Consider the following 57,042-nt stretch of genomic DNA (forward strand, 5'->3'; position numbering starts at 1 on the left):
TAAGCTCGGCTTCGCGAAAGCGCCTGTGACCCGCTGCTCTTACGCATCCCGCCAAGAGCCTGTCAGCGGGTCGGATCTCACTTCGCCGGTCTTCCCCATGGCCGCGACTGGCTGCAAGTCAGGTCTGTGCAGTTGTAGCCATGCCGGATCCAGATCCTTCAACGGTACCGCCGGCCCATCCCACCTGTGCACCCGCAGCAGTCGCCGCCAAGGCCACCCGGCACGCGCATCTGTCGCAGGGTCATAGACGATCATCAGCCCTCGCTGCAACGGCATGGAGGTCTCTTGGTTGAGAAGCAAGTGAGGCTATGCGTTCGGGCGCCAGTTCAGCATGTTGGCGGAGCGCCGGACACGCCCAAGGTCCGAAGTCTGTCGTCAATCCGTTTGCAATGCGCCTGTGACCGGATAGCTAGCGTCACCGGTTGAAGACGGCAGGTTCTGCCATAGCCACACGAACCTGGCGTTGGTGCATCAATGTTTGGAGATTCATTTCAATGTCGAAAGTTCCCGTACTCGTCACCGGTGGCGCAGGCTATATCGGCAGTCATGCCGTACTGGCGCTCAGCGATGCGGGCTATCCCGTCGCGGTCATCGACAACCTGACCACCGGATTCCGCTTCGCCGTGCCCGAAGGCGTCGCCTTCTATGAGGGCGACATCGAGGACGGCGACCTTCTGTCGCGCATCTTTGCCGAACAGGGCATCCGCGCCATCATGCATTTTGCCGGGTCGATCATCGTCCCTGAATCGGTCGGGAACCCGCTCAAGTACTATCACAACAACACCGCCAAGAGCCGCGCGCTCATTGCCGCTGCGGTTGCGGCAAGCGTGCCGCATTTCATTTTTTCCTCCACTGCCGCGACCTACGGCATCCCCGAAGTCTCGCCGGTCACCGAAGACAGCCCCAAGCGGCCGATCAATCCCTACGGCATGTCGAAGCTGATGACCGAGACCATGCTGACCGACGTTTCGGCTGCCCATCCGCTCAACTACTGCGTGCTGCGCTACTTCAACGTGGCGGGCGCCGACCCCGAGGCCCGCACCGGCCAGTCGACCGCTGGCGCCACCCACCTGATCAAGGTCGCGGTCGAGGCAGCCCTGGGCAAGCGCGCCTCGGTCGGCGTGTTTGGCAGCGATTTCGACACACCCGATGGCACCGGCGTGCGCGATTACATTCACGTCTCCGACCTTGCCGCAGCGCACGTCCTGGCGCTCGAGGCCCTCATCGCTGCGCCCACGCAATCGCTGACCATGAACTGCGGCTACGGGCGCGGCTTCTCGGTGCTCGAAGTGCTCGACGCGGTCGATCGCGTCACCAACCGCAAGATCGTGCGCGAGATGCAGGGGCGCCGCGCCGGTGATCCCGATTCGCTGATTTCCGACAACCGTCGCATCAAGGCCACGCTGCCGTGGGTCCCGCGCTACGACGATCTCGATACGATCGTCTCCCATGCGCTGGCATGGGAGCGCAAGCTGAGCGAAATCCGCGGTCAGTAACTGCCTGGCCTACGAGGACCAGCTCTCGTGCAGGCCTGGTGTGCAAGTTAAGACAGAATTTACCATGCCCTGCGTTCCCCTTTCCGGGCATTTCTGTTAACCTTGCGCCATGGCCACCCGTCTCGACTTCCCCGTTGCCAGCGAGGACGATGCGTCCGGCGATCTTGCCGGCCTGTCGGCCAAGCAGTGCGAGGTCCTCGATCTCCTGCTCGAGCACAAGAGCAACAAGGAGATCGCCCGGCTTCTTGGCATTTCGCCATCTGCCGTCGATCAGCGGCTTGCCGCAGCACGCCTGCGCCTTGGCACAACGCGCCGCGGCGATACGGCTCTGGCTTATGCGCGGCTCAAGGGAACCTGTGTGAATTCCACAGGTGGCTTTGCACAGGTCGCCAGCGGCGGGCAAATCGCGGATGAGGATGGCGAGGACGAGGTGGGCGGTCTGCTCTTGTTCGAGGACATCGGCCTTTTTCCCGGCCCAGCAGCAGGGAATCCGTTGCCATGGCCCGAGCAACAGCCCCCCCACCCCGGACTCCGGGACCTTGCGGTTCCGGCGAGCCCGCTGGTGCGCCTCGGCCTGATCATCGTCTTTGCCCTGCTTATCGTGGTGGTGGCCCTGATCGGGATGAGCGTGACCCAAAGCGTCGTGGTGCTCCTCGGATAAGCAATCGCCCCGCCAGTCAATGATTGCGCCGCTGTCTGCGGCAGGGGAATAGCCATGACCATGACCAAGACCGTCGCCGCCACGCGGCTTGCCCGCGAAATCCCGGCCGCCGAACTGGCGATCGACCAGGCCCTCCAGGCAACATCGGCAGTACTTCAGACCATGCTCGCTGCACGCACCGCCGGAGATGTTCCAGCCCACACCGGCCAGGTCGCGATCACCAAGCTCATCCAGAGCCAGCAGGCCCTGGTCAGCGCCAGCAGCGACTTCCTGCGCGTCCATCGCGAACTGGCTGCGCTCGGACGGGAACTCATGGCAGCCGACTATGGCGAGTGCCCGCCGATCAAGGGCGCACTGGAAATCGGCAGCGACGAGGCTCTCGCCGCCTGATCGCACTTGACCTGCAGGACCAGGCAGGCACCTAGGCAAGGTGCGCTACGCCCTGCAGATTCTCCTTCTGGCCCTCGTCTCGGTCTACGCCTGGCGCCGCGCCGGCGTGACCGAGAAAGGGGGTACAGCTCTCATGGCCTTCCTGCTGTTCGCCTCGCCCGTCTACGCGGCGATCAGCACCAAGGCCGGGCAGTTCGACCGGATTGACCTTGGCTATCTCGTGATCGACGGGGTTGTCCTCATGGCCATGATCGGCTTCGCCCTCGTTTCCGAAAAGTGGTGGCCGCTATGGCTTGCAGGCGCTCAGCTCATCGCATTCCTCTCGCACTTCGTACGGCTGATCGATGCGAGCTACGCGCCCTTCGCCTACGCCTTGATGATGCGTGCGCCCTCATGGGTGCAGCTGGCGATCCTGGCGCTTGGCACCTGGCTTGCCGCGCGACGTACGCCAGCACGCCAGTCAGCTCAGAGCCAGTCGGCAGGCTCGGCTTCGCCCGGCCGCTAGGACGCCTTCCTGCCCGCGCCCGCCATGGCCTGGGCGAGCTGTTCGCACCGCGTCAGCCGGGTCTGCTGACCTCATCAAACCGTGCGGCAGCCGGTTCCTGGCACCTTGCGCACAACACCCGAACCCCTGGCGATCCTGGCGTTTCTCCCAGGCTCAGAGCCTATCTCGTGCAGCGCCTCGCCAATGCGCCGCTCGAGCAGATGCTCACGCTCTTCTTCGCGAAGGACGGGGCGCTGGTCGGCAGCGACCTGGCCCAATCGGCGAGCCGCGCCCACATCCTGATCCGCCCGCTCAGTCTTTTGCACAAGGCACGGCGCCTCAATGCCCACACCCTGGTTCTTGCTCACAATCATCCTGGCGGCCACGCCTGCCCCAGCCAAGCCGATATCTGCTCCACGGCGATCTTCCACCGCCTGATGGACCAGAACGGACTGCAGCTTGCCGAACACTTCATCATCGGATCGGAAGGGATCTTCAGCATGCGCCGTGCAAGGTTACTACCATGACCGAACTGTCCTCGACCATCGGTCTTGCCGCTCTTGCCAGCGAGGCATCGTCGCCGCGCGAGTCCTCTGCCAGCGCGATCGCGGTGGCTGAACTTGCCTTGCGCCGCAAGCTCGCCGCCCTGTTTTCACAAGGCCGGCTCCCATGCGACCCGGCTCTCGATATCCTCCTCGAAGTCTATCTCGGACTGCGCCAGGCCAGACTGCGCACTCCGGGCGACGTGGCCGCCAATACCGGCCTTCCCACATCGTCAATGACGCGCTGGATAAAGATCCTCGAAGAAGGCGGCCTGGTCCAACGTCACAAGGATACGCGCGATAATCGCCGGATCTGCCTGACCCTTACCGGTGAGGGCCATGCCCTTGCCGAGCGGGCAATCGAGACGATCGCCACCGCGCGCCAGACACCTGCTCAAACCCAGATTCAGGCAGCCCCCCTGCTGCAGGCCACACCCTTGCCGCAAACCTTTTTCTTTGCCCAGTAAGAGCCTGGCAGGGCTTGAGCATGCAGGCGCATTGCCTGCCGCATCTACCAGAGCCGATCTGCTCGATCCCTCCTGGCGCAACTACGCGAGCGGCCCCATGCCAAGCGCCTTGCCGGATTGGTTGTGCATCGCATGCAAGAACCGGTCCTGCGTCAGCTGAAGCAGCGCCGCATGCCCTCTGCGGCTCTCTCACTGAGCGCGACCCATTGCCGACGCTTGTCGGCGGGATCCTGCGTACGCTCAACCAGGCCCAAGCTTACAAGATAGGTAAGCCAGCGCAGCGCTGTCGACTGAGCAATTCCTGCATCCAGCCCGATAGCCGAAGACGAAAGGCGCTTGCGCCCCAGGCGAGCGACATAGAGTTCAAGCAGCAAGTCCCAGGCAGGATCCGAGAACAGATCCCGGCCAACCCCGAGCAGCTTGTGGCGGTTGCTGCGACGCACCTGCTCTGCCTTGACGCTTGCCAGAAGACCAGCGTCGCTCGCACCACCTCCCGAGGGTTGACAGTCAAGCCCGAATTGATCGGGGTCGCCATCGGACCAGCGCAACAACATCTGTGCAATGTCTGCTACCTTGCGGCGGTCCAGCTGCTGCATTCCTTCGCCCCCTTCTGCCCCGGCGTAGAATTACTAAGCCATTAACCACAGGACTTTTCCATAAGAGGTTCTACGCAGTCAACCTTTCCCGGCAATCCGCAATCGGGCAACATCGTAGTCGCAGGCCACTATAGCTGTCCCCTTGCGAACCTGGTCTGGGAATCCGCAAGCTGCATCGATGCCTTCCGTGGGATACGGCCCCATCGATGCGCAATGGCAGCATTGTTCAAGACCCTGAAGCAAAAGGCCCTGAGTCAAACGGCCCTGAGTCAATTCGCCCCAGCACCACACTCAAATACTTGCATTGATCGCGGCCACAGATCCTAACGTGCAAGCATCTGTCCGCGCATCGCCGGGAATGTCGCAGCCCGCACTTTGGAATTGCTGCTAATCCAGCCGGACGAATCCCGGTGTCTTGCAGGACAAGCCGATGCCAACTGTCGTGATGGTGACATGACTTTTAGCGCAGGTTTCCGTGCCGCAGCGCCATCGCCGACAACGCGCATCGCGGCCTGCCGCTGCAAGACCCGGCGCAGACGACTTTACGCCAAATTCACCATACTATTCCAATTTGGGTCTAATACCGCTAGTAGTTCCAAAATGGTAGTGTTTAAACTACCCCCGGGGTCGAGCGAGGGTCTTACGTAATGTTGTCTGAAGCGTTCGCAAAGCTGCAGGAAGCTCTTGATATCATTGACGCGCACGGCGCCCACTTGCCCGGGATACACATTGCATCGGCAATGGAAGTGCTGGCCGAGCTGCTTGAAAGTGATTCTCAGGTTGCCGCTGATGGGCAGGCCGAATAACTCTGTACAGCAAGGGATGCCTCCGGCTCGTCTCGCATCTTCGGACGCTCTGCCTACCTAGCCGGGCTGCCCCGCTCCCTAGAACGACATGTCACGAGCGGCTTGCCAGGACCAGCACTGTCCAGCAACAGGCACTCGCAGAATGCTCGGCAGTCAGGTCGACGCTTGCCCGGGACGGCTTTGCAGCTCGCCGGGATCGGGTCGAAGAGCCTGGCCGCGAGACAGGCATTGCAGGCTGTTCATCGCGCCTTTGCGCGCCTCACCATAGGCCGTGCGACACACGATAGCAGGATCCCAGGGCATTGGTTGAGGCGAAGGCGATGCGGCCATCGGCGCGGCCGGGTCAGAGCCAGATCCCGGGCGCACGCCACTTGTCCGGGCTGATCGCCCAATGCCCGGCCAACCGGGGACGTAATTCCAAGCCGTTGTCCTGGACATCTTTCCAGTACCCGAAGACCACCGTGCACACGGTCACCACTTGCGTACGAAGGACCAGCATGTTGTCCGCCTCGCAGGCGGGGCATCCTCAAAAATCTGCAATTCGGGTGACCCCGGCAATCTTTCAGCCAGACAACTATGTATTCTCGCGTAACCTCATGGTAAAGTTTGGTCTACCAGAAATGGTTAACACGCTCGGCTAGAAGTTATGAGTCAAGGGGGCTTTCATGAACCATACCGTGCGCAATGCACTGCTGACTGCAGCCGCAGCAGCATCGGCGCCGACCGCGCTTGCTGCCCAGGATCGCGATGGCTGGTATATCAACGAGGCCCAGGATCTGGCGCTGATCGAAGGCAATCCAAGCCAGTCGGGGGCCCTGCTCGGTGTCCAGTGCGATCGCAACGATCCGCGCGCACGTCGCCTGGTCTTCGGCGCAGTCCGCAAGCGCGATCGTGACGGCCTCTTGCGCGAAATCAGTGCCTTGCGCCCGGCAGTGCTCAGGATCGCCGTGGAGTCACAGTCTGCCTATGCGGAATTCCTGGTCGAGCTCGAGGACAAGGCACAGCTCGACATCGGTGGTACTGCCGATGTCGTTGCTGCCTACCTCACCAAGGAGCAATTTGCGCTCATCCGCTCGGCCCGGTCAGTAACCGTTCGCGTCGGCGAAAACCAGGCCTACTGGTTTACCGGCAATGGCTCGGCTTCCGCGACCGGCGCCCTGCCCTGCGCTGCAACGCCGCAGATCCTTGCCAGCCGCATCATCCCCTCACGGCCCGACGATGCGCCCGTCCGCCCGATACAGACCAGCTGGAGCTTCACCCCGCGCCTGCTGGCAGCCGATCCCACCAAGGGGCGATACATCGCTGGCACCTCGACCGTCGGCTTCCCCGAGAGCCCGCTCGCCAGCTTCAATTTCGAGATCACCTGTCATGGCAACCGTCTCCATGCCGCCTTCACCAACGGCTCGGTGGCAAACAGCGTCGCCATGAACCGCGCCTTCGATCCGGCAAAGTTCCAGGCGCTGGTCAACACCAGCGACAACTTTGCCGAAATCTATCGCGCAGGTCGCCAGATCGCGCGTTTCCCGGTCGAGGCCGGCAGTTCCGGCAAGGGACACGTCCTGACCTCGCAGGAGCTCAGCGCACTGCTGTCCTTCGACCGGATCGTCGTCAGCAGCGCAAAGCAGGCACGCACGATCGAATTCACCGCAGAGGGCGGGCCACAGGCCATCTCGTCGATTGCCCAGGCTTGCGGTGCCTCGCAGCGTTAGCTTGACCGAACCTGGCCTCGGTCTCACTACGCGAGACCGGGCCGGGCGCTATCCTGGCGTGCCGGAGTGGCCCCTGACCTATTCGTTGGCGGCCTCGGGCAGAAAGTACCTGGCAACGCGCAGGATCCCCTCGTCGCCAATCGTGACCCTGGCATCAGCAAGCCTTGGTCCCCTCACCTGCCCGGCACCATTCCTGCGCCCCTCACCCGACCTGCCCGACCTGCCCGACTGGCCCGACTGGCCCGACTGGCCCGACTGGCCCGACTGGCCATCGCTGCCGGCACAGACCAGGACCAGCCTTTCGCTCTCGAGGGCTCTTATGTAGCGCATGACAATATCCGGCGAGAGCCTGAGATCTCTGGCGAGCCCCAAGACGGTAACCTGACGCCGCTGCAAGGTATCGATCAGAATGCGCAGCAAGATACGCCAGGCGTCATTGGCAAGCGGAAGCGAGGCACTGAGCGCCGCCAGCCGCTCGAGCGCTGCAAGCTCCCGCTTTGCGCGACCAAGCAGCAACTTGCCATGGGGGTAGGTGGGTAGCGGTCGCGACGACCGTCCCGTTCTGCCATGACTGTTGAACTGCGTTACGCTGCCCCCGTTTGAACTCAAGGCCTGCCTCCCAGCGTTCACATCGCACACCCTGTCCAAAAGTTAACGATCTGTAAGTCCGCGTCAATCGCCCTGTTTGCGCAATGCAAAACTTGCCGTTGAATCGGCAGGAGATTTGGCCGACCTGCAAGATACCGCAGGTCATGCCGGCATGATGCCGTTTCTGGCACGAAGTGCTGCATCCCTGCCAGGAGCGTCACTGCCCGGCCTGTCAGCCGCCATTATCGAAAAGCTCCTTGAGGCGGCGTTCGGCCAGCCATAGCCTTGTCCATTCGACGGCTTCAGCAAGACCTGGCGGGCTTTGCTTGGCTGTTGCAGGATCGGCCGCCGCCGCGATACCTCCCTTCGGCAAGGCCGCATTATGCGGATCGAAGCGGTCAACCACTCGCTCGATGTCCTGCAAGGATCCCGTGCCTGCTGCATAGCTCTCGAATGCGGCCTCGAGCTCCTGCTCGAAAGCCTCCAGCCCCCCGTCCTGAAAGACCGGTGGAGCCGCATCGACGGCGCATGCGCCGTGATCGCAATCGGCCACCGGATCAACCGATGCCGCTGCGCTGTGCGCCGGGTCCGTGAGGTCTGCTGCGTGATCATGGCCTGGCGGACATGTCTCCTGCGCACCTGCGCCCGGGTGCAGGGTGTCCAGGCCGCCTGGCTCGGCAACTATGACCAGCGGACGACGCCGGACGCCCATGTCCTTGTTCGCATGTTCACTATCGCGCGCCGCCCACTTGCGGCCCAGCAGGAACAAGGCGATCAGGCTCATCGCAGTGAGCAGTGCCAGCGTCGAAAACATCTCTTTGTCGATGCCAGCCACAAACAAGCCCCCGGTGCCCAGTCCAGCTATTGCCGCAAAGCCTACAAGGTCAAGTCGGCCACCGCAATTGCCGAACCTGATGGTGCGCCGGGTGCAACTCGAAAGGTGCGTAGTACAAGCTGTGTCAACTGAGCAGAAATGCCCAATACTGCTCGCCTTCACCAGCAAAACGTGGTTGAGAGCACCTGTCGCCACCGCGCCGTTGCTTGACTGGCACCGGCAAGAGGATGGCCCAGCTTTTCGTGCCCACCATTTTTGACTATTTGTCAGATAGTTGGGAGACCCTTTTCCTTGTACCCTTCTTGCGAGGTCTGCCACGCTTGGTGGCAGTGGCCTCTGGCCAGACTGATGGGCCAATGCAGATGTGCGGGCGCGCAGCCAATCCAAGCTCAGGACCAGTTGCGACAAGGGGTCACTGTCCGTAACGACGTAACGCAGGACAGGCCTTGCCTGACGTACAGACTATTGGCGACGCTACGTGTCCTCGCCACCATGCATCCTGTTCAGCAGGTCAATCGCCAGCGACACTCGCAAGCCGGCCTCGGTCAGGTTCTGCGAATCAAGGATCTCGAGAGACTCCTCGAGCAGGGCCAAAGCGCGGGCCAAGCTGTCTGCCTCGCTGTTACCTTGATCCATAACTTCTCCAGCATGGCCTGAAATCCCGGCAGCATGCTGAATAGCGAGGTAACCTTGCACCCAACCGAACGGCTTCATCGGGGTCTTTACGTAACCTCGAGCAGCGCAACCCGCCCAGCTTTGCGCGATCGCAGTTTCCCACATGTAAACAGAAGCTTATCGGATGGACCTGCCCCGGGAAGATCCTGGCTGAAACCCCGCATCAGGTCCGCTAACCGTCTTTCCTGCGCTTTGCCGCGCCAAACAGCTGTCTGGGACAAAAATCAGTGAACGGTCGTTAACGATCTTTGTCCCTTGCCTAAGCCTTGCGATTGCGGTTCTTGCGTCCCCAGGGACGGAGAATTCGGTGCAATCAGGTCTGCAAACGGACATATTCAGAGACAGCCCGGAACGGGCCCGAACCTGGCCCGGTCACGAGGTGCACTTTTCACTGGTCGGCAGCTTGCACCGCCAGAAAAACGGTCTGGCTTTCAGGTCAGGCAGTGGCCTTTACTACGACCTCATTGCCCCTCCCGCCATCCGCACCAGTCTTGTTCTGCCTGACGACAAGGCAACATCGCGCGTACGGCTCGAAGCTCATCTTGCAGGCAGCTTCAGCCTCGTCGTCCACAGCATCGAAGCCCATGGCGACCCGGACCTGCCCCAAGATCAGATCGTGCTCGAACGTCTGCTGGTAATTGCCGCAGTGCGGGCACAGTACGAACGGGCAGCGGCTCAGGCAGCAAGCGCGCCATAGGCCGATGCCTCGATTTTTACGCGTACGGCATCGGCGACATTTCGGGCTCCGAGTTTGCCCAGCAGCTTGCTCCGGTGAATTTCGACCGTGCGAGGGCTGATCTCCAGGAAGCGGGCAATCGCCTTGGAACTCTCGCCTGACACCAGACCCTCAAGCACCTGGCGTTCGCGTTCGGTCAGGCGGGCAAGGCTGTGGCAGGCGCGAACCGCACGCTCGAGCAGGTCACGGCGATGCTCAGCCTCGGCCACGACCCTTGGCATGGCTGCCGCGAGATCCTCGCACGTCCGTGGCGTCGAGATGAACGAGAGCGCCCCGCCCTTGATGGCCTGAACCACATGGTCCACCTGAGGCTTGTCGTTATAACCGACAAACGGGCACCACTGTCCTTGCCGCGCAAGCTGACTGACCAGCTCGGGGATCGCACTGCGCGGGCCATCATCCCGGATCAGCACCACACCATTGCGCGGGACTGCATCGAGAAGCTCGCCAAGGTCTTCGTAGATCTCGCAATGAAAACCCGCATCGAACCCGAGCCGGGCAAGGACAGCCCGGTCGCGATCGGCCGGTTCGAGGATGTGGAGCGTCGTCTTTTGTGCCATGAGCCCTACTTTGACGAGCAAAAGTCCTGATAACAGGCCAATTGAACCTAGCCTGACGCGCATTATGCCTCCCGCCGCCGCTATCGCCCTGATTCCAATCGGTAAAATATCCTCATAGTGGTGTCATTTCATCGATCGCACCCGCATTCTACAGGGCAGGCGGGAGGATGCCGGACGGCGACGGCAAATCGGTCCGGAAAATTTTTGCCGCCAGCACTTGCGGGCAGGGAAACGTTCGCACGCCCTCCCCGATTGCATCATGATCGGGATTTTATCGTTTGTTTTCAGATATCTTCAGCTTGTCCGCAAGGCCTGCTCCCAGCCTGGCCAAGGCGCATCTTGCTGATTTGTTTACCACGCCTCGAAACCACGGCCATTAACTACGGCAAGGCGTTGCCGTCCTTCCCGGCAACGACAGTAACGCTTCCATGGTTTCATCGAAGGAACATCGAGATGGCTGTAATCAATACGAATATTGCCGCAGTTCGCGCGACTTTTGCTTCGAATTCTGCCAACAAGATGCTTGGTATCTCTATGCAGAGGCTGTCTACCGGCAAGCGCATCAACGGTGCAAACGACGATGCTGCAGGCCTGGGCATTGTCACCACGATGACCGCCTCGATCCGCGGCATGAACATGGCAGTCCGCAATACGAACGATGGTATCAGCCTCGCCCAGACCGCAGATGGCGTCCTGTCGGAAGTGGTCAATATGGTGCAGCGAGTTCGTGAACTTGCCGTGCAGAGCGCTTCGGAAACCTATGTCGCCTCAGACCGGCAAGCCATGCAGGAGGAGGTCAGTGCGCTCACCGAGCAGATCGCGGACACTCTGGCCAATTCCACATTCAACGGGAAGACACTCTTCAGCACCACGGCCGGCACCGATGTGACCTTCGATCTCCAGATCGGCAGCACGACCACCGACGTGATGACGATCACGAGCAAGGCAATCGATGGTACGAACCTCGACGCAACCGCCCTGGACGTGACCACCGTAGCGCTTGCGCGGACGACCCTGGACAATGCCGATGCCGCACTTGATGACATCAATGCCGCCCGCAGCACGCTCGGTGCAGCACAAAACCGCCTCGAATCCGTGGCAAACAATCTGACCACCAATGTTACGTCACTGTCTGATGCACGCTCGCGAATCGAGGATACCGACTACTCGACAGAAACCGCAGCAATGGCCAAGGCGCAGATCCTCTCGCAGGCATCGACGGCAATGATCGCCCAGGCCAACCAGTCGGCCCAGAACGTCATGTCGCTCTTGCGCTGATCCGCGGACCTTTCATGGTCTGGGCACGCGGCCGCGGTGCGCTCCTCGACGAGACGCCGTGGCCGCGTGCTTCGCGTAACGTAACGAACCCTGCTCGCTCAACGCGCCGACGCCGCACTGTGACGAGCGCGATGTTCGGATTCCGATCGGCAATCCCCACGTAACGTTACGGCGTCGTCGCCCGTTGCTGACCTGGAGGCATCGCCGAGGCCGAGGGCTTGCCTGAGGGACTGTTCGCGAAGGCCCCGGCCGGCAGGGAGATGCGTAACGGAGCCGAACCGACAGCTCCTGCCGCATTCGTCGCCACCTTGCCCGCCACCAGCTCGGCCCAGGCCTTCTGCGTCATCCGTTCGACGGGCACCCACGCTGCAACACTGCCGTCCGGGAATTCGTGCTGGACCCGTCGCCAGGTCAGCCCCAACTCGGTGTCGACCAGGTAAAGTTCGCCGCTCGCCTCGAGTGGAACCGCAACGTAACGCGCTGACGACCCGGTAACCGGAGCAGGCTCGGGGGTACAGGCCGAAGCAGCCAGAGCCGCACCGACGCTTGCCAAAAGCCATTGGCGTTTCATCTATTGCCCATTCCCCCCTGCAACCAACCCGCAGATTGCCACCCGACCTTTATACCATCCGATCATGCCCTGTAGCAACCACGCCGAGCCATCGGAATGAGGACGACGAACGCGGCACAAAGCGCCAGAACTGCGATTCCAAGGCATTGCAGGCCCAAGCCATCGCAGGGGACGGCGCCGGTTTGCCGCAACGCCAACCACGCATCAACCTCGTGCGGCCTGCCCGGTCATGATCTGCTTTTGGGGTGGTATGCCAGGGTGCTGGGACAAACAGGCAAAGGTCCCAGCCCGGGCCCAGGGAGATCGATCTCCCGGCCGTTACGTCACGAGGTTGGATCGGATCCAGCCTTCACGAACAAGCGACTTTCCACGCAAGTGTCCGGCGTCACGACAAAGCACCGCCGTGGGCTGAAGGCAGCGCGCAACAGGAACCAGCCAACGCTGCAACAGATGACAACCGGACGTGCCGGGCGCATGGTACGGGCAGAACGCAAGACATCAACGCAAACCCGCTTTGTGGCAGCACGATGTGGCTCGCTCGCGGTCACTTCACCGGCGCTGCATGCAGATGGGCAAAGCTTTCCAATCCAGGCTGGATCGGTAGCAGAGGCTGCGTTGCGCTCCCTTGCGCCGCGTTACGTTGCGTGACGTTATGGTACGGCACACGCGCGCGCAAAGCCTTCCCGACAGGCCCGGCCCGGGCATCGTCCTGGCAAAGCTTGCGTACCGCCCCGGGCGGCCCCCTGCAACTTTGGGAAGGGTTGCGTCCCGACAGGGTCGCGCTGGAGACGACGTTACGTAACGCCTTAGCGCGGCGATCGACCGTGATGGACAGCCTTTCGCGCGGGGCATTTCATGAGGTCGGCAGGGCAGCCCCCATTCCGGCCTCGAGGGTCTTGGCCATGCGCAAGGTCTTTCAACCATGCAGAACCCCGCCACTGTTTCGCGACACCTGCGATCGGCCTCGTTCGAATCGCGTTCCGGGCATTGGCGGTGCGTCCGGCAAGCACTGTTTGCCAACACAGCCTTCGCCAAGGCGACCACTCATGCTTGGATGAACATCGCTACTTACATTTCACAATATACTTTTGTATGTATTACCGGTAACTGAAATATCTGTGAAGATTATTAAAGTAATGTCACAAAATGACGAGGGACTGCAAGAGCATGAATTTGCACGATATTGCTGTGGCCTACCGGAATTTCATGCACTTACGACACGCCATCATGCCGATGGGCGCCCCAAGCGATCCGGCTTTGAGCATTCTGCTTGAATTGTTCATCGCCGTGGACAATCGCAGGTGCTTGAGCGTAGGTGATGTCGCCTTGCTGACCGGAATTGCTTCCACCACGTCCCTGCGCTGGATCCGGCAGCTGGAACACCAAGGCCTGGTCAACAGGCAATCAGATCCGGCCGACCAGCGCCGGATTTTTCTGAAACTGACCCCAGATGGTCATGCGCTTGCCGAACAGGTCCTGCGCAGCCTTGCTGAGCAATTCGCCCCGTTACGTAACGCCTTTGCTGCGGGTAGCGGCCTGCGCCGGTCCGCAAGGTAGCAGGGGCTACCGTTCAGGGACGCTCCCGGCCAGGTCGCATCGGCCTTGTCGAAGCGCGCAATGCCCTCGTGACGGCACTGCCGGTCGTTACGTCACGTAACGCGGTCCTTTGTCTCGTGATACGCAATGCCCCTTCTGCTGCGGGCATGCCCGCGCCAGTCCCGGTGATGCTGACCTGCAGCGGCAAGCCTTTGGCCCAGCTCGTTGCGCGCCCCTCTTTACCGCAAATCTCGTTACGTAACATGTATAAATTCGTTACGTAACGACCAGAAGCACAGGCATTGCCCAGGCGCGCAAATCCATCGCCCGCCCTGCTCTCTCAAGCCTCGCGGCCAAGCCTGCGCCTCGAGGCAGCACAAAGCGTTGCGCAGCAGACCGTCACGCAGTGGTGCTGCGCTGCTCAGGCCGAAGCGAGTGCACTTCGCAATCGCAAAAGCAGGAAGCCATGGGCCGAGGAAACATCAGATGGGGCCGAACGAAGGGATGTACCCGGCCAAAGACTTTGCTGCAGGAAAGCTCCGGATCCAAGGAGGTCGTCGCCCCCGCCACGCAAGGACCTGCACCATAAGCATCTATCCCGAATTGCCCCGCCAGATCGGCTTTGCTAGCTTGCCCTCCCGGAAGGCAGTCTGGAAAGATGCAGATGCGCAAACAAGCCAATGGCAGATCAATGTCCGCCACCCTGCGCGGGCCGGTTTCGGCGTGCATCCATCGGATAGCCGCCACAAGCGAAGTCCTGCAACTTCATGAAGAAGCGCTGCAATGGGCCGAAGCCAGCGTGAAAAGCGCGCAGCCTGCCAACGATGCGTTTGATCAATGGCGACCCGGGACCTAGTGATCCGATTCCGACGGCCGCTTCATTTTGTTGACAAGTGGGAGCGGCTTTCAAATTGATAGGTTCTCCAAGGACCAGATCCAAACAGTCTCTTGAAAATCCGGGTGTACGTTGATTCATGGATTCTCCGCGGCGGCAGGAGCCTTTGGGAATGTCGCGTCTATTGTCCTGATTATAGGATCAAACTTGGGCCGCCGTTTAGCCGAACTTGCCGAAGAGCCAGCCCGGAGCGCGACGGGCTATGATCGCAGGGTGATCCTCGGCATCATCCACCTGCTCAAATGTTGCGGACAAGGGGCGGATTGCCCAGCCAAGAACAGCCCGCAGACGACCGTCTACACCCGCTGGAAAATGTAAAGCCGTCGGGGTAAAGAGCCGCGCGAGCCAACGTCGTTCGGTTCACGCGTGACGGCCGGACAACGAGAGCTGTTGTCCACCCTGCCCCGCCATGAGAATCAAAGGCGCTGCCCTGCTTACGAAACAGCTGCTGGACAAAGTCTCCTGTGCCGCGATGCTATCCGAGACCCGGACAATGATCGGCAAGCGGCTCTGGAGTTCCCGCATTCAGAACACGGCCCGCGACGCCGACCTGGATGACGCCCCAATCCTCGAAAGTGCCGGGCAAGTCGGGCAACTGATTGAGTGGAGGACGGGTTCAAGGTGTTGTGCCGCTCCAGTGATGATGGAAATCCATCTCCGGGGTGGCGAACGGCTTTCGGCCGCTTGCCTTTCCGGGTCGGGAACGACAGGATAATCTTCTGATGCGACGTGATCTCGATCATCTGCCAGCCAACAAGCAGCGCGAGCTGGAGCGTGTGCTCCAGCTGATCTTCGAGGAATTCGAAGACGTTGTTGCCTGTGTTAGCGAGGGCCGCAAGAAGGCCGGTCGCATTCTCAAGGTCATTCTCTACGGCAGCTATGCGCGCGGTGGTTGGATCGACGAGCCCCACACCGCCAAGGGCTACAAGTCGGACTTCGACCTGCTGATCATTGTCAACCACAAGGACCTGACCGACAGGGTCACGTACTGGTCGCGGCTCGATGATCGGCTGATGCGCGAGTATGGGATCACCGGAACAGTGAAGACACCGGTGAACTTTATCGTCCACACGCTTGGGGAGGTGAACGATGGCCTGGCGCATGGGCGCTACTTCTTCATGGACGTCGCCCGGGACGGCATCGCGCTTTACGAAGCTGACGAAAACGAGCTGCATACGCCGAAGCCGAAGACGCCGGAGCAGGCTCTTTCGATGGCCAGGGAGTACTTCGAAGAGTGGTTCCCGAGTGCCGCGGCTCTAGCGGAGGGGGCGGATTTTTACATCCGCCGCGAACGTTTAAAGGAAGCCGCTTTTTCTCTGCATCAGGCAGCTGAGCGCTTGTATCATTGCGTCCTGCTTGTAGTGACATTCTACACGCCACATGTGCATAACCTTGCTTTTCTACGCACGCAGGCCGAGCGGATTGATCGTCGCCTCATTTACGTATGGCCATCGGACGACCGGAAGCAGCGTGCGATGTTCGAGAAGCTTAAGGAAGCCTACGTGAAGGCGCGCTACTCGAAGCACTATAGGATAACCGCTGAGGAACTGGTCTGGCTCAGCCAGCAGATCGAGGAGTTGGGTCGCGTAGTTCACGTCGTTTGCACCGAAAGAATTGCCTTGCTGCAGCATGCTAGCCGCAACCACACAACAATTGCTACGGGACAATGACGCGAAGCTGCCAGGCGCACTGTTCGCCTGGGGGCCGTGCATCCTCGTAAACCACGAAGCCACAGGATCTTGCATGGACGCGAGATCGTGTTGGGCCCCAAGCCTGGGTAATACATGTCGCTGATATGCATAGACTGCCGCTACATAAGTCCTCGACCGAGCGGAATTGGCAAGATTCAACAGGCGCTAGTCGATCACCTGCCGCAAATGGCTGGCGACTTCGAGTTTCTCCTGCTGAAGCGGACGGATGTGCCCGGGAAACTCTCCTCAGCAGCCAACGTACGCGAAGTGGCGTTGTCGGCGGGTGCCAACAGCCCTGCCACCATGTGGTGGCTACCCAGAATTGTGCCGCTCTCTCGCGTCCATCTGTTCCACGCGACATTCAACATCCTGCCCGCAGGCCTGCAGATGCCCTGCGTGACAACAGTGCATGACATCATGTGGCTGGCAAATCCGCACTGGTGCACCGGACGCTTGCCGCATGCGCTTGAACGCTTTTTCTATAGCAACGGCATCAACAGGGCTCTGGCGAAGTCGGCCGCGATTACAACTGTCAGCGACGCGAGCAAGCGCGAACTTCTGGCCTGGGATCCTAGGCTGGAGGGCCGCGTGTTCACGACGTCGCCCGGTGTGGACAAGCGTTTCCGTCACGATCCGCGGCAAGGAGCGCTGACCTTGCCGGGATGGCCGAACGGCAAGCGCATTGTCTTGAGCGTAGGTCAATATGCTCCCTACAAGAATCACGAGGGCGCGATGCAGGCTTTCGCAAAAGCCTTCAAGGGTCGAGATGAGGTTGCTCTGGTCTTCATCCAGAGACTCAATCAAGGCTCGGAGACCCTCAAGAGTCTGGCGCGCAATCTGGGAATCGAAAGCCAAGTTCACTTCCTCGGGCCTGTGAACGATGATTCCCTCGTCGCTTGCTACAATTCAGCTACGGTACTGCTACATCCTTCGCTTTGCGAGGGCTATGGCCTGCCGATGGCCGAAGCCATGGCTTGCGGTTGTCCGGTGGTGGCATCAGACCGCTCTGCAATGCCAGAAGTGCTTGGCGACGCAGGACTGATCGCGCCGGTCGAGGATCTCGATGCCATGGCCACAGCCTTGAGGAAGGTGGTGGATGACCCGCGGGTCATGTTGACCCTTCGGCAGGCCGGGATCGAGCGTACAGCTCGCCTGAGCTGGCGCAGGTTCGCGCAGGCGACGCTCGACGTTTACAGAACCGTGCTGCAGCGTTGAAACTGCAAGCAGGTCATTTGCCTCAAAGGTCTGCTCAGCTTTTTTGCGCTGCAGAAAACCCGCATCTGTTGGTCCGCATTTCTTGGCGGAGAATGTGAGAAAATGTGATCTTCATCACATCTTTACAGGGCGATACACGCACAAGGCAATGTACGTCCGATATGGGGGATAAAGCTATTGCAACGCAAAAATCTTGTGTGTTAGAAGACAGGATAAGTGTTTTTAGAATGTTTTATTACAGATTGTTGCCGCGCTCGCGCGAGTAATGGTGGGCGTCAGCTTAAGTTTGTAAGGCTTTGTCATTCCTTGATCAAACACCTGAGTATACGATGTCTTGGCGCAAGCATCAGGATGAAACGGTTCGTTTAGGAAATGACCAAGCGCCCCTTTCTTCTCGACGTCAGCCGGCTGATCTGGCGCAGCTGGTCCGGACGCCTGCCAACCGGCATTGATCGTGTCTGCTACGCTTATCTCGATCACTTTTCCGAAAGATCGCAAGCGGTCGTGCAGTATCGCGGCGTGGCCCGCGTCTTGACGCCGGAATCGTCGGACAAGCTCTTTGCCGCCTTGAAACTGCCTGACCGCATGTTCAAGGCTCGTCTCGCAGCGCTGCTCCCGGGGGTCATGGCTACCGCTGCGCGCTCGATCGACGGACGCGGCACTTTCTACATCAACGTAGGACATACAGATATCGACCTGGCACGTCTGCTTGACTGGACGAGGCGCAACAACGTCAAGCCGATCTACCTGATTCACGATCTGATACCGCTGACGCATTCGGAATTTTGCCGCGTCGAGGCAATCGAGCGCCACCGGGGCCGGGTGATCAATGCGCTGTTCTCGGCGGCTGGGGTCATCGCCAATTCGCAAGCAACCGCGACAGAACTCGAATTGTTCGGTCGCAATCACGGAATTCCTCTGCCGCCGATTCTCTCGGCGTGGCTTGCCGGGGCGGAACTCGCCTCGCCTCAAGTCGTACCCCTCAAGACAGGGCGGCATTTCGTCTGCGTGGGCACCATCGAAGGGCGCAAAAATCACTTCATGCTGCTCAAGATCTGGCAACGCCTCGTTGCCAGATTGGGGCCATCAGCGCCCAAGCTGGTGCTGATCGGCCAGAACGGGGCCGAAGCGGGCCATGTCCAGAACCTGCTGGATCGCGGCAATGGCCTGAGCGATCACGTACAGATCCTGTCCCGCTGTCCTGACGAGGAGCTGGGCCAATGGATTCGATCAGCCCGGGCGCTACTTCTGCCATCCTTTGCGGAGGGCTTCGGCCTCCCGGTCATTGAATCTCTGACACTTGGCACCCCGGTCATTGCGAGCGACCTGCCCTGCTTCCGCGAGATCGGACAGGGTATTCCGACGTTGCTCGATCCCCTCGATGCCATCGCGTGGGAACGGATGATCGTCTCGTTCCTCGATCAATCGCCCGAACGCTCACGGCAGTTGCGGCTGCTCAAGGCCTATGAGCAGCCGACATGGGCCAGGCATTTCGCAGCAGTTGAGGACTGGTTGACGCAGTTGAAGTCTCTGCCCCGGTCATTCGGTGCATTCCCCCATCGCCAGCCGGACGCATCGCGCAGGCCTCCAGTCTACGGCGCTGTCGGTGCGATTGGAGCATTCGCTGAAAGCAAGCACGCTTCCCTGTTCGATTGAGCCTGTTTGCTGCCGACCGACCGCGAATTCGAGAAAGACCAAGCTCCCGTGCTAAAGCGCTTCAAGATCTTCGATCCCCTGTTCATTGCGGCGGTGATTCTCCCAACGACGCTGTCCCTGCTTTATTTCGGCTTTTTCGCTTCGGACGTGTACATCTCTGAATCGCGGTTCGTCGTTCGCAGTCCCGACAAGCCCGCCATGTCCGCACTAGGCGCGGTGCTCAGCGCCGGCGGTATTTCAACGTCCGGTGACAAGAGCTACGCCGTAGTCGACTACGTGCGCTCTCGTGACGGCTTGCGCGATGCCAATGGCGATGGTGCTGTCACCAAGGCCTATGCAAACGACACCATTTCGACCTTTGATCGGTTCGGCGGCCTGCTCCGCGGCACCACGTTTGAGCATCTTTATGAATACTACACGGGCAAGGTCGCCATCGAGTTCGACACTGGCACTCAGGTGACCCGCCTGACGGTCAGCGCCTTCTCCCCGCGCGATGCGCAGCTGATCAACCAGCGGCTGATCGAGCGCTCGGAACAGCTCGTGAACCGCCTGAACAGCCGCGCACAGAGCGACACGATCCGTCTTGCCAACCAGGAAGTCGACGAGGCCAAGCGCCGTGCCCAGGCCGCCGCCGTCGCGCTCGCCCGCTTCCGCGACGACCGGCGGCTGCTCGATCCGGAAAAGGAAGCCGCAGTTCGCTTGCAGATGGTATCCAAGCTGCAGGACGAGCTGATCGCTTCGCGCACCCAATTGGCCCAGATACGCCAGTTCGCGCCACATAACCCGCAGCTCCCTGCGCTCCAGACGAAGATCGCCACGCTCTCGGCCGAAATCGCGGACCAGACCGGCAAGATCGCAGGCGCGCCCGGCTCGCTCTCGGGCGAATCCGTCCGCTACCAGTCGCTCCGCATCGATGCCGAAGTCGCCGACAAGCAGCTCGCTGCGGCCTTGGCGGGCCTGCAGGACGCAACCGCCGATGCCCGCCGCAAGCAGGCCTATGTCGAACGTGTCGCCGGGCCCAACCTGCCCGACTATCCGCTCGAACCGCACCGCTGGAAGGCGATTCTGGCCACGCTGATCATGGGAATCATCGCTTGGGGCGTGCTGCGCACCCTGATCGCGGGCGTACGGGAGCATCATGACTGATGGCCGCTGCGGTTGACCAGAATCCCAGTTTTGCCGCTTGCCTGAGGGTCCAGCTAAGGGTCCTGCGCGCCCTGTTCATGCGCGAGGTGCTGACGCGCTACGGACGCCACAACATCGGCTTCCTTTGGCTTTTCGTCGAACCGATGATCTTCACGCTCGGTGTCACCGCGCTATGGACGGCAACCAAGTCGGTCCACGGCAGCAACCTGCCCATCGTCGCTTTCGCGCTCACCGGCTATTCCAGCGTGCTGCTCTGGCGCAACATGCCCGGTCGCTGCATCGGCGCGCTGCAGGGCAGCCTCTCGCTGCTCTATCACCGCAACGTCCGCGTGCTCGATGTTTACGTCGCGCGCCTCATGCTGGAACTTGGTGGCGCGACGATCTCATTCGTCACTTTAAGCCTCGTGTTCATCACCATCGGCTGGCTCGCCCCTCCGATCGATGTTATCCAAGTCGTCGGCGGCTGGCTCATCATCGCGTGGTTCGGCTCGGCCCTTGCCATCTGGCTCGGTGCGCTGTCCCATGACTACGAACTGGTGGACAAGATCTGGCACCCAGCCTCCTACCTGATCTTCCCGCTGTCGGGCTCGGCTTTCATGGTCGATGCCCTGCCGAAGATCGCGCAGAACATCGTGCTGTGGATACCCATGGTCCACGGCGTCGAGATCGTGCGCGAGGGGTACTTTGGCGCCGCAGCGCGCGCGCACTATGATCTGGGCTACGTCTTACCGCTGTGCATGCTGGTCACCGCCCTTGCGATGTTTCAGGTGCGCAAGCTCGCGCGCACGGTGGTGCCCGAATGATCAGCGTCCGCAACGTCCGCAAGGTCTATCCCACCCGCACCGGCCCCAAGCTCGTCTTCGAAGGCGTCACCTTCGAGCTCAACAAGGGCGAACGCCTCGGCATCCTCGGTCGCAATGGCGCTGGCAAATCCACGCTGGTCCGCCTCATCAGCGGCGCCGAACGCCCCACTTCAGGCCGTATAGAGACCGACATGTCCATCTCCTGGCCGCTCGCCTTCGGCGGGGCGTTCCAGTACAACCTCACCGGCAAGGACAACGTCCGCTTTATCAGCCGCCTGTACAATCAGGATTTCGAACGCAACCTAGCCTATGTCGAGGAGTTCGCTGAACTCGGCCCCTACTTGCGCGAACCGCTCCGCTCCTACTCCTCGGGCATGAAGGCGCGCCTTGCCTTCGCCATCTCGATGATCATCGAGTTCGACTGCTTCCTGATCGACGAGATCGCCTCGGTCGGCGACGCGCGCTTTCATGACAAGTGCAATCACGAACTGTTCGAGCGGCGGGGAGACCGCGCGATGATCATTGTCTCGCACGATGCCGCCTATATCCGCGACCATTGCTCGCGCTGGGCCGTGCTCCACGATGGCAGGTTCGTCCTGCATGACGATTTCGAGGTCGCCTACGGTGAGTTCAAGGAACTGATCGGCTGGAAACCCCCACCCGGCTGGCCCTTCGTCGAACCCCAGATCGCCTGATCCAAAAGCACGCCCCCAAAGAGCACGTACCGACCAACATGATGACACCAGCATGATCAAGCCTGCAAATTTCAACCCTTTGCGACTGTTCGCCGGGGCCAAAGTGGTCGAGGGCACCCCGTCCTTCGAACAGCCAGTCTCGCAGGCCTGTACACAGGCGCAGATGACCGCCCCCCTCTATCGCCGCTGGTGCGATGAGCTGCACGAATCCCCCAGCACCCACCGCAAGCAGTGGGAATTCTGCTACATCCTCCAGGCCCTTGAAGCCTCCGGCGTCCTCCAGTCCGGCGCGCGCGGCCTCGGCTTTGGCGTGGGTGACGAGCCGCTGACCGCAGCTTTTGCCGCCCGGAACATCGCTGTCATGGCAACCGATCTCGATGTCGAACTCGCCGCCCGGCAAGGCTGGGTCGAGACGGACCAGCACGCGCGCAGCAAGGAAGTGCTCAACAACCGCGGCCTTTGCCCGCAGGACCAGTTCGACCGCCTCGTCCAGTTCCGCTTCATGGATATGAACGCCATCGACAAGGACTTGCGCGACTTTGATTTCTGCTGGTCGGCCTGCGCGCTCGAACACCTCGGTTCGATCGAGCAGGGTCTGCAGTTCATCGAGGCCTCGCTCGAATGCCTGCGCCCGGGCGGCATCGCTGTCCACACCACCGAATTCAACTGCCAGTCAAACGACGCGACGCTCGACAACGCCTCCACCGTGCTGTTCCGCCAGCGCGATTTCATCAGGCTCGCCAAGCGCCTGCGCCGCCGCGGCCACGAAATCGTCCTGAACTTCGACACCGGCGACCAGCCGCTAGACCTGCACATCGACGTACCACCCTATAGTCAGAGCAACCACCTCAAACTCCAGATCGCCCAATGGGTTACCACGTCGTTCGGGGTCATTGTGAGGAAGGCGACATCATGAAGCGCCATCTCGGCAGTGCCATTGCCGGAACCGTTAGGAAGCGCGCGCAGTCCGTCATCGCATCTGCAGCAGGCATCCCTGTGTTGGACAGAACCGATCGGCGAACTCTGATCGAGACGAGCCAGCGCGTGGCTTTGGCGGATTCCCGCTTCCTTGCCCACGTCAGGGACGGCGATGCCTTGCGCGATCAGCAGCGCTGGCCCGAGGCTGCAGCTGCCTATGAAAGTGCCCTGCGCCTGCATCCTTGGGAGCGCAGCTACTGGGTCCAGCTAGGCCACATGGCCAAGGAGCAGGAGGATTTCCCCAAAGCGGAAATCGCCTACCGCACCGCATGTGCCTTGGGCGCGCCTGGACATGACGTGGTCGAACACTTGCGCTTCGTGATGCAACGCCAGGGTGCTGACGAGCATCGCTGGCCTGTACGCTTCTACCGCAACTCGGATGGTCCGGGCGACGTGCCTGCCTACCCCGATGTCGCTCTGTTTGGCCGCCTGCTGTGGAACGTTGGCGGCATGTCCGATGCCGACATGCTTCTTCTGCTACGCGATTGTCCGACTCTGGACGGGCTGGTCGTAACAATGTGCGCGGACTCTCGCTTCGAAAGAGCGAACCGCCCGTGGCTTGAACTGATCGAGGAGCACGAGCTTTGAGCCGGTTTCTGTCTGACGCGGAAAGCCCGCCAGTTTCGGTCGTAATCAACACCTTGAACCGCGGCGATCTGCTGGGCGATGCCATTCGCGGGGTGATGCAGCTCGACTACCCGGCGGTTGAACTGATTGCGGTGAACGGTCCATCGACCGACAATTCCGAGCAAGTGCTCTCGCAATGGCGCGGCAGGATCAAGCACTTGCGCTGCGATGTTCCGAACCTGTCGGTATCGCGCAACGTCGGGATCGAGGCGGCGGACGGAAAGATCGTGGCCTTTCTTGATGACGATGCTGTGCCCCACCCGCTTTGGCTGCGCCATCTTGCCAAGCACTATGCCGATCCGTCAACCGGCGGCGTGGGCGGCTTTACCGTCGACAATACCGGCGTGCGTTGGCAAGTGCGCAAGACAGTCTGTGATCGCTTTGGCAATGCCTACCTCCCCGATGACCTGTTCGACGAACGGCGGCTGAATTTTCCCGGAGCGCCTTTCTACCCCAGCCTGCTCGGCACGAACTCAAGCTTTCGCACCGAAGCCTTGCGTCAGATCGGCGGGTTTGATCACACTTTTGCTTATCTGCTTGATGAAACCGACGTCTGTCTGCGTCTCGTAGATGCCGGGTGGAACGTGTTCTACGAACCGGCTGCCATGATCTTCCACCAGTTCGCCGAAAGTCACGTGCGATCCGTCTCCCGCAAGCCGAAGACGCTTTATCCCTCAGTTGTGAGCAAAAGCTATTTCATCTCGCGACACGGCCAGAAGGAAGGCTTCGGTACGGTGGCAAAGGAATTGGCCGCCTACGAGGATGAACTGCGCAGGGCGAATGCCTGGCTAGCCGATCATGGGGATATCTCCGTTCGCCATCGGACCAAGCTCGACGAAGATCTCACGCTGGGCATGGCCGTTGGCACGCGTCGCAGCCACGAAGCGCTGATTTCGGGCAAGACCGTTGGCGATCTGATGATCGATGCACCGCGAGGCCCGTTTCTTCCCCTCCCGGCAAGAGAGCGGTTGCGTGTTGCCCTCGTTTCTCAGGGCTATCCTCCTGAAAATGATGCCGGGATTGCTCGTTGGACCAGCCTCTTAGCCAAAGGTCTGCGCGATCTCGATATCGACGTGCACGTCATCACCCGCGCCGCGCAAGCGGCCTACCGGCGCTATCGCGATGGCATCTGGGTCCATGGCGTAGGGCGCGAGGAGCAAGGCGCTCGCCAGATTTCCGCGCGCTACGCCCTTCCCGAAGGGGGCGTGGCGGATTGGATGTCCGGGGTCATGCGTGAAATCGCCTTCCTCAAGACCTTCGGACTCGATCTGGTCTCGTTCCCGATCTGGGATCTTGAAGCCCTGCCGGTGCTCGACGATGATTCTCTGGCATCTGTGCTCAGCCTTCACACGACCTACAGCCTTGCGCGCCCGTTCAAGCCGGAATGGAACGAGCGAATCATCTACGGCAGGGCTTTTGTCGATCGCATGATTGCCGCCGAAGGTTCCGCCCTGCGCCGGGCACCGGCAATTCTGGCGAACAGTGACGCCGTCATCCGCGAGATCGAAGAGGCTTATGGTGTCGGGATCGGGGACCGGGCAACGATCGTCCCGCATGGCACCCCGGATTTGTTGGCCGATGCAGGGCTAAACCCTTCCGACAAAGCAGATTTGCGGGCCTGTTCAGGGGTAGTGAAGGTCTTGTTCGCAGGTCGATTTGAACCACGCAAAGGTTATGACCTTGCGCTTCGGTTGACGGCAACGCTGGCGGATGATCGCCGGTTTTCCTTTGCATTCGCAGGCGCCGCCATGAACGATGAAGCGGCAAGGCGGGTCCTTGCAGACTGCGGGGTCGATCCGCGTCGTCTCGGCAATGCAACGTTCCATGGCGAAGTCGACCGGGCCACGCTCGACCGGCTCTATGTCGACAGCGACGTCGTGATCATGCCCAGCCGGTTCGAATCCTTCGGGCTCGTCGCCATCGAAGGCATGTCCGCTGGTGCGCCCGTGCTTGCGCTTGCCCGCGGCGGGCTCGCCGAAGTCGTCAGTGATGGCCATTCCGGCGTACTATTCGCTCGCGAAGATGACTTCTTGGAAGGCGCGCGCAAGGCTTTGCTACGCTTTGCCGACAGACCCGCCGAACTGCGCCAACTTTCGCAGAGTGCCTACGACAGATACCTTGAATTGTACTCTGTCGAAGCCATGGCCCGCGATGTCGCCCAGTTCTACCGCAGGACCATCAGCCAAAGGAGTGCCTCCGCGTGATCGACCCCGACTGGTTTTCCACTATTCGGTGCCTGATCGGGGCCGATCTTGGTGATGATGAGGTGCAACGCCTTGCGAAGGTCCTTGGGGAGCAGGAGGAGGTTCTGCCCTACCTGTTGCTGAAGACGAACGCCTTCGCCAATTGGCCAGCTGCTCGCCTGGCGTTTCGTCAGGCTGCAAGATCGGCGATCAGACCGACGGCGTGGCGGGAAGGAACAGACTTCGCAGACGCCCCTGCCGACATGCGCGAGAGTTTCCGGACGGAGCTTTCAAGCCTGCTGCGGGTATCGGACGACGCGGACGGGGCCAAGGCACTTGAGGCCATGAGGCTATTCCGGTCCTTTTCGCCTTCGGCAAAGGACGAACCGCACGTCTTCATCCGCTCTGAATAAGCTCGGGCAGGACGCTGGGCTCCAGCCCTGCCGCAACGATCCCAATTTGCAAGCACACGAGCAAGGCTGGGCAGGTCCCACGCAAAACGCTCAGCGCCGGCAACGACAACCGAGAGCATCGCCCCATGTACTATTCTGCCACCGCACTGCAGGAATTGGCCCGGGAAGCCTTCCGAACTGGCGAGGAAGTGAAGCTGGCCCCCTTTAGCGCCAACCCGGGTGATGGCCACGCCTTGTCGGCCGTCGCGCCAGGACACGTGTTCTGCCTGAAAAGCCGCGGTGCACTGCGCCTCCATTTCCACAGCCATGCGTGGAGCGGCCACGTGCGGGTGTCGGCAGGGATTTTCGATATCGTCGTGGACCTGTTTTCGCCCGAACCCGGTTCGCGCTGGGTCGATGTTCCGGCGTCGGAGGACATCGCAGGCGATGTCGTGGTGACGTTGCTTTCGAACAGCCATCCGGATGCTCTGGGATCGCAAGCATGGATCAGGGGCATTGCCTTCGATCGCGTGCAGGACTGGCAACCCTCGGTCCTGCCGATCACGCGAACCATCGATGTCGCGCTGGGCAAAATCGGCACTTCCTCGTTCCCCATCACGACGCAGTCATCGGCAACTCCATCAAGAACCTGGGCGTCTGGGCCGAAGATGATTTGGAGTTCTTCGCCCGGCACATCAACGAAGGCGATACCATTCTCGATATCGGCGCCAACATCGGCCACCATACGGTCTATTTCTCGAAGGCTGTCGGCCGGACCGGGCAGGTGATCTCCTTCGAGCCGCAACTCGCGATCTTCCGCTATGCCTCGGCTAATGCCGTCGTAAATGGCTATGACAACGTCACGATCCTGCAGGGATGCCTTGGCGATGCCGAAGGACAGGAGCGCATGGCGCCCGTTTCCTATGACGAACAGACCAACTTCGGGGCATTGGGCGTCAGCATCGGTGATGATGAGCGCGGCGAACTGGTGCCCACCTGGGCGCTCGATGCGCTGCTTGAGCGGGGCACGGTTCAGGTCACGAAGATCGACTTTGTGAAGATCGACGTGCAATCGTTCGAGCTGTTCGTTCTGCGCGGCGCGTACAAGACACTAAAGACCTACAAACCGAAAATCTTCCTCGAGATTTCCCCGAACTGGATGAAGGAGCGTGAATACGATTACACCGAAGTCTATGAACTCCTGCGTGAAGTCGGCTATGGTTTCAGCCATTTTCGTGAAGGTGCGGGGCTGATGGACGGCGTACGGCAGTGGTCCGGAAACAAATTAGAAGAGTGGGATGTATTTTGCGAGCCCATTGTGAGCGGCGGAACCATCCGATGATGAAAATCTCGATAGACGCCTTCAACATAGCCTTGCCGCATGGCACTGGCGTGGCCACTTATGGGCGCAATCTCGCCAAGGCCGCACGCGTGCAGGGCAATGACGTACACGTGCTGTTCGGCGCATCGCAAGGCAACTCCCGCGTGTCGCTGCTCAACGAGATTGCGCTGGCTGAAGGTGATCCGGACATGAAGGGCAAGCGTGTCTCGGGGCTGACCAAGGCGGCCAAGTTCGTGCGTGCGCTTAAAGGCGCGGTCCGTCCGGTTCAGGCCACGGCGGTGCCAGTGTCCGGGCAGGTCGTCATGCCCCAGCGCCTGAAGGTTGACGCGGCACAATTCTGGAATGCGCAGGACCTTTACACAGGCTCCGACCAGCTGTTCAGGGCAACGGGCGCGTTCACCAGCGTGGCGGTCGAGGGCATTGATCTTGCGCACTGGACCTATCCGCTTCCAGTCAGGATTCCGGGTGCGCGCAACGTCTATACGCTGCACGATCTCGTGCCCTTGCGGCTGCCCTATACCACTGCGGACAAAAAGCGGGCCTATTACCGGCTGTGCCACCGCATCGCCCGCGAGGCCGACCATATTCTCACCGTTTCGGAAGCCTCGCGGACCGACCTCATCAACATCTTGGGCGTCTCCGAAGACCGCGTCTCCAACCTCTACCAGGCCAGCGACATCGCATCGACACTATCCGGTGTAGATGAGGCTTACATCACCCGTTACGTCGAAGGCCTCCTGAACACAGGCCTACGCGAGTACTTCCTGTACTTCGGCGCGATAGAGCCCAAGAAAAACGTCGCCCGCCTCCTCGAAGCCTACCTTGCAAGTTCGGCCAAGTCGCGGTTGGTCATTGTCGGCGGACCCGGATGGGGCGGGGAGCAGGATGTGAAGCTGCTCAAATCGCTGGTGAGCTTGGACGCGGGCAAGCGGATCATCTGGCTGGGCTACTTGCCGCGCGACATGCTGGCGATGTTGATCGCGGGCGCCCGCGCGACCATCTTTCCCTCGCTCTACGAAGGCTTTGGACTGCCGGTGCTGGAGTCCATGGCTCTGGGCACTCCGGTCATCACCAGCACGACCTCCTCGCTGCCGGAAGTTGCCGGAGACGCGGCGCTTCTGGTCGATCCGTACGATGTCCAGGCGATCGCACGGGCGATCCTGCGGATGGACGAGAGCGAAGAACTGCGAGCCGAGTTGGCCCAGCGTGGGCGAGTTCAGGCTGAGATTTTCAGCGCCGCTGCCTATGCCAAGCGGCTTGCCGATTTCTACCGGCGGATGGCCTAGAGCATATGTCCGTCCCACGCCTCATATTGAACAACGGGAACCACCCCATGCACGCCAGCAGCAACATTTCCTCCCGCCCGGCGCGCTGCCCAAAGCCAAGACATGTGTTGTGGCGGTATCTGGTCGGACTGTCGCTGGTGGGACTGCTTGGCGGATGCGCAGCATTCGGCGGTTCGGGTCCGAGCACGGCAAGCATCGTGCGAGCGGGCACACCCGGCGCGGCCAATGCGATTGCCTTGATCGACGTTGACGCCGACGCCATCGCCCGGCTCGGTGCGGCGCACGTCCGGCGCGCTTTTGCTGACACGCTGGGTGATGCCGATGCAGATCCGACGATCATCGGATCGGGCGACTCGATCGACATCACGCTGTGGGAAGCGCCGCCTGCGGTTCTGTTCGGATCGGGTGCGGGGCTTCCAGGCCTTGCGACTTCGCAATCGCTCAACCTGCCGCAGCAGATGGTGGGGAACGATGGTCGGGTGACGATACCGTTCGTCGGCAGCATTCCCGTCGCCGGACGGACGACGCGCCAGGTCGAGCGAGATCTGGTCGCGGGCCTGAAAGGCAGGGCCAACGCACCGCAGGCGCTTGTACGTCTGTCGCAAAACGAGGCGCGGACCGTGACAGTGCTGGGCGAAGTGGCGGCGTCGCGGCGCCTGCCGCTGACATCGCGGGGTGAGCGGGTGCTCGATGCGATTGCGGCAGCAGGGGGAAGTCGCCAGCCCGTCGGCAAGACGACGGTGCAGATGACCCGGGATGCCACCACGCTTTCGATGCCGCTCGACGACGTGATCAGGGACCCCCGCCAGAACATTCGCCTGCGTCCGGGCGATGTCGTCGCGCTCCTGTTCCAGCCATTCAGCTTCACCGCACTGGGTGCAGGCAATCTCAGCGCGCAGGTGCCGTTTGAGGCGACGGGAATGTCGCTGACCGAAGCGCTCGGCCGGATCGGTGGACTGCGCGACGACCGCGCCGACATCAAGGGCGTGTTCGTCTTCCGCTACGAAGACCCAGAAATCGTCGGCGCTCTGGCAAAAGGAAAGGCACGCCGGGAGGATGGCAAAGTGCCGACGGTCTACAGGCTTGACCTCAGCAACCCTGCGAGCCTGCTGCTGTCCCAGAACTTTGCGCTGCGCGACAAGGACTTGGTTTTCGTTTCCAGCGCGCCCGGGACCGATTTCCAAAAGTTCCTGGGCATTGTTTCGTCCGCCACGTTCTCGGTCGTCGGCATCACCAACGCTGTGCAATAGTACGGGGCCATCTGCTATCGCGTCAGCTGTGATCGCTTGGCCCGGATGCTCGTCCGGGCAAGGATCACGCTCGCGAAAATCAGCCAGACGATTGCGCCGGCCATGAACACGATAAGGGTCTGCGCGGCGAAACCCAGCACTACCAGTGTGGCGCAGGCTGCGGCGATGAAATCGCGCATGGTCAGCCAGATCAGCAGATCGGTCAGCAGCGAGTTCGGTCGTACCTGACGCAGGTAAACCTTCACTGCTTCAAAGTTGATCGGCTGACCGAGCGCCTGCGAGCGAGAACCGATCTGCCACAGGCCGACAAGCAGAACGAGAATGCCGACCAGACCCGCGAGAGCCGCTTCGCCCTGACCGCGCGAAAACAGGTTGAACGAGAGGCCGCCTAGAAAGGCCAGATTGGTCGCGGCGTCGATGAGGCTGTCAAGCCGCGCGCCAGCAGGTGACGTGCGATGCGTTGCCCGGGCAATTTCACCGTCGACGCCATCGAACACCGACGCGGCGTGAAACAGCAGCGCACCGGCAATGGCTCCGACTTGACCGCCAAGAATCAAAGCAGCCAACATCATGACTGCCAAGAACGCCGTTCCTGCAGTTGCATGCAACGGCCGGACCGCTGGCAGCTTGAGCAGAAGCGAGGAAATCAACCTGGACACGGGACGATTCAGGTAACGCGACACCAGACCGTCTTCATCTTTCGCCGTTGCCTTTAGGAAGGAGCGGTTGGCTTCACGAAGCAGCATCTTGCGCTTGTTTGCGTCAAAGGAGGGAGCAGAGTCCGTCCATTCGAACTTCGCAAGCTGGCTCGGATTTGCCCAAGCCCACGAATTTGGGTCACGCGCTATAGATGTAAGGAGATGCAGCCCATCGAGGGTCAGCACATCTGCCGCAGACGTCCCTTGAGGAAGCTGATCATACGGTGCGCACTGGGCAAGGCGCATGCTTTCGTCGAGACATTTCCTTGAGACCTGCCATTCTCCGGACGCTACGCTGCACATCGACGGCTTTCGACCTGTCGCTCGAACAACAGCGTGAATGACCCGTGCTGCTGCCGGAATGCCCGCGACGAGGTACTCTGCAGAACGCGCGTCAGGAAAATGGATCCAGATCTCGACGCTCTGCAAATCGAACCAACGGCGGCTGGTTTTTACCCAAGGCCCATCAGTGCGACAAATCGTCTCGGAGTTACTGTCGTCCAAAATCTCTAGATCCTTTTGCCGCACGAAATAGCCTGAAACAGTAACCCCCACAGCCTCTAGTCAAGTATCTCGCCGCAGTCATCATGAGTTACATCCAGAATATACAATACTCTAGTCCGGCATGACCTGCTGCGCACTCATTGGAAAAGTTCAGGTCGCTGCCCCTTGGTTAGCGTCCGCACTTGTGGTGTAGTTTTTTGGTGGAGATTGAGATGACCGCATGGGAGGCATGCCCCCATGCAATTTCGATCTCGGGAGCCACCGGGCTCATCGGTAAGGTGGAGTTACCACACTTCACACGCCCACCGAGGAGTTGATCCCGATGATCGACGACAGACTACCGCTTACCGAGCTTATGGCGAAGACCGGAGATGGAGATTTCCTGCGCACGATCGCCGAAAGCGTCTTGCAGATCATCATGGAGGCCGATGTCGATGGTCTGGTTGGGCCGGCACGGGGCCCGCACCATTGGCACTGACGCAAGGTTTGAGGGCCTGTGCCCGTGTCGTCCCTGTGCCGGTGTCGTCCCTGTGCTCATGTCGTCAAGGCCCGCTGCCCTGGCATGCCCGCCCCTTGCGGACCACTGCATCTGGAGCAGCAATGCAAAACTGATGCGCTTGGCAAGATCTCTCCGCCCAAGCCCATGGCGACGTGCGTTGCGCAACGGTGCCGTTGCAGGCGGCAGAGCCTGCCCTGGAACACGTGACACGCCCCCTGGCGATACCCATCCAGCAACGCCGGCCACCGTCCTTCTCCCATAGTCTGGCAAAGCAAAGGATTTGTCGGGAAATCGCAGGAAGGCCTTGCCCTGCCAGACCTGCTTTCCAGCAAGGTGCAGCCATATCCCGAGCCCCGTGTAATCGATGGCGCTTTTGCAATAGCTTCATCCAACCTCTACCTTTTGAACGTCCTGTGCGATAGATATTCAGGCAGCGAGAGCTGGAGATGGCTCTTGTAAACTTTAGTCATAGATCCACGAGCCCCGAATTGCCTTCTCCTGTGAATTTGCGCGCAATTGCCACTGCCTATCGCGACTCCTTGCATTCCAGGCAGGCAATTCTGCCAATGGGTCCACCGGTCAGTGCGCCCTGGAGCATTCTGCTCGAATTGTACCTCAACGCCGAGCGATACATCCCACTAAGCCTTGGTGACATGGCCTTGCTCACCGGGATCGCCCCCACCACCTCGCTGGACTGGCTTCACAAGTTGTCAAGGATGGGCCTTGTTGCCAAGGTGCCCGACCCTGGCGACGGGCGACGTTTCCATGTCTCGCTTACGCCGCAAGGGACCGAGGTTACCGAACAGCTCCTGTCTGACCTTGCACGGGTCTTTGTCCATTCGCGAAATGCGCAATGATCATCGCTCCCCGCAACTGGTTCGGGCAGCCCATGCATCGCCATGCGCCGCCCAAGGCGATCGCCGTGCCCGGCCGGCGCAGCTCCCGCCCACTTTCGCCCCCCTGCCCGTTCGTACAGTTCGGTTCATCCTGCAACGCACAGGCCTGCGGGTGCATTCATCCTGGCCATGGCGAGATCGGGATGCCGAGCGCCCGGATTCCGGGCCCTTCTGGCAAGATGCCAGCGATATCCGCGTCGCAAAGGGTACGGCAGCGGTTGCCGACAGGCTGTGGTTCATGCGCCACGATCGCCGCCTGGCAGCGTTGGCCAATCATTCCAACGATCAGGCGCAAAGCCCGCTTGCCCCCCCCTGGCGACACCTGCACTGCCGTCATCTTCCGCAACCCGGTGCGCGGCAGCAACAGCCGATCCATGGACTATCGTGGTCTTGCACCCACCTTGCGAACCCGCCGTGGGAAGCACTGAACAATGGAAGATGACGAAGACGTCCTTGATCTGGTGCTAGCCTACCGTGAGCACTTGCGCCTGCGCGAACGTGTGCTTTGCCGCCAGGCTTCCTGCCATCCTGCCTGGTCCTTGCTGATCGAGCTCCTGATCGCGCAGCTCCGCAAGGAAACGCTGAGCGTGGGCACGCTGACCCGGGCCGCAGGAATCAGGAATACGACAGCGCTTCGGTGGATAGACTGGCTGCAAGGCCGCCGGTTGATCGAACGACGTCCTGATCCGCAAAACCGCTTGCGCGCTTTCATCACGCTTTCCGCACAAGGGCGCAAGGTGGTCAAGGCCATGCTCGTTGACATGGTTGCCAATTTCGACGTGCTTTAGCGGACGGTCGATCCAGTCGGACGTCACGCATTACGCATTGGCCATAACAATCCCCCTGCCTCCTGCCCCCTCGTCCCCTGCCCCCCTGCCCCCCTGCCCCCCCCCTGCCCCTTGGCCCCTTGGCCCCTTGGCCCCTGGCTCGCACTCTTTCTTTGGCGCGACACCCATTGCGGGCCAGCGCCCCTGGCCAGCGTCGAGATGCAAGGCATGGCGAGCATGCAGCAGCCAGCCACTCTGGTACAAAAATGGTCGATGAGCTCTGGCGTTGGCGCGCCAGCGTGCCCCTGCTGGAGTACAAACCGCAGTGTCCAGGCAAATCGAGGTTCCCCCGAGCCTGGCGCACCGCGCGCTCCCGCCGGGTCTTTCAGGGCAGTTCTCATCGCGGGGCATTACCAGGTTGCGGCAGGACCGGTCCGGCTCAAACGGTCCTTTCGGGGGGCATTGCGGGGGTGGATTCTACCTTGAAGTGCGAAATTCGAGGATTTCTGAGGCTTCAGCCCCACTCGGAGGAACGCATATGGGAGCCCAATATCGCCAGCTTGGACGGGATGATCGCGAGACGATTTCGCGGCTGACAGACGCTCGCATACCCGTGCGCAGGATCGCGGCGGAACTCGGTCGGCATCCGTCCACAATCTACCGCGAGTTACGCCGTAACTTCATGCACGACGAAGAGCCGTTCTTCCGCGGTTACTTTCCGAATGTGGCCCAGAAGTACGCTGCAGACCGTCGTGCACCTGGTCGCAAACTGGTGCGCGATCCTGAACTGGCAGCCAAGGTGATCGATGGTCTACGAAAGAGTTGGTCGCCGGAACAGATTGCCGGACGCTTGCGCCACTCGGGCAGCCGGCGGGTCTGCCACGAGACGATCTACCGCTATGTCTATGGCGAAGAAGGCAAGCGCCAAGCGCTCTATCAGCTTTTACCTTGGTCGCGTAGGCGGCGTCGACCGCGCGGCGGCCGCAAGCCACGCGGTCTTCAGATCCCCCACACCAGCTGCATTGGCCAGAGGCCGTCAAGCATCTCGCAAAGAACGGATTTTGGCCACTGGGAGGGCGACCTGGTCATCTTCCGCAAGCAGTTCGGCAAGTCGAATCTGACGTCCATGGTGGAGCGCAAGAGCCGCTTCGTCATGCTCTGGCGCAACCCCAGCAGGACTTCGGCGGGCGTCATGGCTGGCATTGAAGCGAAGCTGGCTCCCCTTCCCTCCAGCCTGCGGCAGAGCATTACCTTTGACCGTGGGACAGAGTTCGCGGCCTACGGCACATTGCGATCCAGGATGGGCATGGACAGCTACTTCTGCGAGCCGAGATCGCCCTGGCAAAAGGGTGGCGTAGAGAACCTCAACGGACGCTTGAGGCGGTTCTTGCCGCTCGATGTCGATATCGCGGCCCTCCCCGTTGACGCAATCGAAGCGGTGTCTGCCAGGCTCAACGACACCCCGCGCAAGTGCCTCGAATACAGGACGCCGCGAGAGGTACTCGCCGAAACCATGGCAGTTCATGGCGCCAAAGATGACGGATCATCCGGGGTGGGGCTCGCCCCACCCCGGATGAAATGGTAACGCTCGACGGATGACGCACTTCAAATGGAACTCACCGCGCAAATTGGAGATATCCGATCCTCATGGGCGCTCGCGGGCTGCTGTGGCATGGTTATCCTCTGCACTTGGGGATGGCGCTTATGACGGGGGTGGCGATGAGCCATGGCATGCCCGCTCATCCACCTCGGCCAATCGAACGCCTGTGGTAAAAAGTATGCGCTCAGCAAGGTGCATCCTGCACTCGGTGAGGTAGCGGAAGGGCGTGGTGTCGCTGGTGCGACCAAAAGCCTCGGCAAAGCGTGTCCGGGACATTGAAAGGGTGGGCAAAGCCGGGGCAATCCAAGCGGCCTGTTCTCCCTCAGCATCAGGTCCCGTCAGTGATCAGCGTGCCACCATCCACGACAAGGTTCTGACCGGTGACGAACGCGCCTGCCGGTGATGCCAGAAATGCCACCGTGCCAGCCACTTCCGCCGGAGTGCCGGGCCGCCGCAGTGGCGTCATCGCCATGCGGCGAGCCATGAATGCGGCGTCGTGCAGCAGCGGCTGGGAAAGTTCAGTGGCGATGAAGCCCGGCGATATTGCGTTGACCCGGACATTGTGCGGGCCCCACTCCACCGCGAGATTGCGGGCAAGTTGCGCAACGCCAGCCTTGGCCAGGGCATAGGCATTGATCCTGCCGTTGCCGCGCAGGCTCGAAAGGCTAGCAACCAGAATGGCCGTGCCGCCACCACGCTCAGCGATGCGCGGCAGGGCAAGGTTGCTCAGGACGACCTGACTGCGCAGGTTGATCGCCATGACGCGGGCGTAATCCTCCATGTCGATTTCGGCGAAAGGCCCCGCCTTGCCGGTGATGCCGGCGTTGCAGACGAGGATGTCCAACCCGCCAAATTCCCGCACCGCGCAATCTACCAGAGCCGCCTGCGCGGCGTCGTCCGTCACGTCGCAGGCAAGGCCCGGCATTCCCAGTTCCGCCGAGACCGTGGCCGTGTCATCACCGTTCTCGCTGGAAATGACGACGCGCGCGCCTTGCGCGATCAGCACCTCGGCAATTGCCCTGCCTATGCCGCGCGTCGCCCCGGTGACGATGGCCGACTTTCCAGCGAGGTCGAACAGTCCGCTCATTTGTGCTCGGGCCTGTCCTCGGGCAGGGATTGCCCGTTATGCAGGTAGGCAGGCGCCTCTATCAGTATGAAGGCGATCCGGCAGGGCTTGTCGCTCGTATTGCGCCATAGGTGGTTGGTGCCGCGCTGGATGATGAAGCCGCCCTGCCCTACCGTCCGCTTGGCACCATCGTCCAGTTCGAGTTCGACTTCACCTTCGAGCACGATGCCGTAGTCGATCGAGTTGGTCCGGTGCATCGGGCTTTCCTTGCCCGGCAGCATGTCTACCACGCGAATGACCGAGCCACCTTCCAGGGTCAGTCCTGCTTCGCGATGGCGACCGTCGGTCTCGTCGTTGTTGTCGGCCGGGACCGTTGCCGTGGTCCAGATCAGCAGGAACGAGGCATCGCCCGACGGGATCATCTTTGTCGGTGTCACATCCTCGGACTTGAACACGGCGCGGCCGTTTTCATCATGGCCGGTGACAACGCGCTGAACGGGAGGAAGGCCGGAATCGGAAAGCTGCATCGGGATATGCTCCGGTAAGATCAGATGAAGCGCAAGGGCTCGGTTAGGAGAAAGCCGGCCTCGCCCGCAGTGCCCAAGGCAAGGAGAGCTGTTGCCAGCGTGGGTATGTCTGCGTCGTGTTCAAGGCCGATCTCGTCGATCCGCCCAAAGCTCCATTGGCCTTCGATGACCTGCGTGAGGTTGGTGATCACGCCCTGTACCCCGGGCACGACGCTGATCGCCGACAACGCGGCGGCACACTGGTCCAGATCGTCACAACTGCCCGTGCGAAACACGAACAGCTTGCGCGGTGCATCGTCTGCACCCGACGCAATCACGCGTTCCTGCGCGAACATCGCCAGTGATCCCTCGATTTCACGGAAGTTGTCTTCGTCCGGACCGATGCGTTCGCGATAGGCATTGCTGGCTTTCGAGGCGATCATGTCTGCCAGCGTATCGAACCGGATGACCGTGACCGCATCGCGATCCTCCAGTGCCGGTTGCACGGGGCAAGCGATGGCGTAATGGTGGATATAGCCACGAAAGCCGCTGGAAACCGCTGGTTCCGCCATCACCATCGGTCCGTGAACGGTCGCAAGATGACGCCGCAGGCCGGCACGGCCCAAGCCGGAAAGCGTGCGCGGCAGGATCATCAGCTTGATCGGACCTGACGCCGGTCCAGCTTCAGCCACGTCCGACTTCGTGGTCGATCGCGCCGAAGGGAGCGCCTCCGTGCCCATAAGTCTTGTCTCCCGATAGCCGTTTCAGCCAGCAGATAGACGGCCTCACCATGCCCGACAAAGGCATTCGGTCGATAGCTTGGCATCGATACAATGCGTTGGTCGCCCGCGATCCGCTGCGGCAATGGCAAGAAAATTGCCAATAAATCTGCGGGGAGAACCATGGCCATCTGGCTCAAGCGCGGCGCTGCTGCTGACGTCAAAGTGCAAAGCGATCGCAAGATCCGGGACATTGTCGAGGCGGCCCTTGCCGATATCGAACAGCGCGGGGACGACGCCGTGCGCGAGATGTCCATCAAGTTCGATGGCTGGGACCGTGAAGACTATCGCCTGTCGCAGCCCGAAATCGATGCGGCGGTCGACAGCCTGACCGCGCAGGAGCGCAAGGACATCGAGTTTGCGCAGGCACAGGTCCGCAACTTCGCACAGATCCAGCGTGCCAGCATGCAGGACGTCGAGGTTGAGACGCTGCCTGGTGTCATCCTCGGCCACAAGAACGTGCCGATACAGGCAGCGGGGTGCTATGTGCCTGGCGGCAAGTATCCGCTGCTGGCCTCTGCGCACATGAGCGTGATCACGGCCAAGGTTGCGGGCGTGCCGCGCGTTGTCACTTGCGCTCCGCCGTTCCAAGGCAAGCCTGCGCGGGCCATCGTTGCAGCGCAGGCCATGGCCGGGGCCGATGCGATCTACGCGCTGGGCGGCATCCAGGCGATCGGCGCGATGGCCATTGGCACGCAGAGCATCGATCCGGTCGACATCATGGTTGGCCCCGGCAACGCGTTCGTGGCAGAGGCCAAGCGCCAGTTGTTCGGCCGGGTGGGGATCGGCCTTTTCGCTGGCCCTACCGAAACCCTGATCATTGCCGACGAAGTGGGCTGCGATCCGGAACTGGCCGCCACGGACATCCTGGGACAGGTCGAGCACGGTCCGGACAGCCCCGGCGTGCTGCTGACAAATTCTGAGAAACTGGCGCGCGAGACGATGGCCGAGATAGAGCGGTTGCTGAAGGTGCTGCCGACCGCCGATCATGCCCGCAAGGCGTGGGACACCTATGGCGAAGTGATCGTGGCAGAGAGCTACGAGGAAATGGTGCGCATCGCTGACGAAATTGCCAGCGAGCACGTGCAGGTGATGACCGCCGATCCCGATTATTTTCTGAAGAACATGACCAATTACGGAGCCTTGTTCCTTGGGAGCCGGACCAATGTGGCCTATGGCGACAAGGCGATCGGCACCAATCACACACTGCCTACCAAGAAAGCGGCGCGCTATACCGGCGGACTGTGGGTCGGCAAGTTCCTCAAGACCTGCACCTACCAGAAGGTCCTGACCGACGAGGCATCGACGCTGGTTGGCGAATACTGCAGCCGTCTCTGCGCATTGGAAGGCTTTGCCGGTCACGGCGAGCAGGCCAACGTCCGGTTGCGCCGGTTCGGTGGCCGCAATTTGCCCTATGCCGGGCAGGCAGAACCCAGCGAATTGACGCGGGCGTGATGAACCTGCCGCGCACGCCGTCCTTCCGGCTCGATGGCAAGCGCGCCATCGTGACCGGTGCCGGGCGTGGCATCGGCCTTGCCGCTGCAGCCGCGCTGGCAGACGCTGGTGCTGCAGTCGTGCTTGTCGCACGCTCCTCTGCCGAGATCGAGCAGGCGGCAGCAGCCATTGGCAACGGCGCGCTAGCGGCAACGCTCGACGTGTCCGACACGGCTGCGGTGTCCGCCTTCTTTGCCGGACGCGAGCCGTTCCATGTCCTGGTCAACAACGCCGGGACCAATCGCCCCAAGCCGATGTGGGACCTGACCGAAGCCGATTACGATGCCGTCCTGGATCTGAACTTGAAGGCCGCATTCTTTGTGGCGCAGGCCTGCGCACGACGGATGATCGAGACCGGCACCCAAGGCTCGCTGATCCACATGGGTAGCCAGATGGGCCACGTCGGCGGCCCCAACCGTAGCCTCTATTGCGCCAGCAAGTGGGCACTGGAGGGCATGAACAAGGCTTTCGCGCTTGATCTTGCCCCGCACGGAATACGCTCGAACACCATCGCGCCAAATCGTACTGGAACCGCACGTCGGCGCGACGAAACTCATCCACCGTGCCAAGGTCATTGACCATGACATAGGCCGCGATCAGGTCGCCCGCCTCGTCCGGACGAACGTAGCGGCCCGTGCTGCCGACGATGGCTCCGAACTCCAGCTCCCAGTCCGGGTGCTCGCCGATCAAGGGCAGTGGCACATCGTCACTCGGTCCGCACAGCGAAGAGTGCAGACCGGTCCAGAAAAACGGCATCCCTTCACGCGCGCGGCGGTCCATCTCCGCCAGGTTGCGCTGGAAGAACTGCTCGTCGCTTTCGCCAGGCAGACGCTTGTCCTGGTTGAACTTGTTGAACGTCATCATCTCCGCCACGTGCTGGCGGTAGTTGGACCCGGCGCAGAGCATGTTGGGGTGTTCGAGCACGGCATGGATATGCACCGCGCTGTAATCAAGCGCGGAGCGGTCCTGACGGGCCGCCACATCATTGGCGAGGTTCGAGGCGCGCGCCCAATCCGCAAAGACGGCGTGGGTATCGCGATACTCGTCCCCCAGGCTGAAGACAGCGCCGCCGGGCACTACGACACCGGGAAAAGGCGATTGCCCATCGGCGCTGAAAGTACCGATCCCGAAAGAACCCGAAACGAGCCCGGTCACGGGGTCGATGCCATCGGGTTCGGGGGCCGCGGGCAGCGGCTTGATAAAACTGTGGTCGCTCAAATTACTCTCCCAGAAATGTTGGATCGTGATGGGCTGAGGATGCTCAGGAGAAATACCGGTCCGGCGGTTCGGAGCTCCACACGTCCATTTCCACGTCGTGGATGTCGTGGATGCGCGTGCCATGAGCGCGGTTCAGGCGATCCGTATCGGTGAAAGTCTCGAACCGATTGCCGTCCGGGTCCCGCCAGACATCGAAAACGTGGCTGCCATGGGGATGGCGGCCAACTCCCCAGATCAAGCCGTACCCCTTTGATTCAAGGTAGCGGTGCGCCATGAATTGGGCTTCAAAGTCTTGCGCCTCGAAGCTGATGTGATGGCAACCTGCCACGCCGTCGCGGCTTTGCATCAGGGCGACAACGTGGTGATCGACCAGTTCGTCACCGCGATCCAGACGGCAGAAGCCGATGATCTGAACCTGCGGCATTCCGGGCACGTGATAGACATCGCTGGGGATCAAGCCGAGCACCTCCTGATACCAAGGCAGCGAGGCCTTGAAGTCGGGCACGAACAGGCCAAGGTGACCAAGTCGGAACAGCTTGGCCGGGGCCATCGGGCGCTTCGGCTCGAACCGCCCGACGCGAGGATAGCCAAGCGGCGAATTCATTTCCCAACCGGGATATGGCTCGCCCGGCTCCTTGCTGCCGGTGCCATGCACCAGATCCACGCGAAAGCCGTTCGGATCGGTCATGGAAACAAACCGTCCGCCCCCTGGCAGGTCGATCTCGGCTACCGCCGTTGCGCCATGCCGGGCCACCGCTTCTTCCAGATCGGCCTCGGAATCCACTTCAAAGGCAAAGCCGATGAAACGCGGGGTCTCTGCCGGGAATGCGACGAAAGCGAATGCGTCGGCGCCAGCGGTTGCCATCACCAGCCGCTCGCTGTTCTTTTCAACCGTGATCAGGCCAAAGTCCTGTGCAAACCGCTCGGTCGCGGCCATGTCCCTCACTTCGAAAGAGACATGGTGCAGATTGCGCAACTTCATTTCAAATCAACTCCCAATTCGCATCATGCAGACTTTCGGACCTGTCGCCGCTAACGTCCAATCGAATATGTAGGTTGCGACTTATCAGTACTGCTGATAAGTCGTGGGAATGCGGTTCGACGGCCTTGACCTTAATCTGCTGGTGGCGCTCGAGGCGCTGATCGAAGAGCGGAACGTCTCGAACGCAGCGCGTCGGCTGCACCTGACGCAGCCTGCCGTGACCGGTGCGCTCAACCGCTTGCGCGATTATTTCCAGGACGATCTGCTGGTCTTGCAGGGCCGCCGGATGCAGCCGACGCCCAAGGCCGAAGCCCTCAGTGGCCCGGTCAAACGAGCGCTCCTGCAGATCAGGGGCGAGATTACGCGCGCCGGAACGTTCGATCCGGCTACGTCCTCGCGCCACTTCCTGATCATCGCGTCGGACTATGCCTTCACCATCGTCCTGGCCGATGCGATCGCGAAGTGTTCGGCCAGTGCCCCGGGCGTCACGTTCGAAATCATCCCGCCCAGCAGTTCCGCCGGTGAGCGGCTGGAGCGCGCCGAAGTCGACCTGTGCCTCACCGTCATGCCCTATGCCAACGCGCGCTATCCCACGCGCGAACTGTGGCGCGACACCGACGTCATCATCAGCTGGGAAGGCGCGGGCTATGGCGCCATCACCGAGGACGTGTTCTTCGGTGCCGGCCATGCCGTGTCCACTTTCGGCCCTGATCGCCGCCCTTCCGTGACCGATAGCCACATCGCCACTTTCGGGCGCGATCGTCGCATCGAAGTGCTGCTCCCCGGATTTGCCGATCTGTGCCGGGCCGTGGTTGGCACCAAGCGCCTGGCCACGATGCACCGCGCCTATGCCGAGCATCTCGCCCAGCACAACCCGATCCGCATCCACGAAACCTGGGCCCCCTTCCCCGAGGTCGTCGAAGTGGCGCAGTGGCACAAGGTGCGCGAAAGCGACACCGGGGTGCATTGGTTGCTCGGTCTCCTGTCAGCCCAGATTGCGGGTCAACCCGCGGCCTGACACCCACAGGACTTGAGGCCCAGCAGTTCCGCCGCGTTCAACCCAAGGATTCTGGCCTTTACCGGTTCAGGCAAGTGGTCGTGGAACGCCAGGGGATCGGGCTCGGCCATGTCGAAAGGATATTCCGTACCCATGCATAGACGATCGACGCCATGCGTGGCGACCAGACTGTCCAGCTGCGCCCGGTCGAACACGAGCGTGTCGAGCCACACTTGCCGCAGGTAGGAGGACGGCTCGCGGCTGATATGTTGGCGGCAGTCCTCGCGCGCACGGAATGCGTGGTCCATCCGGCCCCAGTAGGCTGGCAAGTACCCCCCACCATGCGCCACGCACAGCTTGAGCCCTGAGTGTGCCTCTAGCACGCCGCCGAAAATCAGGTGGCTCAATGCGATCGAGGATTCGAGCGGGTTGCCGATGATGTTATCAAGGTAATGTTCGGCCAGCCGCGCCCCGTGGGTGAAGCCCAGCGGATGGAGGAAGACAAGCACGCCCAGCTCCTCGGCCGCCGCGAAGAAAGGCCGAAACGCATCGTCGGCCAGTTCGCGCCCTGCCACGTTCGACCCGATCTCCACGCCGCGCAAGCCGAGCGCGTTCACGCAGCGGCGCAGTTCGGCCACCGCCATCGCGACATCCTGTAGCGGCACGGTGCCCATTCCGACCAGCCTGTCGGGATGCTTTGCCGCGGCCTCGGCCACGCCATCGTTCACCAGTCGCGCAGCCTCTCGGCCCACTTCCGGCGGTGCCCAGTAATAGTATTGCCCCGGCGAAGGGCTGATCGCCTGAACGTCCACCCCCAGCCGATCCATGTCGGCAAGGCGTTCGTCCACCCCGTTGAGCTTTCGCCCGACCGTGGCAAACATCTGCGCGTTGGTGGCGCGGGATGCGGGTGACATGAAGGCCATGGGATCGGGCACGTCGCTCACCTGCCCGCGCACGAAGGCCTCGGCCGCCGCGACGTTCAGGTGGCAGTGCAGATCGACCACCAGATGCTTGCCGCGCTGGCTGACTGGGATCGGCGCGCGCTCCGGCCCGCACGTGGTCAGCCGGTCTGTCGCGCTCATGCTTCGGCCTCAAGCATCTGCTCGATCCGCCGCCGCACCTTGACTGCCGGGCCGTCAGCCTTGACCAGCAGTTCACGCTGGATCTGGCAGGCCGTTTCGGCCACAGGCTCGATCGCTTCGATCGCCTCGATGTCCTGCTGGCGGATGCGGCTGTCGGATTCCAGCTGGAACGCATCGAGCTTTGCATCGCCAAGCCGGAAATTGCGCGTGGCGAAGCCGAAGTAATGCGTCGAGTTCGCGGTTTCGGGCGTCATGCCATGCAGGATGTGCAGATGGCCCAGTTCCGGCGGGACAGTATCGTGGCCGGGCACGGCGGTGAACAGCGGCATGTTCGTGCGGATCAGTTCGGGACCGTAGAAATCGGTGACGGACTCCCAGTCGGCCAGTCCTTCGTAGCGGTTTTCCGCGCCCCACATGTCGTCATTGAAGGAACTCCACGGCAGCTTGCCGGTGCGGATCAGGCGGTAGCTGCGCTCGCGCTCCTCCTCGCGCATCGGCATGGCCTTCATCGCATCACCGCCGGGGATGTGCCAGTGCAGGTAGGGCAGATGAGTAAGGTCCATCAGGTTGTCGATCAGCAATTGCGCCCGGCCCTTTACCACGAAATGGTTGGCCGAACTGAAATGCCAGCCCTCCTGGCCCAGACCGAAATCCTCGTATGGCGGGATCAGATCAGGGTCGAGGAGATCCCAGTCACCCATCCAGATCCAGCACAGCGGGCCACGCTCCACCACCGGATAGGTCGGCTGGCAGAAGCCGGCCGAGGTCCCCTGTGAGGGAATCGCGCTGCATTTGCCGTCAGCCTCGAACCGGAAACCGTGATAGCCGCAGACGACGGCGTCTCCTTCGACCCGCCCTTTGGCAAGCGGGAAATAGCGATGCGGGCAGATGCCGTACATCGCAACCGGCGCGCCAGCCTCGGTGCGATAAAGCACCAGCGGCACGTCCAGAATCGTGCGGCCGATTGGCTCGCGCCCCACTTCGTGTGAAAATGCGGCAATGTACCAACGATTTTGAACGAACTTGCGATCACTATTGAACGGGTACATCCGAGGTCTCTCTCCACTTTCCCCGAATGATCTAGCTGAAGCTCTGCCCTTCGAATAATCAATATGTCAGTTCTAAACCATCACTCTCGCTTATGGAGAATTGCAAACGCCTTGCGGATTCATGGTTATGAGGCCCGGCGCAATTCCGTCCGCCACCGCCCGAGCCGATCCACCGCATCGTCGAGCATCGCCGCGTTCTTGCAATGGCACAGCCTGACGATGTGATCGGGCCGTCCGTCCCCTTCCCACAGCGCCGAGATGGGGATCGAGGCAACGCCCGCTTCGCGCACGGCCCTTTCGCTGAATGTCCGGTCATCCAGCGCAATGCCGGAAGCAGGCAAGTCGATGCAGGTGAACCACGTCGCCACGTTGTCCAGCACGCAGAAACCCTGCTGCTTCAATCCTGCGATCAGCCGGTCTCGCGTGACCGACCATTGCGCAAGGCAGCCCTGTGCGATCGCCGGATCGGAAAGCGCTTCGGCCACGGCCCATTGCAGCATCGGCGGAGTGGTGAAAGTCAGGAACTGATGCGCGCGGCCGACCACCGCGGCGACTTCTCGGCAGCCCACGATCCAGCCTACCTTCCACCCGGTTGCGCCAAAGATCTTGCCCGCAGAGCCGATCTTCACCGCCCGCTGTACCATGCCCGGCTGGGCCAAAAGCGACGCATGCGCCCGGCCATCGAAGCGCACGTTCTCCCAGACCTCGTCGCAGATCGCGAAAAGATCATGCGCGACGCACAGGCCCGCCAGCATGGCAAGGTCAGCGGGTGACGCCACCGTTCCGGTGGGGTTGAGCGGATCGTTGAGGACAATCGCCCGCGTCCGGGGCGTGATCGCCGCGGCGATCGTGGCGGCGTCGAACGCCCAGACTGGCGGCTTGAGCGCGACAAACACCGGCGTGCCCCCTGCGCGGCGGACCAGCGGCGCATAGGCATCATAGGCGGGCGCGAACAGCAGAACCTCGTCACCGGGCGCAACCACCGCCAGGATGGCCGAAGCCACCGCCTCGGTCGCGCCTGAAGTCACCACGACGCTTTCCGGCGCAAGATCAAGGCCTTGCGTGCGCGCATAGAAGGCTGCCACCGCCTTGCGCAGTTCAGGCAGCCCGGCCATTGGCGGATACTGATGCGATTTCTCCAGCGAGGCATGGGTCAATGCGCGCAGCAACTCGGCCGGCGGAGGCCCGTCGGGAAACCCCTGCCCCAGATTGATCGCGCCCAGATCGCGGGCAAGGCCGGACATATGCTCGAAGATGGTCACCGGCATTTCGGCATAGATCGGGTGCAGGTGCGATTGCGGTTCGGTCATCGCCTACCAGCCTAGCCAGCAGCGAGCCCTGCTTGCAATGGCTCCTGACAATCCGCGACGCGTGGACATTTGGGTGGTTGAAGTGAACTGATTTCAGGTGCAATCACCCGCGCCACAAAGCCCATTCGGGCAGAGCGCATTCGGAGAGCACGCAATGGCAGGCATGGTACCGTTCGATTGGGAAGATGCATTGGGGCTGGACAGCCTGCTGACCGACGATGAACGGATGATCCGCGATGCCGCACGCAGCTTCGCGCAAGACCGCCTTGCCCCGCGCGTCATCGATGCTTTCGCCAACGAGCATACCGATCCCGAGATTTTCCGCGAGATGGGCAACCAGGGCCTGCTTGGCGTGACCCTGCCCGAGGACTACGGCTGCGCCAACGCCGGTTATGTGTCCTATGGCCTCGTCGCGCGCGAGGTGGAGCGGATCGATTCCGGCTACCGCTCGATGATGAGCGTGCAGTCCAGCCTCGTGATGTTTCCGATCTTCGAGTACGGCTCGGAGGACCAACGGCGCAAGTATCTGCCAAAGCTGGCCACCGGCGAATGGATCGGCTGCTTCGGCCTGACCGAGCCTGACGCGGGGTCTGACCCGGGCGGGATGCGCACGGTGGCCCGGAAGGTCGATGGAGGCTATGTGCTGAACGGCGCAAAGACCTGGATTTCCAACGCACCGATTGCCGATGTCTTCGTCGTCTGGGCCAAGAGCGAGGCGCATGGCGGCGGCATCCGCGGCTTCGTGCTGGAAAAGGGCATGAAAGGCCTGTCCGCGCCGAAGATCGAAAACAAGGTCAGCTTGCGCGCCTCGATCACCGGCATGATCGTGATGGACGATGTCTTCGTCCCCGAAGAGGCGCTGCTGCCAAACGTGCAGGGCCTGAAAGGACCGTTCGGCTGCCTCAACCGTGCGCGCTATGGCATCTCATGGGGCGCGCTGGGCGCAGCGGAGTTCTGCTACCACGCAGCGCGACAATACGGGCTTGATCGCCATCAGTTCGGCCGCCCGCTGGCGGGAACGCAGCTTTACCAGAAGAAGCTGGCCGACATGCTGACGGAAATCACGCTGGGCCTTCACGCCTCACTGCAGGTCGGCCGCCTGATGGACGCCGGCAGGTTCGCGCCCGAAATGATCTCCATCGTCAAGCGCAACAACGTCGGCAAGGCGCTCGACATCGCCCGCATGGCGCGCGACATGCACGGCGGCAATGGCATCTCCGGCGAATATCAGGTGATCCGTCACATGGTGAACCTCGAAACGGTGAACACCTACGAGGGCACGCACGATGTCCACGCGCTGATCCTGGGCCGCGCGATCACCGGGATCGCGGCGTTCTGATCACGAGGTCAGCGTGAACGCGGCGCTGCTTGTGGCGGTCACGCCATCGCGCCGCGCCATGGCCTGACCGATCAGTAGCAGCGCCGGGCCATCGCCAAGCGCCGTGCGCGCCACCAGCGGCAGCAGATCGAGCCGCGTGTGGAACTGGCGCTCTTCGGGAAGGCTGGCCGCCTCAACCAGCGCCACCGGCGTATCGCCGGGAAGCCCGGCCTCGATCAGCCCGCGTGACACCGCGCCGGCCGAGGACTTGCCCATATAGACCGCCAGCGTGGCTTCGGGATCGGCCAGCGAGACCCAATCGAGCGAAAGGGCTTCGCCTGCACGGACATGCGCCGTCACGAAAGTCAGCTTGCGAGCGAGGCCGCGCAGGGTGAGCGAGGCCCCCAGGCTGGCCGCAGCGCCACTGGCGGCTGTCACGCCGGGACAGATCTGCACCGCCACGCCCGCCGCGCGGCAGGCGTCAAGCTCTTCAGTCGCCCGGCCGAATATCGCCGGGTCCCCACCTTTGAGGCGGACGACGCGGTGACCCGCCAGCGCGGCTTCCACGATCAGGCTGTCGATCGTCTCCTGCGCCTTGGAATGCCGCCCCGAGCGTTTGCCGACATGGACCAGGCTCGCACCCGGTGCGGCCAGCGCCAAAACGCCGGGGGAAACCAGCGCATCGTGGAAGATCATGCTGGCCGTGGCGATCAGGCGCTCCGCTTTACGCGTAAGCAGTTCGGGATCGCCCGGACCGGCACCGACGAGCCACACCGAACCCGCTGGAAAATCGCTCATTGCGCTGCCTCCTCGCATGTCTCGTTCCATTCGCGCAGCAGCCGGGCGATGGCCGGGCGGCACGAACCGCAGTTGGTCCCCGCGCCACAGGCCCTGCCCACTTCCGCCACGGTCACCGCGCCCTGCTCTGCCTGGGCAAGTATCTGGTTTGTGCCGATGCCATGGCAGACGCAGACCACCGGGCCGCGATCCGGCGCAGGCGCGCTGGGCCGCGCGGCCAGCAGTTCGGGCAGGAGAGCACCGCTCGAACCCAGTTGCGCCGCGATCCACTCACGCGGCGGCAATTGCCCGGTGCGGGTGATGAACAGCGCTCCGGCCATCGCACCGCTGCTATCGACCACGGCAAGACGGCGCATGCCCCGCGCCAGATCGACCGCCTCGCTGCGATTGCCGGCGGGCAACAGGGCATCGGCATCGACAGCGCCATTGCCGGCAAGCTCATAGAGCCAACCGCCAGCGATCGCCGATCGGCTCCACCAAACAAGGCCTTCGGGCGCGATCGGTTCACGGCGGACGAGAAATCCGCGCCATTCGCTGCTGACCGGTTCGATCCGGCAGGCATTGTTCTTGAAGCCAGGCTGGCCCGACACCGGATCGACCGATTGATCCGGAAGGAGGTTGCCGCGCCCGCCGCTGGCCATGGCATCGGTCCAGTGCATCGGCACGAAGATCTGACCACGACCCTGCGCATCGGTCACGCCCACGCGGAACACCGAACTGCCCGATGCCGAGACCACGCGGGCAAGCGCGCCATCGGCAATGCCTGCCGCAGCAGCATCGGCAGGATGCACTTCCAGCAGCGGTTCGCGGCGGTGCTGGGCCAGCGTCGGCGAAAGCCCGGTGCGTGTCATCGTGTGCCACTGGTCGCGATAGCGCCCGGTGTTGAGGCGCAAGGGAAAATCGGGTTCAGCGGCGCGAGTGCGCGGCTCTACCGGCACGACTTTCATCTCGCGGCCCTGCAGCGGATGGCGTCCGCCCCAGATGAACGGCTCAAGCGCTTCATAGTCTGCGTCGGCAATCCCGGCATGCGCAGTCAGGTCGAGAACCTTGCCGTGCTTTACCGAAAGCGCAGTCATCGCGGCGTATTCGCGGAACACGGCGGCGGCGTTGGGCCAGGCAAATCCAGCAAAGCCCATGGCCTGGGCAACGTCGGCAATGATCGCCCAATCGGCCCTCGCCTCACCCGGCGCGGCAAACAGAGCGCGCTGGCGGCTTACGCGGCGTTCGGAATTGGTGACGGTGCCATCCTTCTCGCCCCAGGCCAGCGCGGGCAGGCGGATGTGGGCGAGCCGTGCCGTATCTGTATCGGCGATCACGTCCGATACGACCAGCGTCTCGCACTTGGCCAAGGCTTCGCGCACGAAGCCGGCATCGGGCATCGAAACGGCGGGATTGGTGGCCATCACCCACAGGAACTTGACGCGGCCATCGTGCACGGCGCGGAAAAGGTCGACGGCCTTGAGCCCGGGGCCGCTGCACATGCGCGGAGCCTGCCAGAACGCGGCGGCATCGGACAGTTCGTTTTCGGAAAAGCCGAGATGGCAGGCCAGCATATTGGCCAGCCCGCCCACCTCGCGCCCGCCCATGGCGTTGGGCTGCCCTGTCATCGAGAACGGCCCCATGCCCGGCGCATTGATCCGGCCCAAGGCGAGGTGCAGGTTGATGATCGCGTTGCCCTTGTCGGTCCCGGCAACCGACTGGTTTGCGCCCATCGAGAACACCGTGACCATGCGCGGGTGCGCGGCGACAAGATCGGCCAGTGCGTCGAAGGTTTCGGGCGGGACGCCATGGTCGCCCATGGCCGGGACCGGATCGGCAAGGCCGCGCCGATCCATCTCCGCCAGCAACGCGTTGAACAGCGCTACGTCGCCATCCGGCTGAACCGGCACGTGAAGATCGGCCTGTTCGGCAGTTTCGGTGCGGCGCGGATCGATCACGACGATCTTCGTGCCCCGTGCCTCGCGCGCGGCTTCGATCCGCTGCCAGATCACCGGGTGGCACCATGCCGTGTTCGAGCCGACAAGGAGGATCAGGTCCGCCTCGTCGAGATCGTCGTAGGTGACCGGCACCACGTCCTCGCCGAAGGCCCGGTTGTGCGCGGCGACGGCGCTGGCCATGCACAGGCGGCTGTTGGTGTCGATGTTGGCGCTGCCGACAAAGCCCTTCATCAGCTTGTTGGCGGCATAGTAGTCCTCGGTCAGCAGCTGGCCGGAGACGTAAAGCGCCACGCTGTCAGGCCCATGGCGTTCGATGCAATCGCGCATCCTGGCGGCAACTTGGTGGAGCGCTTCGTCCCACCCGGCGCGGGCATTGCCGATCATCGGATGCAGCAGGCGCCCTTCCAGCCCAACCGTCTCGCCCAGATGCGTGCCCTTGGAACAGAGCCTGCCGAAGTTGGCGGGATGCTCGCGGTCGCCCTTGATCGTGACCGCGCGCTCCCCCGTCACCTCGGCGCGAATGCCGCAGCCGACGCCGCAATAGGCGCAGGTGGTGCGAACCTGCTTCAAGCGGCGCGCTTCCCGACCACGGCCGAGCGCAGCAGGTACATGCGCCCGGCATCAACCTTCATCGGCACTGTGGGTACGCACCCCTTATCCTCGCCCAGCGCCTCTCCGGTCTTGAGCGAAATGTTCCAGTTGTGCAGCGGGCAGGTGACGACATTGCCGTGGACGATGCCCTGTGACAGCGGCCCCTGCTTGTGCGGGCACTTGTTCACCAGCGCGTAGAACTCGTTCTTGAGCGTGCGGAACACCGCAATCTCGTCCGATCCCACCACCGGCAGCGTGCGTGCGGTGCCGGGGGTGATCTGGTCAACGTGACCGATGTCGAGCCATTCGCCGATCATGCTGCGAACTCCGTGATCGAAAGGGGGCGCACTTCGGCAAGGTGCTGGTGCAGGTCGGCATCCTTGCCCGCCACGCGCTCGGCCCAGGGGTCGTCCTGACAGAATGTCTGCGAATAGCGGAACCTCGCGGCGAGGCGCTTGACGCTGTCGGGATCGTCGAACAGGCCCGACTTCACATGGTCGAGGCCCACCCGCTCGATCCACGGGGCAGTGCGTTCAAGGTAGTGCGCCTGTTCGCGGTAGAGCTGGATAAAGGCGGCGCAGACATCCATCGCCTCTGCCTCGGTCGTCACCTTGCACAGGAGGTCGGTGGCGCGGACCTTGATCCCGCCATTGCCGCCTACGTGAAGTTCGTAGCCTGAGTCGACGCAGACCACGCCGAAGTCCTTGATCGTGGCCTCGGCGCAATTGCGCGGGCAGCCCGATACGGCGATCTTGAACTTGTGCGGCATCCACGAACCCCAGGTCATGCGCTCCAGCTTTACGCCGAGGCCGGTGGAATCCTGCGTGCCGAAGCGACACCATTCGCTGCCGACGCAAGTCTTCACCGTGCGCAGGGACTTGCCATAGGCGTGGCCCGAGACCATCCCGGCGGCATTGAGATCGGCCCAGACGGCGGGCAAATCCTCTTTCCTGATCCCGAAGATGTCGAGCCGCTGGCCGCCGGTGACCTTGACCATCGGCGCGTTGTACTTTTCCACCACATCGGCAATCGCGCGCAACTCGCGCGGGTTGGTGAGGCCACCCCACATGCGCGGGACAACCGAATAGGTGCCGTCCTTCTGGATATTGGCGTGGAGGCGTTCGTTGACGAAGCGGCTCTTCTGGTCGTCCTCGTATTCGCCCGGCCAGGCGCAGAGCAGGTAGTAATTCAGCGCCGGGCGGCACGAGGAGCAGCCATCGGGCGTGGTCCAGTGCAGCTCCTGCATCACCTGCGGGATGGCCTTGAGGCTCTTCTCGATAATCAGGCGGCGGACATCATCGTGGCTGAAGCTGGTGCACTTGCACAACGTCTTCGGACCCGACTGAACTTCACCGCCCAATGTGATCGCCAGCAGACTTTCGACGAGGCCCGTGCAGGACCCGCAAGAGGCCGAAGCCTTGCAGGTGCTGCGCACGGCATCGAGGCTGCACGCGCCTGCGTTGATGGTCTCGATGACCTTGCCCTTGGAAACGCCGTTGCAGCCGCAGATTTCTGCGTCGTCCGAAAGGGCTGCAACGGCGGCATTAGGGTCCAGCAGGGCACCTCCGCTGGAAAAGGCCTGACCAAAGATCAGCGCCTCGCGGATGTCGGAAATATCCTTGCCCTTCTTCAGCAGGTCGAAGTACCAGTTGCCATCGGCGGTATCGCCATAAAGCACCGCGCCGACCAGCTTGTTGTCCTTCACGACAACGCGCTTGTAGAGCCCGCGAGCGGCATCGCGCAGGACGATGTCTTCCGCGCCGTCCCCGCCCGAGAAATCGCCTGCAGAAAACAGGTCGATTCCAGAAACCTTGAGCTTGGTCGAGGTTACCGATCCCACATAGCCCGAAGGCTGTTCGCACGCCGCATCGGCCAGCGCGCGGCACATGTCCCACAGCGGCGCGACCAGGCCATAGCAGGCGCCGCGGTGCTGCACGCATTCGCCCACCGCCATGATCGCGGGGTCGCTGGTGATCATGTGGTCGTCAACCACCACGCCGCGCTCGACATTCAGGCCCGCTGCCTTGGCGAGGCCGGTCGCCGGACGGATGCCGACGGCCATGACCACGATGTCAGCCGCAAACTCGCGCCCGTCCTTGAGCTTCACCCCGGCAACATGGCCCTCCCGGCCGATGATCTCGGCGGTATCGCCACCGGTCACGATGGTCTGGCCCCGACGTTCCAGCTCGGTCTTGAGCAGGTAACCGGCCGCTTCATCAAGCTGGCGCTCCATCAGCGTCGGCATCAAGTGAACGACGGTGACCTTCATGCCGCGCAGCGAAAGGCCATGCGCTGCCTCCAGCCCGAGCAGGCCACCGCCGATCACCACGGCCGAACCGCCCCTTTCGGCGGCAGCCAACATCTTGTCGACGTCATCCAGGTCGCGGAACGTGACCACACCCGCCAGATCCTTGCCGGGCACCGGGATGATGAACGGATCGGAGCCGGTGGCGATCAAAAGCCGGTCGTAGGGCTCGACCCGGCCGGACTTGGCCACGACCGTCTGTGTTGCGCGGTCGATCGAGACGACCGGGTCGCCGGAAACCAGCGCGATGCCGTTGTCGGCATACCAGTCGTCACCATTGATGACGATGTCCTCGAACGCCTTTTCACCCGCGAGGACCGGCGAGAGCATGATGCGGTTGTAGTTCACCCGCGGTTCCGCGCCGAAGATCGTCACGTCGAAGCGCGCAGGATCGCGGGCAAGGATCTCCTCGACGGCGCGGCACCCGGCCATGCCGTTGCCAATCACCACCAGCCGCTCCTTCACGGGCGCAGTCCGGTCCTTTTCCATCAGGGTAGCAGGGGCGTTCACGCAAACGTTCCTTCGCAGACGCGTGAACACAAAAAAGCCGCCCGAACACATCCCGATTGGGAGGTCTGGGCGGCGACGTTGCCACGCGATGTTGATCTGTTCGGCCTTGCGCTGGATCGCCCGTCCTTGGGCGGCACTGCGGCCTTCGCTTAATTGGCTAACCGATTCGGGGGCTGCACTGCAAGGGTTATTTTGCAGTGCAGCACGCCAGTGTCAGAACGCCACCTCGGCCTGCAACCACAGGATCTGGCGATCCACGCCGAACTTGTCGGCATTGTAGTTGGCATACTTGACCAGCCAGCCGACCTTTTTCGTCCTGAAGCCCAGGCTCGCGTCCCATTCGGTGCCGAATTTCACGTTGCCGATGTCGCTGTGAAACTCATGATATGTGACGTTGGCGTTGAGGCCCTGCACGGCCTTCACCTTGGGGAAGACCTTGGCCAGCGTGAGGTAAGTGTCCTCAAGACCATTGCCCGGCGTGGTCAGGAACAGGTCGGCCCAGCCGTTGAACTTGTGCAGCGTGGCGAGTGGCGTCTGGAATGCCTTGCCGGCGGACTTGTCCGCGCCCAGCTTCTCGTAGCCGCCGGTCAGGGTGAAGCCCTGGTACGCCAACCCCAGCTCGCCGACCATGAAATCAGCCTGATAATTCACCGGGTTGCGGCCAATGTCCATCTGCCGCGCATAGCTCGCCAGCACGTTGAGCTTGACCGCTTTCGACAGCGGGACGGTGCCGGAGATGCGCCCGCCATATGTCTGCGAGGAGTTGGCGAAGGCGAAGGCTTCATCGTAATCGAGGATATAGGAAAAGCCCTTCACCTGCAGGGGGCCGGCCTTCACGCCCGCCTGCACGAACACGAAGTCCCCGTCCATCGCGCGGCGCGGCCCGGCTTCGGATCCGAAGATCGAATCCTGCTGGATCGCATAAGTCGCATCGAGGCTGACCGGGCCAAGCGTGGCTTCGGCGCGCACCGCATCGAAGGTCTGCTCGTTCTGCCGCCAGGCAACCGAGCCGACGAAGCGCTGGTCATTGAGGTTGATGCGCTGGCGGCCCACAGTCAGCGCAAAGTCCTTCACCTTGTACATGATCTGCGCGCGGTTGAGGTCGATGCTCTCGCCATCGGCGACCACGGCATACTGCGGGCGCCGCTGCGCACTGCCGGGCAGGGCAAACGGGAAGGCATTGTATTCGTTGTTCAGACCGAGCGTGCCTTCGGCCTCGACCAGGACGGAAAGGTGTGATGGCGCGTGCTTCAGCTCGACACCGGTGCGCAGGCGCACGGTCAGCGCATCGGCGTCGACCGTCGGCTGGTCCACACCCTCGTAGCGAATGCGCGCATCGATAATCGGGTCGAGCGTCAGCCCCTCCCCCACCGGCACCGGATCGCCGAACGCGGGCTTAGCTCCAGCGAACGCCGTATGCGCGAAGGCCATCGACGACGCGAACAGCGTCGCCGCGAATGCAGTCTTTTTCATGTTTCCCTCCTGAACCCCTCAAAGAAGGCCGTTCAGGCATCCTCTCGAAATCAGCCGCGCCTCAGGCGGCGTGGACCTTTGGCCCGTGATCGTATTCCGCAAGGAAGCGCAGCACTTCCTGGCGGTAGGCGTAAAAGTCCGGGTGCTTGAGCAGCGCCTTGCGATCGCGCGGGCGCGGCAGATCGACCTTGAGGACCTTGCCGATGGTAGCGTTGGGCCCATTGGTCATCATCACCACACGGTCTGCCAGCAGGATCGCCTCGTCGACATCGTGCGTGACCATGATCGCCGTCACCTTGGTGCGGTTCCACACTTCGACCAGCACGTCCTGCAGGTCCCAGCGGGTCAGGCTGTCGAGCATGCCGAAGGGCTCGTCGAGCAGCAGCAGGCGCGGGGACAGGGCGAAGGCGCGGGCAATGCCGACACGCTGGCGCATGCCGTTGGACATCTCCGCCGCCATCTTGTCCTTGGCATCGGCAAGGCCGACGCGATCAAGGTAATAGTCGAAGATCTCGCGCCGTTCCGAACGTGTAGCGTGCGGATAGACCCGCTCCACCCCCAGCGCCACGTTCTGCCGCGCGGTCAGCCACGGCATCAGGCTCGGCGCCTGGAACACGACTGCCTTGTCCGGCCCCGCCACGTCGATCTCGCGGTTGTCGAGGATTATGCCGCCCTTGCTGATCTCGTTCAGCCCGGCCGCCATGGTCAGCACGGTGGACTTGCCGCAACCCGAATGGCCGATCAGCGAGATGAACTCGCCCTTGTCCATCATCAGGTTGAAATCCTCGACCACGGTGAGCGGCCCCTTTGGCGTCGGGTAGACCTTGTGGAGTTTCCAGAACTCCATGTAGCGCCTGGTCGCACCCTTCTTCGCCGCGTCCTGATAGGCCTTGGGCGGAGGCGCAAGGTCAAGCGGGGTGACATTGGGCAGGTGCCCATAATCGCTGCCTTGCGCGGCCTTCTCGCCTGCCAGACCGCCAAGGTAATTGACGATCTCGGTGCGCAGCTTCTGGAATTCGACGCTGTCGTTCACCGCCTCGCGATCGCGCGGGCGCGGCAGCGTGACCGGGAAGATGCGGCCGATCCGTGCGGCCGGAGCAGGCGTCAGTACCGCCACCCGGTCTGCCAGCAGCAGTGCCTCGTCGACGTCGTTGGTGACGAGGATGATCGTGCGCTTCTCTTCCTCGCGGATACGGTCGATCTCATCCTGCAGCTTCGCGCGGGTCAGCGCATCGAGCGCCGAGAGCGGTTCGTCCAGCAGCAGGATTTCCGGCTCCATCGCCAGCGCGCGGGCGACCGAGACGCGCTGGCGCATTCCGCCCGAAAGCTGTGCGGGCTTGCGGTCCATGGCATGGCCGAGGCCGACCAGTTCGACCTTCTGCTTCACGAGCGCCGCGCGCTGCTCCTTGCTGCGGTCCTTGTGCACCGCATCCACCGCCAGCGCGACATTCTGTTCGACCGTCAGCCAGGGGAACAGCGAATAGGACTGGAAGACGAGGCCGCGATTCTTGTCCGGCCCGTCAATCGCCTGCCCGTGCAGCAGGATCTCGCCCGCATCGGGTTCGACGAGGCCAGCGATCGAGGAGATCAGCGTCGTCTTGCCGGCGCCCGAGAAGCCGAGGATCGCGATGAATTCACCTTCCTCGACATCCAGGTCGATGCCGCCGAGGACTTCGCTCACGCCGCCGGTCTTGCCGGTGTAGCTCTTGCGGACGTCTTTCAGGGAAAGGATCGTGGCCATGGTGCGTCCCTTTCTCAGACAGTACGGTTGCGGCTGACGAAGGACTGCAGCGCCATCATCACCCGGTCGAGGCCGAAGCCGATCAGGCCGATCACCACCACGGCAACCATGATGCGGGCGAGCGACTTTTCCGAACCGTTCTGGAACTCGTCCCACACGAACTTGCCGAGACCGGGGTTCTGCGCGAGCATTTCCGCCGCGATCAGCACCATCCAGCCCGTGCCAAGCGACAGGCGCATGCCGGTGAAGATATAGGGCAGCGACGAGGGCAGGACGAGGCGGGTGAGCTTGGCAAACCAGCCGAGGCGCAGCACGCGGCCCACCGCGATCAGGTCCTTGTCGATGCTGGCTGTGCCGATCGCGGTATTGATCAGCGTCGGCCAGAGCGAGCAGAGCATCACCACCACGGCAGAGACCACAAAGCTCTTGGGCAGGGTAGGATCGTCGCTGGTGACCGATGCCGAGACCACCATTGTCACGATCGGCAGCCACGCCAGCGGGCTGACCGGGCGCATCACCTGCACCAGCGGATTGATCGCGGCGTTGACCCGCTTCGACATGCCCGCGACAAGGCCGAGCGGCACGGCGAACAACGTCGCCAGCACAAAGCCTGCCGCCACCGTCTCGAGGCTGGTGAAGATCTGGTCGATGAAGGTCGGCGGGCCGGTATAGGCATAGCCCGCGGCCACGGCTTCGGCGGCGGCTACGCGCGAGGCGGCGGCTTCGTCGAGCAGGCCCCCGAACGCCGACCAGACATCGCCCGGCCCAGGGAGCGTACCGAGCGATGTCTGTACCAGCGGCGCCAGCAGCGCCCAAAGCGCGAGGAAGCCGCC

At 62.3% G+C, this 57,042-nt stretch carries 53 protein-coding genes and 2 pseudogenes (1 of these 55 running past the window's edge); 32 read left to right on the top strand and 23 right to left on the bottom strand.

All coding sequences use genetic code 11. The features are described 5' to 3' along the window. Nucleotides 1-494: 494 nt before the first annotated feature. The 6 genes from galE to HGI46_RS20035 all read left to right on the top strand — a co-directional run bounded on the left by galE (nt 495) and on the right by HGI46_RS20035 (nt 4,040). A complete protein-coding gene (gene galE / locus HGI46_RS20010; protein ID WP_168905585.1) occupies nt 495-1,496 on the top strand; it encodes a UDP-glucose 4-epimerase GalE in 1,002 nt (333 codons plus the stop codon). A 109-nt stretch (nt 1,497-1,605) separates the two neighbouring features. Next, entirely contained in the window at nt 1,606-2,157 is a 552-nt protein-coding gene (locus HGI46_RS20015) for a helix-turn-helix transcriptional regulator (protein ID WP_168905586.1), read from the top strand. 54 nt (nt 2,158-2,211) lie between these two features. Then, entirely contained in the window at nt 2,212-2,547 is a 336-nt protein-coding gene (locus tag HGI46_RS20020) for a hypothetical protein (protein WP_118074911.1), read from the top strand. A 40-nt stretch (nt 2,548-2,587) separates the two neighbouring features. Next, on the top strand, nt 2,588-3,052 hold the full coding sequence (locus HGI46_RS20025) for a hypothetical protein (RefSeq protein WP_168905587.1): 465 nt from the start codon (nt 2,588-2,590) through the stop codon (nt 3,050-3,052). Then, nucleotides 2,941-3,558, top strand: a complete 618-nt coding sequence (locus tag HGI46_RS22425) for a JAB domain-containing protein (protein ID WP_277346386.1) — start codon at nt 2,941-2,943, stop codon at nt 3,556-3,558. Before HGI46_RS20025 ends, HGI46_RS22425 begins: the two co-directional genes overlap by 112 nt. Beyond that, on the top strand, nt 3,555-4,040 hold the full coding sequence (locus HGI46_RS20035) for a MarR family transcriptional regulator (RefSeq protein ID WP_118074913.1): 486 nt from the start codon (nt 3,555-3,557) through the stop codon (nt 4,038-4,040). The genes HGI46_RS22425 and HGI46_RS20035 overlap by 4 nt, the downstream gene beginning before the upstream one ends. A gap of 152 nt (nt 4,041-4,192) precedes the next feature. Here the strand turns inward: HGI46_RS20035 and HGI46_RS20040 are convergent, their stop codons facing one another. Next, the gene (locus tag HGI46_RS20040; RefSeq protein WP_118074914.1) at nt 4,193-4,636 is read right to left on the bottom strand and encodes a MarR family transcriptional regulator; all 444 of its coding nucleotides are present in this window, start codon (nt 4,634-4,636) and stop codon (nt 4,193-4,195) included. Between the two features lie 1,471 nt (nt 4,637-6,107). Between HGI46_RS20040 and HGI46_RS20045 the strand changes: the two genes are divergently transcribed. Continuing rightward, complete coding sequence (locus tag HGI46_RS20045) at nt 6,108-7,151, top strand: hypothetical protein (protein ID WP_168905588.1); 1,044 nt, start codon at nt 6,108-6,110, stop codon at nt 7,149-7,151. A gap of 78 nt (nt 7,152-7,229) precedes the next feature. Here the strand turns inward: HGI46_RS20045 and HGI46_RS21965 are convergent, their stop codons facing one another. The 3 genes from HGI46_RS21965 to HGI46_RS20060 all read right to left on the bottom strand — a co-directional run bounded on the left by HGI46_RS21965 (nt 7,230) and on the right by HGI46_RS20060 (nt 9,288). Next, nucleotides 7,230-7,667 (bottom strand): hypothetical protein, encoded by a 438-nt coding sequence (locus tag HGI46_RS21965; RefSeq protein ID WP_206065853.1) that lies wholly within the window; start codon nt 7,665-7,667, stop codon nt 7,230-7,232. A 304-nt stretch (nt 7,668-7,971) separates the two neighbouring features. Then, a complete protein-coding gene (locus tag HGI46_RS20055; RefSeq protein ID WP_168905589.1) occupies nt 7,972-8,574 on the bottom strand; it encodes a hypothetical protein in 603 nt (200 codons plus the stop codon). A 474-nt stretch (nt 8,575-9,048) separates the two neighbouring features. Continuing rightward, nucleotides 9,049-9,288: a hypothetical protein gene (locus tag HGI46_RS20060; protein ID WP_162896213.1), complete on the bottom strand. Its 240-nt coding sequence runs from the start codon at nt 9,286-9,288 to the stop codon at nt 9,049-9,051. Between the two features lie 364 nt (nt 9,289-9,652). On the opposite strand from HGI46_RS20060, the gene HGI46_RS20065 reads away from it, so the two are divergent. After that, the gene (locus HGI46_RS20065; RefSeq protein ID WP_118074920.1) at nt 9,653-9,946 is read left to right on the top strand and encodes a hypothetical protein; all 294 of its coding nucleotides are present in this window, start codon (nt 9,653-9,655) and stop codon (nt 9,944-9,946) included. Here the strand turns inward: HGI46_RS20065 and HGI46_RS20070 are convergent. Then, entirely contained in the window at nt 9,925-10,545 is a 621-nt protein-coding gene (locus HGI46_RS20070) for a LuxR C-terminal-related transcriptional regulator (protein ID WP_162896214.1), read from the bottom strand. The genes HGI46_RS20065 and HGI46_RS20070 overlap by 22 nt on opposite strands. A gap of 453 nt (nt 10,546-10,998) precedes the next feature. On the opposite strand from HGI46_RS20070, the gene HGI46_RS20075 reads away from it, so the two are divergent. Beyond that, nucleotides 10,999-11,823 carry a flagellin gene (locus tag HGI46_RS20075; RefSeq protein WP_118074922.1) on the top strand — a complete coding sequence of 275 codons (825 nt, stop codon included), beginning with the start codon at nt 10,999-11,001 and terminating at the stop codon, nt 11,821-11,823. Nucleotides 11,824-11,989: 166 nt separating this feature from the next. On the opposite strand, the gene HGI46_RS20080 is transcribed toward HGI46_RS20075, so the two are convergent. Next, the gene (locus HGI46_RS20080; protein ID WP_168905591.1) at nt 11,990-12,394 is read right to left on the bottom strand and encodes a hypothetical protein; all 405 of its coding nucleotides are present in this window, start codon (nt 12,392-12,394) and stop codon (nt 11,990-11,992) included. Between the two features lie 1,167 nt (nt 12,395-13,561). Between HGI46_RS20080 and HGI46_RS20085 the strand changes: the two genes are divergently transcribed. Beyond that, entirely contained in the window at nt 13,562-13,951 is a 390-nt protein-coding gene (locus HGI46_RS20085; RefSeq protein ID WP_168905592.1) for a MarR family transcriptional regulator, read from the top strand. 667 nt (nt 13,952-14,618) lie between these two features. Here HGI46_RS20085 and HGI46_RS20090 read toward each other — a convergent pair. Further along, the gene (locus HGI46_RS20090; protein ID WP_168905593.1) at nt 14,619-14,906 is read right to left on the bottom strand and encodes a hypothetical protein; all 288 of its coding nucleotides are present in this window, start codon (nt 14,904-14,906) and stop codon (nt 14,619-14,621) included. Between the two features lie 66 nt (nt 14,907-14,972). On the opposite strand from HGI46_RS20090, the gene HGI46_RS20095 reads away from it, so the two are divergent. The 14 genes from HGI46_RS20095 to HGI46_RS20160 all read left to right on the top strand — a co-directional run bounded on the left by HGI46_RS20095 (nt 14,973) and on the right by HGI46_RS20160 (nt 30,089). After that, entirely contained in the window at nt 14,973-15,143 is a 171-nt protein-coding gene (locus tag HGI46_RS20095) for a hypothetical protein (protein WP_168905594.1), read from the top strand. 404 nt (nt 15,144-15,547) lie between these two features. Further along, a complete protein-coding gene (locus HGI46_RS20100) occupies nt 15,548-16,495 on the top strand; it encodes a nucleotidyltransferase and HEPN domain-containing protein (protein ID WP_168905595.1) in 948 nt (315 codons plus the stop codon). Nucleotides 16,496-16,702: 207 nt separating this feature from the next. After that, the gene (locus HGI46_RS20105; RefSeq protein ID WP_206065854.1) at nt 16,703-17,731 is read left to right on the top strand and encodes a glycosyltransferase family 1 protein; all 1,029 of its coding nucleotides are present in this window, start codon (nt 16,703-16,705) and stop codon (nt 17,729-17,731) included. 372 nt (nt 17,732-18,103) lie between these two features. After that, nucleotides 18,104-19,387 (top strand): glycosyltransferase family 1 protein, encoded by a 1,284-nt coding sequence (locus HGI46_RS20110; protein WP_168905597.1) that lies wholly within the window; start codon nt 18,104-18,106, stop codon nt 19,385-19,387. Nucleotides 19,388-19,435: 48 nt separating this feature from the next. Then, nucleotides 19,436-20,533 carry a hypothetical protein gene (locus tag HGI46_RS20115; RefSeq protein ID WP_168905598.1) on the top strand — a complete coding sequence of 366 codons (1,098 nt, stop codon included), beginning with the start codon at nt 19,436-19,438 and terminating at the stop codon, nt 20,531-20,533. Beyond that, nucleotides 20,533-21,336 carry an ABC transporter permease gene (locus tag HGI46_RS20120; protein ID WP_168905599.1) on the top strand — a complete coding sequence of 268 codons (804 nt, stop codon included), beginning with the start codon at nt 20,533-20,535 and terminating at the stop codon, nt 21,334-21,336. The genes HGI46_RS20115 and HGI46_RS20120 overlap by 1 nt, the downstream gene beginning before the upstream one ends. Then, complete coding sequence (locus HGI46_RS20125; RefSeq protein ID WP_168905600.1) at nt 21,333-22,031, top strand: ABC transporter ATP-binding protein; 699 nt, start codon at nt 21,333-21,335, stop codon at nt 22,029-22,031. Before HGI46_RS20120 ends, HGI46_RS20125 begins: the two co-directional genes overlap by 4 nt. Nucleotides 22,032-22,083: 52 nt before the next feature. Then, nucleotides 22,084-22,947: a class I SAM-dependent methyltransferase gene (locus HGI46_RS20130; RefSeq protein ID WP_168905601.1), complete on the top strand. Its 864-nt coding sequence runs from the start codon at nt 22,084-22,086 to the stop codon at nt 22,945-22,947. Between the two features lie 83 nt (nt 22,948-23,030). Continuing rightward, entirely contained in the window at nt 23,031-23,597 is a 567-nt protein-coding gene (locus HGI46_RS20135; protein WP_168905602.1) for a tetratricopeptide repeat protein, read from the top strand. After that, nucleotides 23,594-25,840 (top strand): glycosyltransferase, encoded by a 2,247-nt coding sequence (locus HGI46_RS20140; protein ID WP_168905603.1) that lies wholly within the window; start codon nt 23,594-23,596, stop codon nt 25,838-25,840. The genes HGI46_RS20135 and HGI46_RS20140 overlap by 4 nt, the downstream gene beginning before the upstream one ends. Beyond that, a complete protein-coding gene (locus HGI46_RS20145) occupies nt 25,837-26,232 on the top strand; it encodes a hypothetical protein (RefSeq protein WP_168905604.1) in 396 nt (131 codons plus the stop codon). Before HGI46_RS20140 ends, HGI46_RS20145 begins: the two co-directional genes overlap by 4 nt. A 481-nt stretch (nt 26,233-26,713) precedes the next feature. After that, nucleotides 26,714-27,553, top strand: a complete 840-nt coding sequence (locus HGI46_RS20150; RefSeq protein ID WP_168905605.1) for an FkbM family methyltransferase — start codon at nt 26,714-26,716, stop codon at nt 27,551-27,553. Then, complete coding sequence (locus HGI46_RS20155) at nt 27,553-28,839, top strand: glycosyltransferase family 1 protein (RefSeq protein WP_206065855.1); 1,287 nt, start codon at nt 27,553-27,555, stop codon at nt 28,837-28,839. Before HGI46_RS20150 ends, HGI46_RS20155 begins: the two co-directional genes overlap by 1 nt. Before the next feature lie 104 nt (nt 28,840-28,943). Continuing rightward, nucleotides 28,944-30,089: a polysaccharide biosynthesis/export family protein gene (locus HGI46_RS20160; protein WP_346766783.1), complete on the top strand. Its 1,146-nt coding sequence runs from the start codon at nt 28,944-28,946 to the stop codon at nt 30,087-30,089. A gap of 14 nt (nt 30,090-30,103) precedes the next feature. On the opposite strand, the gene HGI46_RS20165 is transcribed toward HGI46_RS20160, so the two are convergent. Further along, nucleotides 30,104-31,291 (bottom strand): CDP-alcohol phosphatidyltransferase family protein, encoded by a 1,188-nt coding sequence (locus HGI46_RS20165; protein ID WP_168905608.1) that lies wholly within the window; start codon nt 31,289-31,291, stop codon nt 30,104-30,106. Between the two features lie 322 nt (nt 31,292-31,613). On the opposite strand from HGI46_RS20165, the pseudogene HGI46_RS20170 reads away from it, so the two are divergent. The 4 genes and pseudogenes from HGI46_RS20170 to HGI46_RS20185 form a co-directional block, all read left to right on the top strand. Then, nucleotides 31,614-31,739: pseudogene (locus HGI46_RS20170) on the top strand (IS256 family transposase); the annotation flags it as partial. A gap of 617 nt (nt 31,740-32,356) precedes the next feature. After that, nucleotides 32,357-32,647: a winged helix DNA-binding protein gene (locus HGI46_RS20175; protein ID WP_162896217.1), complete on the top strand. Its 291-nt coding sequence runs from the start codon at nt 32,357-32,359 to the stop codon at nt 32,645-32,647. Between the two features lie 470 nt (nt 32,648-33,117). Beyond that, nucleotides 33,118-33,474 carry a hypothetical protein gene (locus HGI46_RS20180; protein WP_118074928.1) on the top strand — a complete coding sequence of 119 codons (357 nt, stop codon included), beginning with the start codon at nt 33,118-33,120 and terminating at the stop codon, nt 33,472-33,474. 517 nt (nt 33,475-33,991) lie between these two features. Beyond that, nucleotides 33,992-35,038 carry an IS30 family transposase gene (locus HGI46_RS20185; protein WP_118075685.1) on the top strand — a complete coding sequence of 349 codons (1,047 nt, stop codon included), beginning with the start codon at nt 33,992-33,994 and terminating at the stop codon, nt 35,036-35,038. A 343-nt stretch (nt 35,039-35,381) separates the two neighbouring features. Here HGI46_RS20185 and HGI46_RS20190 read toward each other — a convergent pair whose 3' ends face one another. Genes HGI46_RS20190 through HGI46_RS20200 form a run of 3 tightly spaced genes read right to left on the bottom strand, consistent with a single transcriptional unit; the run spans nt 35,382 to nt 37,365 of the window. Then, nucleotides 35,382-36,140, bottom strand: a complete 759-nt coding sequence (locus HGI46_RS20190; protein ID WP_168905609.1) for an SDR family oxidoreductase — start codon at nt 36,138-36,140, stop codon at nt 35,382-35,384. Beyond that, nucleotides 36,137-36,646 carry a cupin domain-containing protein gene (locus HGI46_RS20195; RefSeq protein WP_118074930.1) on the bottom strand — a complete coding sequence of 170 codons (510 nt, stop codon included), beginning with the start codon at nt 36,644-36,646 and terminating at the stop codon, nt 36,137-36,139. The genes HGI46_RS20190 and HGI46_RS20195 overlap by 4 nt, the downstream gene beginning before the upstream one ends. Nucleotides 36,647-36,666: 20 nt before the next feature. Then, on the bottom strand, nt 36,667-37,365 hold the full coding sequence (locus tag HGI46_RS20200; protein ID WP_118074931.1) for an EthD domain-containing protein: 699 nt from the start codon (nt 37,363-37,365) through the stop codon (nt 36,667-36,669). Nucleotides 37,366-37,527: 162 nt separating this feature from the next. Here HGI46_RS20200 and hisD point away from each other — a divergent pair, with 162 nt between their 5' ends. Beyond that, entirely contained in the window at nt 37,528-38,859 is a 1,332-nt protein-coding gene (hisD, locus tag HGI46_RS20205; RefSeq protein WP_168905610.1) for a histidinol dehydrogenase, read from the top strand. Further along, nucleotides 38,859-39,476, top strand: coding sequence for an SDR family oxidoreductase (locus HGI46_RS20210; RefSeq protein WP_118074933.1), 618 nt, complete (start codon nt 38,859-38,861; stop codon nt 39,474-39,476). The genes hisD and HGI46_RS20210 overlap by 1 nt, the downstream gene beginning before the upstream one ends. 31 nt (nt 39,477-39,507) lie before the next feature. Here HGI46_RS20210 and HGI46_RS22495 read toward each other — a convergent pair. Together HGI46_RS22495 and HGI46_RS20220 are read right to left on the bottom strand one after the other, a co-directional pair. Then, nucleotides 39,508-40,239, bottom strand: a pseudogene (locus HGI46_RS22495) (fumarylacetoacetate hydrolase family protein); the annotation flags it as partial. Next, entirely contained in the window at nt 40,160-41,098 is a 939-nt protein-coding gene (locus tag HGI46_RS20220) for a VOC family protein (RefSeq protein ID WP_168905611.1), read from the bottom strand. The gene HGI46_RS20220 and the pseudogene HGI46_RS22495, both read right to left, overlap by 80 nt. Nucleotides 41,099-41,207: 109 nt before the next feature. Here HGI46_RS20220 and HGI46_RS20225 point away from each other — a divergent pair, with 109 nt between their 5' ends. Next, entirely contained in the window at nt 41,208-42,116 is a 909-nt protein-coding gene (locus HGI46_RS20225) for a LysR family transcriptional regulator (RefSeq protein WP_118074935.1), read from the top strand. Here HGI46_RS20225 and HGI46_RS20230 read toward each other — a convergent pair. From HGI46_RS20230 to HGI46_RS20240, 3 genes are all read right to left on the bottom strand, one after another. Beyond that, complete coding sequence (locus HGI46_RS20230; RefSeq protein WP_168905612.1) at nt 42,101-43,177, bottom strand: amidohydrolase family protein; 1,077 nt, start codon at nt 43,175-43,177, stop codon at nt 42,101-42,103. The two genes, HGI46_RS20225 and HGI46_RS20230, sit on opposite strands and share 16 nt — an antisense overlap. Beyond that, nucleotides 43,174-44,226 (bottom strand): aromatic ring-hydroxylating dioxygenase subunit alpha, encoded by a 1,053-nt coding sequence (locus tag HGI46_RS20235; RefSeq protein WP_168905613.1) that lies wholly within the window; start codon nt 44,224-44,226, stop codon nt 43,174-43,176. The genes HGI46_RS20230 and HGI46_RS20235 overlap by 4 nt, the downstream gene beginning before the upstream one ends. A gap of 125 nt (nt 44,227-44,351) precedes the next feature. Continuing rightward, nucleotides 44,352-45,536: an aminotransferase gene (locus HGI46_RS20240; protein WP_168905614.1), complete on the bottom strand. Its 1,185-nt coding sequence runs from the start codon at nt 45,534-45,536 to the stop codon at nt 44,352-44,354. A gap of 154 nt (nt 45,537-45,690) precedes the next feature. Here HGI46_RS20240 and HGI46_RS20245 point away from each other — a divergent pair, with 154 nt between their 5' ends. Beyond that, the gene (locus HGI46_RS20245) at nt 45,691-46,875 is read left to right on the top strand and encodes an acyl-CoA dehydrogenase (protein WP_168905615.1); all 1,185 of its coding nucleotides are present in this window, start codon (nt 45,691-45,693) and stop codon (nt 46,873-46,875) included. Here the strand turns inward: HGI46_RS20245 and cobA are convergent, their stop codons facing one another. The 7 genes from cobA to HGI46_RS20280 all read right to left on the bottom strand — a co-directional run. Further along, on the bottom strand, nt 46,876-47,652 hold the full coding sequence (cobA, locus tag HGI46_RS20250; RefSeq protein ID WP_168905616.1) for a uroporphyrinogen-III C-methyltransferase: 777 nt from the start codon (nt 47,650-47,652) through the stop codon (nt 46,876-46,878). Beyond that, the gene (locus HGI46_RS20255) at nt 47,649-50,159 is read right to left on the bottom strand and encodes a molybdopterin-dependent oxidoreductase (protein WP_168905617.1); all 2,511 of its coding nucleotides are present in this window, start codon (nt 50,157-50,159) and stop codon (nt 47,649-47,651) included. The genes cobA and HGI46_RS20255 overlap by 4 nt, the downstream gene beginning before the upstream one ends. Beyond that, nucleotides 50,156-50,497, bottom strand: coding sequence for a nitrite reductase small subunit NirD (gene nirD, locus HGI46_RS20260; protein WP_118074941.1), 342 nt, complete (start codon nt 50,495-50,497; stop codon nt 50,156-50,158). The genes HGI46_RS20255 and nirD overlap by 4 nt, the downstream gene beginning before the upstream one ends. Next, nucleotides 50,494-52,974 (bottom strand): nitrite reductase large subunit NirB, encoded by a 2,481-nt coding sequence (gene nirB / locus HGI46_RS20265; RefSeq protein WP_168905626.1) that lies wholly within the window; start codon nt 52,972-52,974, stop codon nt 50,494-50,496. Before nirB ends, nirD begins: the two co-directional genes overlap by 4 nt. A gap of 234 nt (nt 52,975-53,208) precedes the next feature. Then, nucleotides 53,209-54,468, bottom strand: coding sequence for an alginate export family protein (locus HGI46_RS20270; protein WP_168905618.1), 1,260 nt, complete (start codon nt 54,466-54,468; stop codon nt 53,209-53,211). A 61-nt stretch (nt 54,469-54,529) separates the two neighbouring features. Then, complete coding sequence (locus HGI46_RS20275; protein WP_168905619.1) at nt 54,530-56,209, bottom strand: nitrate ABC transporter ATP-binding protein; 1,680 nt, start codon at nt 56,207-56,209, stop codon at nt 54,530-54,532. Nucleotides 56,210-56,223: 14 nt separating this feature from the next. Continuing rightward, on the bottom strand, nt 56,224-57,042 hold the 3' portion of the coding sequence (locus tag HGI46_RS20280; RefSeq protein ID WP_240946916.1) for an ABC transporter permease. Its footprint extends 204 nt past the window's final position; the window shows 819 of its 1,023 coding nt (coding positions 205-1,023); its start codon lies off the right edge, out of view; its stop codon occupies nt 56,224-56,226.

This window comes from Novosphingobium sp. ERW19, assembly GCF_012641315.1.
In the GTDB taxonomy this organism is placed as follows: Bacteria; Pseudomonadota; Alphaproteobacteria; order Sphingomonadales; family Sphingomonadaceae; genus Novosphingobium.

Coding starts and splice junctions, on each gene's coding strand:
- galE (WP_168905585.1), top strand. CDS start 495: ATGTCGAAAGTTCCCGTACTCGTCACCGGTGGCGCAGGCTATATCGGC.
- HGI46_RS20015 (WP_168905586.1), top strand. CDS start 1,606: ATGGCCACCCGTCTCGACTTCCCCGTTGCCAGCGAGGACGATGCGTCC.
- HGI46_RS20020 (WP_118074911.1), top strand. CDS start 2,212: ATGACCATGACCAAGACCGTCGCCGCCACGCGGCTTGCCCGCGAAATC.
- HGI46_RS22425 (WP_277346386.1), top strand. CDS start 2,941: ATGGGTGCAGCTGGCGATCCTGGCGCTTGGCACCTGGCTTGCCGCGCG.
- HGI46_RS20035 (WP_118074913.1), top strand. CDS start 3,555: ATGACCGAACTGTCCTCGACCATCGGTCTTGCCGCTCTTGCCAGCGAG.
- HGI46_RS20040 (WP_118074914.1), bottom strand. CDS start 4,636: ATGCAGCAGCTGGACCGCCGCAAGGTAGCAGACATTGCACAGATGTTG.
- HGI46_RS20045 (WP_168905588.1), top strand. CDS start 6,108: ATGAACCATACCGTGCGCAATGCACTGCTGACTGCAGCCGCAGCAGCA.
- HGI46_RS20060 (WP_162896213.1), bottom strand. CDS start 9,288: ATGAAGCCGTTCGGTTGGGTGCAAGGTTACCTCGCTATTCAGCATGCT.
- HGI46_RS20070 (WP_162896214.1), bottom strand. CDS start 10,545: ATGGCACAAAAGACGACGCTCCACATCCTCGAACCGGCCGATCGCGAC.
- HGI46_RS20075 (WP_118074922.1), top strand. CDS start 10,999: ATGGCTGTAATCAATACGAATATTGCCGCAGTTCGCGCGACTTTTGCT.
- HGI46_RS20080 (WP_168905591.1), bottom strand. CDS start 12,394: ATGAAACGCCAATGGCTTTTGGCAAGCGTCGGTGCGGCTCTGGCTGCT.
- HGI46_RS20085 (WP_168905592.1), top strand. CDS start 13,562: ATGAATTTGCACGATATTGCTGTGGCCTACCGGAATTTCATGCACTTA.
- HGI46_RS20090 (WP_168905593.1), bottom strand. CDS start 14,906: ATGAATCAACGTACACCCGGATTTTCAAGAGACTGTTTGGATCTGGTC.
- HGI46_RS20100 (WP_168905595.1), top strand. CDS start 15,548: ATGCGACGTGATCTCGATCATCTGCCAGCCAACAAGCAGCGCGAGCTG.
- HGI46_RS20105 (WP_206065854.1), top strand. CDS start 16,703: ATGGCTGGCGACTTCGAGTTTCTCCTGCTGAAGCGGACGGATGTGCCC.
- HGI46_RS20110 (WP_168905597.1), top strand. CDS start 18,104: ATGACCAAGCGCCCCTTTCTTCTCGACGTCAGCCGGCTGATCTGGCGC.
- HGI46_RS20120 (WP_168905599.1), top strand. CDS start 20,533: ATGGCCGCTGCGGTTGACCAGAATCCCAGTTTTGCCGCTTGCCTGAGG.
- HGI46_RS20125 (WP_168905600.1), top strand. CDS start 21,333: ATGATCAGCGTCCGCAACGTCCGCAAGGTCTATCCCACCCGCACCGGC.
- HGI46_RS20130 (WP_168905601.1), top strand. CDS start 22,084: ATGATCAAGCCTGCAAATTTCAACCCTTTGCGACTGTTCGCCGGGGCC.
- HGI46_RS20150 (WP_168905605.1), top strand. CDS start 26,714: ATGGATCAGGGGCATTGCCTTCGATCGCGTGCAGGACTGGCAACCCTC.
- HGI46_RS20155 (WP_206065855.1), top strand. CDS start 27,553: ATGAAAATCTCGATAGACGCCTTCAACATAGCCTTGCCGCATGGCACT.
- HGI46_RS20175 (WP_162896217.1), top strand. CDS start 32,357: ATGGGTCCACCGGTCAGTGCGCCCTGGAGCATTCTGCTCGAATTGTAC.
- HGI46_RS20180 (WP_118074928.1), top strand. CDS start 33,118: ATGGAAGATGACGAAGACGTCCTTGATCTGGTGCTAGCCTACCGTGAG.
- HGI46_RS20185 (WP_118075685.1), top strand. CDS start 33,992: ATGGGAGCCCAATATCGCCAGCTTGGACGGGATGATCGCGAGACGATT.
- HGI46_RS20190 (WP_168905609.1), bottom strand. CDS start 36,140: ATGAGCGGACTGTTCGACCTCGCTGGAAAGTCGGCCATCGTCACCGGG.
- HGI46_RS20195 (WP_118074930.1), bottom strand. CDS start 36,646: ATGCAGCTTTCCGATTCCGGCCTTCCTCCCGTTCAGCGCGTTGTCACC.
- HGI46_RS20200 (WP_118074931.1), bottom strand. CDS start 37,365: ATGGGCACGGAGGCGCTCCCTTCGGCGCGATCGACCACGAAGTCGGAC.
- hisD (WP_168905610.1), top strand. CDS start 37,528: ATGGCCATCTGGCTCAAGCGCGGCGCTGCTGCTGACGTCAAAGTGCAA.
- HGI46_RS20210 (WP_118074933.1), top strand. CDS start 38,859: ATGAACCTGCCGCGCACGCCGTCCTTCCGGCTCGATGGCAAGCGCGCC.
- HGI46_RS20220 (WP_168905611.1), bottom strand. CDS start 41,098: ATGAAGTTGCGCAATCTGCACCATGTCTCTTTCGAAGTGAGGGACATG.
- HGI46_RS20225 (WP_118074935.1), top strand. CDS start 41,208: ATGCGGTTCGACGGCCTTGACCTTAATCTGCTGGTGGCGCTCGAGGCG.
- HGI46_RS20230 (WP_168905612.1), bottom strand. CDS start 43,177: ATGAGCGCGACAGACCGGCTGACCACGTGCGGGCCGGAGCGCGCGCCG.
- HGI46_RS20235 (WP_168905613.1), bottom strand. CDS start 44,226: ATGTACCCGTTCAATAGTGATCGCAAGTTCGTTCAAAATCGTTGGTAC.
- HGI46_RS20240 (WP_168905614.1), bottom strand. CDS start 45,536: ATGACCGAACCGCAATCGCACCTGCACCCGATCTATGCCGAAATGCCG.
- HGI46_RS20245 (WP_168905615.1), top strand. CDS start 45,691: ATGGCAGGCATGGTACCGTTCGATTGGGAAGATGCATTGGGGCTGGAC.
- cobA (WP_168905616.1), bottom strand. CDS start 47,652: ATGAGCGATTTTCCAGCGGGTTCGGTGTGGCTCGTCGGTGCCGGTCCG.
- nirD (WP_118074941.1), bottom strand. CDS start 50,497: ATGATCGGCGAATGGCTCGACATCGGTCACGTTGACCAGATCACCCCC.
- nirB (WP_168905626.1), bottom strand. CDS start 52,974: ATGGAAAAGGACCGGACTGCGCCCGTGAAGGAGCGGCTGGTGGTGATT.
- HGI46_RS20270 (WP_168905618.1), bottom strand. CDS start 54,468: ATGAAAAAGACTGCATTCGCGGCGACGCTGTTCGCGTCGTCGATGGCC.
- HGI46_RS20275 (WP_168905619.1), bottom strand. CDS start 56,209: ATGGCCACGATCCTTTCCCTGAAAGACGTCCGCAAGAGCTACACCGGC.